This is a genomic window from Rathayibacter sp. AY1D9, assembly GCF_002932395.1.
Taxonomy (GTDB): Bacteria; Actinomycetota; Actinomycetes; order Actinomycetales; family Microbacteriaceae; genus Rathayibacter.
In genome coordinates, this window is sequence record NZ_PSVQ01000026.1 from 1 (window position 1) to 50,512 (window position 50,512).

The following is a 50,512-nucleotide window of genomic DNA, read 5'->3' on the forward strand; positions in this document are numbered from 1 at the left end:
GCCCGACGCCGCCGATCCCCTCACCGGCGAGGACCCGGTCCGCGGGGGAGGAGCCGGTCGTCGGCTGCGCGGGCTCGACGGGGCCTGCGGAGGAGGGGCTCGAGGAGCGGCGGTCGGAGGCGCCGGATCCCGCACCGGGAGCGGAGGGGTCCGCAGTCGCCGCCGCATCCTCCGCGGGCGAGGCGGCGGTCGGCGTCGACACCGCTTCCGGGGCGGTCATCGCCTCGGGCGCGAGTGCGGCGGAGGCGAACACCACGGAGAGCACGAGGGTCGTCGTCGGGACGAACGCGGCGAGAGCGCGGGTGGTGCGGGTCACGGACGGTCCAGTTCTGCGGGCTTTGCGATGCGCCCGCCTGTGATTACTACCAGGAGCGTGAAGAGCTCTGCACCCCCGCTTCCGGGTGGAGTGCCGCGGAGCGCGCCAGCGGGCTCGGCCATGCTCGTGCGCCCACCTCCTCGACGAGGCGGCGCTGAGCCGGATCGATCAGGCGACCGATCTCCTTCTCGGGGAGCGCCTGCGGGGGAGCGGCCGTTCCTTCTCGCCCGCGGAGATCGACGTGACGGCGCTCCCGCCCAGGCCCGGCACGTCCTTCGGCATCTGGTGCCCTGAGCCGCGCACATCGAGCCCGCACTCGCCCTGCGCGTCGGATGATGCGCCGCACACGCAGAGGAGGGAGCGCCCGCGGGCACCTCCTCCTCCGTCACGGCCGGTCGACCGGCCGCCGTGCGCTCAGCAGACGCGGGCCGGGTAGGCCACCGTCTGCGCGAGGGTCTCGGAGCCCGCCGTGGCGGTCACCGTCACCTGGCTGCCCGGCATGCTCGCCAGGCGGGTGGTGAACGCGGCCGATCCGCTCGCACCCGCGGCCACCGCGGTGACCGTCTTCGAGCCGTAGGCCGAGGCCATCGCGACGTCGATCGGAGCGGTGCCGCCGTTCTTGGCGAGGACCGTCAGCACCGCCTTCCCGGCGACGCAGCGCGACGTCACGGTCGCCGGCACCGTCAGCGCCGGGGCGGCCGCCTCGGGGACGACGATCTCGCCGATCTTGAGGAACGAGCCCGGCGTGGAGAAGGTCAGCTTCAGGCCGGTGGCCGAGACCGCCGCGAACGGGATCGTGGTCAGCGTGCCGTTCGCCGCCGGAGCGACGTTCTGCGCGGTGGTCGGCTTCCAGGTGCCGTCCTCGGCGCGGTAGGCCACGCTCACCGACGCCAGGGTGCCCTCGGTGTTGGTGAAGGTGAGCCCGGCGACGCGGTGCGCCTCGGTGTTCGTCAGCGTGAACTCGGCGCTGCCGGCGAAGGTGCCGTCGGTCCAGGTCGACCAGGGGGTGCTCACGTTGCCGTCGCAGGCGTTCTTCGCGGGGAGGGTCGCGTACTTCGTCTGGCTGAACGACGCCGAGACTGCGGCCCCGGGAACGCGGCAGACGTTCGTCGGCGGCGCGGTGCCCCAGATCTGCACCTCCGAGACCGACTGCCACGTGTTCGCCGCGCTGGTGAGGTGCAGGCGGAGGCCCGTGGTGTCGGGCAGGGAGGACAGGTCGAGGATCGCCGTCGGGGCGGATCCGGTCGCGGCCTGGCTGAGGGTGGTGGCGACGGAGGAAGTCGTCCATGCGCCGTTCACCTGGTACTCGACCTCGATCCGCGAGGGCCAGGTGGCGGTCGCACCGTCCTTGTAGGTGCTGACCGTCACCGAGTCGAGGTTCTGCGCCGCGCCCCAGGAGAAGGAGAGGCGGCTGTCGCGCGGGTAGCCGGCCGAGGACCAGTCGTCCCAGCCCTTGCCCTTGACGTCGCCGTCGATGAGCTTGCCGGCGAGGTCCGTGCGGCTCGAGACCGCGACCGAGGCTCCGGGAGCGAGGTTCGCGATGCCCGGCTCCGCCACCTCGATCGTGCGGGTGAAGCGGCGGCCGGAGGCGAATCCGGCGTCGGCGGCGAGCGTGCCCGTCACCTGCACCGTGCCGAGCTCGGCGGGGCCGGGGGCCGCCCAGGTCACGGCGACGTCGCGGGTCGAGCCGTTGCTCGCGACCGAGACCGTCGAGGGGAGCGCGGCGGCGATGTCGGCGCCGCGGCGGACCTGCTTCGGCAGACGGGCGTCCACGACCGACCAGACGCCCTCGCCGACCCCCTTGTCGTCCCAGTAGGAGAGGTTCCAGCCGGATCCCCAGCGCGCCGGGTCCTCCTGAGCCGGATTCCGCATCTCGAGGCGGCCGTTCTCACCGACCGTCATCGGGAGCCAGACGTAGGTCGAGTCCGACTTGCCCTCGTTCCAGCGGTCGCCCATGTAGACGTACTTCCCGGGAGCGAGGGTGAGGACGTTCGTCGACTGCGAGCCGAAGGTGGTCTTGCGGGAGTCGCCGATCGAGAGCAGGCCGTCGCCGCCCTCCGGGATCGCGTTGTAGGCGACGTTCTCGTCGGCGTCGCCCTTCTCGACTCCGCGGGTCCACGCGCCGAGGATCGAGTCGGCGGTGTAGTAGGTCTGCGGGTTCGGCGCCCAGCCGGTCGCTCCGGAGGCGATCGTGTAGTACTTGCCGCCGTTGGCGAAGATCGCGGGCGCCTCGAGGTGTCCGCATTCCTTGACGATCTGGAAGTCGGTGCCGCGCACCGGTGCTCCGGCCGCACCGTCGGCGAAGACGTAGGGGTACGTCCCGTCGGCCGAGTACTGGTTCGCGTCGAGGGTGTCGGTCGTGGTGGTCCGCTCGACGTTGGTGTAGTCGGCGTCCAGCTTCGCCACGTAGAGCGAGTAGTTCTCCTCGGAGGAGTAGGAGATGTACGCGGTGCCGTCCTCATCCTGGAAGACGGTCATGTCCCGTGCCTGCCCGGGCACGGCGGAGGTGGTGCAGGCCTTGTAGTCCGTGCGGTTGTAGAGGCGGTAGACGCCCTGGAGCGTGAAGGGCCCGGTCGGGCTGTCCGAGACGGCGACTCCCGCCATCGAGCGCGCGTAGGTGCTGCCGCCCGGCGTGGTCCGGCCGTCGGAGTGCCACCACATGACCCACTTGCCGGTCTTCTCGTTGAAGAGGACCTTGGGGCGCTCGAAGATGGCGGTGTTCGGCGAGGCCTGCGTCGTGTCGAGGTGGTAGTCGAGCTCCGCGATGCGGTCGGCGCGAGGGGCTCCGGAGTCGTCGACGGTGTCGTAGAGCGCGTCGAAGTAGGGGGCCTCGAGGTCGGCCGGAGCCGAGACGCTGCGCAGCGCGGTGCCCTTGTTCTCCCAGTTGTGGCCGTCGGTGGAGCGGTAGACCGCGACTCCGGGGCTGTTCCAGTAGCCCTTCGTGCGGTCCTCGCCGTACCAGTACTGGACCTGCTGACCGCCCTCCTCGACGGTGACGATCTGGCCGCCGTGCGCCTGGATGTGGCGGCCGTCGGTGTCGTACCAGTAGGGCTGGAAGTAGCCGGCCGCGGTGCTGCCCGGGTCCTGGACCGCCGGGTGGTCGGTGTAGGTCACGGGCGTCGAGGTGCGCGGCACTCCGTCGTCGGGATCCGTGGCCACGGCGGCCGAGGCCGACTGCGCTCCTGTCCCCAGGAGTGCTGCGACGAGCAGCGCGGCCACCGCCGCGGCGGCCGTTCGTGGTCGAGACGTCATGCTGTGCTCCTTTGCACCGGGGACTTCGCGCATGTTCACGCAAACATCAGGCTTCCACGAGGCTCTGATGACGTCAACATCCAGGTCGATCCGATCGCCGGATCCCGACGGCTGCGCGGGCCCGGTCCTCGCTGCTCGACCTTCCGGCGCGAACGCTCCGCCCGGTTGGAGGGCGCGCTCCGCGAACCGTCGATCATCCGATGCCGCCCGAACCGCGACCGCCCCCGGGCCGGAGGGCTCGAGGGCGATCGGACGTGCGGTGCGGCCTAGCCGCCGACCGCCTGGCGAGCGCTGTCGAGCCCGCTCGAGAAGGCGTCGGCGGAGGAGGCGTTGCCCGACTCCAGCTCGACCAGCGCCCCCGAGAGAGCGGCGCCGATCGCTCCGGTGTCGGGGCCGTTCACGAACGAGGGGAAGTCCTCGACCGAGCTCGCGATCACCTCGCCGATCCTCGAGTCGCCGAAGAACGGATCGGTGTAGGCGCGGACGCTGTCGCTCTGCAGGGCGGCGGTGGCGGCGGGGAACGTGCCGGAGGTGGCGAAGTGGTCCTCCTGGCCCTCCGCCGACATCATCGTCTGGATGTACTGCCACGCGGCCTGCGGGTGCTCGGCCCGCGCCGGGATGGCGATGACGCTGCCTCCCCAGTTGCCGCCGACTCCGGGGACCGAGGTGACGCGCCGGTTCCCCGCGGTGTCGGGGGCGTCGGTCTTGATGCCCTGGAGGATCCAGGACGGAGCGACGGTCACGGCGAACGAGCCGTTCGCCCGGCCGGGCGCCCAGCCGGAGGAGAAGGCGGCGATGCCGGCGCTGATCCCCGCGTCGTGGGCCTTCACGGCGATGTCGAAGGCGTGCTCCACCTGCAGGTTCGTGTCGTAGACGAGCTCGCCGTCGGGGGAGTAGTACTTCTCGGTGACCTGGTTGATCGTCGAGTAGAAGACGCTGGTCTCCACGTTGTCGACGAAGGGCTGACCGGTCGCGGCCGTGTACTTCTCGCCGGTCGCGAGGAAGCCGTCCCAGTCGCTCCAGAGCGCGGCGACCTCGTCCGGATCGGTGGGGAGGCCTGCCTGCTCGAACAGGTCCGCACGGTAGGCGAAGCTGAGGCCGCCCACGTCGGTCGGCACGCCCACGACGGAGCCGTCCGCCGCGGTCGCCGCGTCCGCCGCCCAGGGCAGGTAGTCCGCTCCGACGTCGTCGCCGCCCAGCGTGCGCAGGTCGAGGAAGTTGGCGCTGTTCTGGACGAAGCGCGGGAGGTCTCAGGGCTGCGAGGATCTCGCGCGCTCGAGGATGGCGGCGATCACGGCGGACTTCGCCTCGGCGTAGTCGTTCCCGTCCTCCCAGCGCCGGAGGAGGAGAGACGCCTTCGTGCTGCGGTAGAGCTCGCGGTCGGCCGGGTCGGTGCGCAGCCGGTCGCGCAGGAGGAGGTACGCGTCGATCGCGGGATGACCCTCCTCGTAGATGTGGACGTGGGCGTCCCGTCCGGGCGTGCGGACGAGCCGGTGCCCGGGCTCCCGGGTGCGCAGGACGTAGCCGGCCGCGAGCAGCGGCGCGACGTGGTCCTCCTCCGCCGTGACGTCGGGCACGACGACGAGCACGTCGACGATCGGCTTCGCGGGCAGGCCCGGGACGGAGGTCGAGCCGATGTGCTCGACACGCACGCCCGGGACGGCCCCGAGGATGCGCTGCCGGTGCTCCTCGAACAGGGCGGACCACTCGGGGTCGTGCTGGTGCAGGGCGAGCTCGAGCGGCTCCGGTCCGCCGACGAGCTCGACGGAGACGACGTCGGGGCGGCTGGGGGAGCGGTGCGGAGTCACCGGGTCATCCTGCCAGGGGTGCCGCAGGGCGGGTGCGGTTCACTGGAGCGGTGAGCACCCTCCTCGTCACCGCGCACCCCGACCGCGACTCCCTCACCGCCGCCCTCGCCCGGCGGCTGCGGGAGGAGCTCGGCCCCGACGGAGTGGAGACGGCCGACCTCGACGCCGAGGGCTTCGACCCGCGGTTCGGCGCGGCCGACCGGGACCGCTACCGCGGTGTCGGCCCGGTTCCCGACGACGTCCTCCGCGAGCAGCGCCGGCTCGACGGCGTGGACCACCTCGTGCTCGTCTTCCCCGTCTACTGGTGGTCGATGCCCGCGCTGCTGAAGGGCTGGATCGACCGCGTCTTCCTCGCCGGGTGGGCCTTCGACATCGACCCCGTCCACGGCACGCAGCGCAGGCTCGGCGCTCTGACCGTCCACCTCGTCCTCGTCGCGGGGGACTCCGCCGGGACCTACGAGCGGCACGGCTACAAGCAGGCGCTGCTGACGCAGATCCAGCACGGGATCATCGACTACTGCGGAGCCCGGCGCGGCGGGGCCGTCTTCGTCCACGAGTCCGAGCGCGAGGACGACGCGAGCCGCAGGGCGGCGGTCGAGGACGCGGTCGAGCGGACCGTGGAGGCGATCAGGGCTGATCCGCCTGCAGCGCTCCGGTGACGAGGGCCTGCACGAGGGTGTCGGCGTCGTAGTCCGGATCGTGGGCGTCGCCGATGCAGAGGTTGCCGATGCCCTTGAGGAGCATGTAGCCGCTGAGGCTCGACGCCGGGATCCGGGCGGGTCGTGCCGCCTCGAGCAGGTCGCCGCAGACGGGGACGAGCCGCTCCACGAAGTAGGCGTGCAGCGCGTCGGATCCGGCGCTGTCGCCCTGGAGCGCACCGCCGAGGCCGTGCTTGGTCACCAGGAGGTCGACGAAGTGGGCGACCCAGGCCCGGAGGGCTGCCTCCGGGGTCGCGCTGTCGGCGAGCAGCCGTGGGCCCGCCTCCGCGCAGGCCTCGACCTGGTGGCGGTAGACGGCGACCACGAGCTCCGAGCGGGTCGGGAAGTGACGGTAGATCGTCCCCATGCCGACGCCGGCCTCCGCCGCGATCTCGCGGACCGGCGCGTCCACGCCGGAGGCCACGAACACCGTCGCCGCGGCGGCGAGCAGTGCGTCGCGACTCGTCCGCGGTCGGCCGGGCGTGCGGGGCACACGGTCGCTCATCTGTTCTCCTTGCTTTTCGGAGCGGCGCTCCGTAATGTCTCCGAGCGCAGCTCCACCACGTTCCGGAGCAGCGCTCCGCAATGTTCCGGAGCAGCGCTCCGACGATTGTGCCAGAGCGCCGCCACCCAGGAAGGACCCTCGTGCCCACTCCGCTCCTCGACTCGTCGACCCCCGGTGAGCACCGCCCGATGCGCGCGGTCCGCACGGCCGAGCGCGACCCCTCTCGATCCGTCGCGAACGGCCCGTCGCCGAGGGGCGGACGGGCCGCTCGCGACGGATGAGCGGAGCGGGCCCTGCCGTCAGCGCGGGGCGCGCAGCCCGGCGAGCGGGCCGTCGTGCAGCGGCTCCGTCTCCCAGCGGACGCGGGCGGTGCGGTCGGGACCGAGCTCGACGTGCAGGCGGTGCGGGGTCTCGAGGAACACGACGTCGACCAGGACGCCGTCGCCCGAGGGTCCGGCGCTCGCCGCGAACGGCCCGTCGACGGTCCAGGCTCCCGCGCCGGGCGTCACGGCGAAGCGCTCGTCGCCCTCGATCAGCGCGAGCGTCCAGCCGCCCTCGTCGGCCGTCACCTCGACGGCGTCGGGCCACGATCCGACCGGCGTGTAGCTCCCGGTCGCGGGGGAGGCGCCCTCGAGCGGGGGCAGGGCGAGCTCCGACAGCCGGTCGGCCAGCCGGGCGTCGGCCTCCGCCGTGGACCCGCGGCCGACGGCGGGGAGCAGGTGCTCCCAGGCGAGCGCGAGCAGCGTCTGCGTGTCCGAGGTCTGGCCGGTCAGCGCGATCACGAGCTCGTGCTCGGGCACGATCAGGCTGAACTGCCCGTACGCGCCGTCCGCGCGGTAGCCGTGCAGCGACCGCCAGAACTGGAAGCCGTAGCCCTGCTGCCAGTCCGGTCCGCCGTCCTCGTGGGTCGGGACGTGCGCGCTGGACGCCTCGGCGACCCACTCCGGCGAGAGGATCCGCCGGTCGCCCCAGCGCCCCTCCTGCAGGTACAGCAGTCCGAGCGCAGCGGCCGCCTCGGTGGTGGCGTGCAGCCCGCTGTAGCCGAGCTCGCGCCCCGAGTCGTCGCGATGCCAGGCGACCTCGCCGATGCCGAGCGGATCGAGCAGGCGCGGGCGCAGGTAGTCGGTCAGCGACTGCCCGCTCACGCGCTGCACGATCGCGGCGGCGGCGAAGGTGCAGGGCTGGTTGTAGGCGAAGACGCTGCCCGGCTCCTGCTCCGGCGGGAGGAGGAGGAAGCCGCGCACCAGGTCGGCCGGGTCCGTCTTCTCGGCACGGTCGATCGTCTCGGCGGAGTGGCCGCTCGCCATCGCGAGGACGTGGCGGACGCGGATCGCACGCGAGCGCGGGTCGGTGATCTCGTCGTCGAGCTCGGGGAAGTACGAGAGGACGGTGGCGTCCAGGTCGACCAGGCCCTCGGCGACCGCGAGGCCGACGGCGGTCGCGGTGAAGCTCTTGCTCAGCGAGTAGAAGAGGTGCAGCCGCTCGGCCGAGTACGGCGCCCACCAGCCCTCGGCGACCACGTCGCCGCCCTGCACCACCATCAGCCCGTGCAGCTCGACGCCGGGAGCGGCCTCGACCCCTTCGACGAAGGCCAGCACTCCCTCGGCGTCGACGGAGCGGGCGGACGGGGTGCTTCTCGGCAGTGAGCGCGTCATCCTCCGATGCTACGACCGGGGCGGCGCCGCCTCCGCCCGGGGGCAGGAGGCGGCGCCGCCTAGGCGGTCGGCTCGGCGGGGAAGGGCCCGAGGCCGAGCAGGAAGCGGAGGATCGCGTCGGCCGGCACGCGCACGGCGGGGCCGGAGCCGAGCTCCCACTCCGCGTCGGTCGGAGCGAGGGTGCGACCGCGAACGGCGGCGCGGATCGCGAGCGGCGCGCGCTGCAGGCGGTCCAGGGCCACCCCGCCGGTGATGCGGGAGGAGAGGGCGAGCGGCTCGGGGGAGAGCGCGAGCTCGACGCGGACGACCTCGACCAGCTCGGCGACCGAGCGGGGACCCGCGCCCGCGCGGCGAGCGGAGGCGAGAGCGGCCAGGGCCGGGGCGATCTCGGCGGGAGGAGGAGGGGAGGAGGCCTCTCGGGCGCCCATCCGCGTCGCGAGGCGCTGGCCGGTGCTGCTCGAGAGCCGCACGACGAGCTCTCCGAGCAGGGCGTCCCGGGAGACGGCACTGGCCGCCTCGCCCTCCGTGGTGGAGGGGGAGGCGGCCAGGACGGCGAGGCGGTCGAGCCTCTCGGCGACGAGGGGGCGCCAGTCGTTGCTGACGCCCGTCTCGTCGACCGAGGGCCCGGTGCTCAGCGGCAGGAACCGCGACCAGTCGGGCACGACCGCAGGGCCTAGCGTCCGCCCGAGCGGCGCTTGTTGTAGACGTCGAAGGCGACCGCGAGCAGGAGCACGAGGCCCTTGACCGCCTGCTGCCACTCGATGCCGATGCCCATGATCGACATGCCGTTGTTCAGGACGCCGATGATGAGGCCACCGATGATCGCGCCGCCGATGGTGCCGACGCCGCCCTGGACCGCCGCGCCGCCGATGAAGGCGGCCGAGATGGCCTCGAGCTCGAAGCCGTCGCCCGCCTTCGGGCCGGCGAGGTTGAGTCGCGCGGTGAAGACGAGGCCGGCCAGCGCCGCGAGGACGCCCATGTTGACGAACAGCCAGAAGGTGACGTTGCGGGTCTTGATGCCGGACAGCTCCGCGGCGTGCAGGTTGCCGCCGATCGCGTAGACGTGACGGCCGAAGACGGAGCGGTTCATGACCACGCCGTAGATCAGGACGAGCACGGCGAGCACGATCAGGGTGACCGGGATGCCCTTGAAGGTGGCCAGCGCGAAGGAGAAGGCCGCGATCACGACGGAGACGAGGACGAGCTTGGTGACGAACCAGGCGCCCGGCTCGACGCTCTGCGCGTACTTCTGGCGGCCGCGGCGGGTGCGCACGGACTGCACGGCGAAGGCGACGATCGCGAGCGCGCCGATGACGAGCGACAGCGGGTCGAGGTCGGTCTCGCCGAACAGGTCGGTGAGGAAGCCGTTGCCCAGCGCGCGGTACTCGGTCGGGAAGGAGCCGATGTTCGCGTTGCCGAGGACGACGAGCGCCAGGCCGCGGAAGATCAGCATGCCCGCCAGGGTCACGATGAACGCCGGGATCCCGACGAAGGCGATCCAGAAGCCCTGCCACGCTCCGACCAGGGCGCCGATGAGGAGGGAGAGGATGATCGACAGCCACCACGGGAGACCCATGTTGACCGCGAAGACGCCGGAGATCGCTCCGACGAACGCCGCGACCGAGCCGACCGAGAGGTCGATGTGCCCGGCCACGATGACCATCACCATGCCGATGGCGAGGATCAGGATGTAGCCGTTCTGGACGATCAGGTTCGAGATGTTCTGGGGGCGGAGGAGGATTCCGCCGGTCATCACCTCGAACAGCAGCACCACCACGATGAGGGCGATGAAGATGCCGTTCTTGCCGAGGTCGCCCAGCACGTGGCTGAGGCGCTTCGTGAAGGCGTTCTCGGTGGGCTTCACCTGCGCACCGGCCGCGGTGGACGGTTCGTTCTGCAGATCGGTCATCGTTGCTTCTCCTGGGTCATGAGGGTGAGGACCGCCTCGGGCGTCGCCTCGGCGATGGGCAGCTCGCCCGTGATCCGGCCCTCCGACAGCGCGTAGACGCGATCGCAGATGCCGAGCAGCTCCGGCAGCTCGGAGGAGATGACGATGATCCCCTTACCCTGCGCCGCGAGCCGGTTGATGATGGTGTAGATCTCGTACTTCGCACCCACGTCGATGCCGCGGGTGGGCTCGTCGAGGATGAGGACGTCCGGGTCGGAGTAGATCCACTTCGACAGGACGACCTTCTGCTGGTTTCCGCCGGAGAGCTTCCCGGTCTTGGCGAGCACGGTCGGCGACTTGATGTTCATGCTGCCGCGGTACTCGTTGGCGACCTCGAACTCGCGGTTGTCGTCGACGAGTCCGCCGCGGGCGACCTTGTCGAGCGACGCGAGCGAGATGTTCCGCTTGATGTCGTCGATGAGGTTGAGGCCGTAGTGCTTGCGGTCCTCGGTCGCGTAGGCGAGCCCGTGGGCGATCGCCTCCGAGACGTTGCGGATCTTGATCTCCTTTCCGGCCTTGAAGACCTGGCCGGAGATTCGGCTGCCGTAGGAGCGGCCGAAGAGGCTCATCGCGAACTCGGTGCGCCCGGCGCCCATGAGTCCGGCGATGCCGACGATCTCGCCGCGGTGCACCGACAGGTTGACCTTGTCCACCATGACGCGGGTCGGGTCCTGGGGGTGGTGGGCCGTCCAGTCGACCACGCGCAGGATCTCCTCGCCGATGTGCGGCGTGTGGTCCGGGTAGCGGTGGTCGAGGTCGCGGCCGACCATGTCCTTGATGATGCGGTCCTCGGTGACGTCGTCGTGAGCGATCGTCTCGATGGTCTTGCCGTCGCGGATGACCGTGACGGTGTCCGCGATCTTCTTGATCTCGTTCAGCTTGTGGCTGATGATGATCGACGTGATGCCCTGCTCCTTGAGGTGCAGGATCAGGTCGAGCAGGTGGTCCGAGTCCTCGTCGTTCAGGGCCGCGGTGGGCTCGTCGAGGATGAGCAGCTTGACCCGCTTGGAGAGCGCCTTCGCGATCTCGACGAGCTGCTGCTTGCCGACTCCGATCTCCATGATCTTGGTGGTCGGGTTCTCGCGCAGACCCACGCGGGCCAGCAGCGCCGCGGCCTCCTGGTTGGTCTTGTTCCAGTCGATCAGGCCGCCGAAGCCGCGCACCTCGTTGCCGAGGAAGATGTTCTCCGCGATGGAGAGGTAGGGGCTGAGGGCCAGCTCCTGGTGGATGATGACGATGCCCTTCGCCTCCGAGTCGCGGATGCTGGAGAACTGCATCACCTCGTCCTCGAAGACGATGTCGCCCTCGTAGGTGCCGTGCGGGTAGACGCCCGACAGGACCTTCATCAGCGTCGACTTGCCGGCGCCGTTCTCCCCGCAGATCGCGTGGACTTCGCCGCGCTGTGCGTTGAGCGTGACGTCCTGGAGCGCCTTCACGCCCGGGAACGTCTTGGTGATGCCGCGCATCTCGAGGATGTTCGAGGTCACGCCGCCTCCCTTCCTTCGTAGTGGGGGAGGGCGCCCAGTGGGCGCCCTCCCGGGGTGTTCCTTCTCGGGTGAGGAGAGAGGACTAGCCGTTCACTTCCGCGTCGGTGTAGTAGCCGCCGTCGACGAGGACGGACTGGATCTGGTCCTTGGTGACGATGACCGGCTCGAGCAGGAAGGACGGGACGACCTTCTTGCCGTTGTCGTAGGTGTCGGTGTCGTTGACCTCGGGCTCGGTGCCCTCGAGCACGGCCTGGGCCATCTTCACGGCCTCCTTGGCGAGCTCGCGGGTGTCCTTGTAGATGGTCGCGTACTGCTCGCCGGCGATGATCGCCTTGACGGAGTCGAGCTCGGCGTCCTGACCGGTGATGATCGGGAAGTCGGAGCCGACGGTGTAGCCGGCGTCGGTCAGAGCCGAGATGATGCCGCGGCTGAGGCCGTCGTAGGGCGAGAGGACGCCCTGGACCTTGGAGCCGTCGGAGTACGTCTTGGTGAGGATGTCCTCCATGCGGCTCTGGGCGACCTCGCCGTCCCAGCGGAGCGTGGCGACGGTGTTGAAGTCGGTCTCGCCGGACTTCACGACGAGCGTCTTGTCGTCGATGTACGGCTGGAGGGTGTCCATCGCGCCGTTGAAGAAGAACGTGGCGTTGTTGTCGTCGGGGCTGCCGGCGAACAGCTCGACGTTGAAGGGGCCGGCGGGGGCGTCGGCGGCCTTCGCGCCGGTGAGGTCGGTGAGACCGAGGCCCGCGAGCAGCGAGGTGGCCTGCTGGACGCCCACCTTGTAGTTGTCGAACGTGGCGTAGTAGTCCACGTTCTCGGAGTCGCGGATGAGGCGGTCGTAGGCGATGACGGGGATGTCGTTGGCCTTGGCCTCCTCGAGCACGCTCGTGAGGGTGGTGCCGTCGATCGAGGCGACGATCAGGGCCTTGGCGCCCTTGGTGATCATGTTCTCGAGCTGCGAGACCTGGGTGGGGATGTCGTCCTCGGCGTACTGCAGGTCGACCTGGTAGCCGGCCTCCTCGAGCTGCGACTTGACGTTGTTGCCGTCAGCGATCCAGCGCTCGGACGACTTGGTCGGCATCGCGACGCCGACGAGGCCGCCGTCGCCGGATCCCGAGCCCGAGCCGCCACCGGTTCCGGAGGAGCAGGCGGCGAGGGAGAGGATCATCGCTCCGCCGGCGATGCCGGCGATGAGAGCGCGCTTCATTGTGGTCACTGTGATTCCTTCGTCATTGAATGCAGTGGATGCAGGGCCGCCCTCGGGATCGGGGCGGAGATGTGATGCCATGTGAGCGATCACATTGCGTCATGCTAGACCCGACGGCGCCATTCGTGTCAACGCGTACGTCTCGACTCGGTAACGGGACACCGGCGGCGCGTCGTCCGCTCTCGGAGCGGTGCTGTCAAGGGTCCCCGGCCCCGGAAGGGAGCCGGAGCCGTCGGCGTTGCGTCCAGCACTGTCGAAAGGACGCACACCATGACGAAGACCTGGTTCATCACCGGCGCCTCGAAGGGCTTCGGCCGCGAGTGGGCCGAGGCGGCGCTCGAGCGCGGCGACTCGGTCGCCGGGACCGCCCGCCGGATCGAGACCCTCGACGCCCTCGTCGAGGAGTACCCGGACACGTTCCTCCCGCTGACCCTCGACGTGACCGACCGCGAGGCCGGCTTCGCCGCCGTGCAGGCCGCGGCCGACCGGTTCGGCCGACTGGACGTCGTGATCAACAACGCCGGCTACGGGCACTTCGGCATGATCGAGGAGCTCACCGAGGAGGAGGTCCGCGCGCAGCTCGAGACCAACGTCTTCGGCGCCCTCTGGGTCACCCAGGCCGCGCTGCCGATCCTCCGCGAGCAGGGCTCGGGACACATCGTCCAGGTGTCGAGCATCGGCGGCATCAGCGCGTTCCCCTCGATCGGCGCGTACCACGCGTCGAAGTGGGCGCTCGAGGGCTTCACCCAGTCGCTGGCCGCCGAGGTCGCCGGCTTCGGGATCCACGTGACCCTCGTCGAGCCCGGCGGGTACTCGACCGACTGGTCCGGTCCCTCCGCGTCGCGCAGCGAGCCGATCGACGCGTACGACGAGGTCCGGGAGGCAGCGAGCCGACGCCCCTCCGCCGCTCAGCAGGGCGACCCGCGGGCCTCGCGCCTCGGGATCCTCGCGGTCGTGGACGCGGACGAGCCGCCGCTGCGGATCTTCTTCGGGCGCGCGCCGCTGGGCATCGCGACGGCGGACTACGAGTCGCGCCTCGAGACCTGGAAGCGCTGGAACGACGTGTCGATCGCTGCTCACGGCGAGTGATCCCGGGCGGTCGCGGCGCGAGGGCGTCGCGGCCGCCGGTCAGCGCGAGGCGGTGACGCTCGCGCTCCGGGGGACGGCCGTGGATCCGCGGACGACCAGCTGCGGAGCGATCGGCGCCGCCTTCTCCGGCCGGTCGCCCTCGATCAGGCTGAGCAGCGCGGCCACGCACCGGCGTCCGAGCTCCACGAAGTCCTGGCGGACGCTGGTCAGCGGCGGCCAGTAGAACGCCGCCTCGGGGATGTCGTCGAAGCCGATGACGCTGACGTCCTCCGGCACGCGGACCCCGCGCTCGTGGAACGCGCTCATCAGTCCGAGTGCCATCTGGTCGTTCCCCGCGAACACCGCGGTGAAGTCGAGGAAGCGCGAGAGCTCGAGGCCCACGCGGTGGCCGCGCTCGGCGCTCCAGTCGCCGAGCAGCGGCGGGCGCAGCGGGATCGAGCGGTGGTCGAGCTCGGCGAGGTAGCCGCGCATCCGCGCCTCGGCCTCGATCCAGTCCTGCGGGCCGGCGAGGTGCACGATCTCGGTGTGCCCGAGGTCGATCAGGTGCCCGGTGGCGATGCGGGCGCCGGCCATCTGGTCGACGTAGAGCGCGTCGTCGCGGTCGTCCTCGCTCGTCTGCAGCGTCACGTGCGGGATGCGCAGCGCGACTCCGGAGAGGATGTCGAAGACGCGGATCTGCGGGGCGACGACAACGAGGCCCTCGACCGCCTGGTTGAGCAGATGCCGGATCCCGGCCTGGATCGACGCGCCGTCGGTGCCGTCGACGTTGGCCGTGACGACGAGGTAGCCCGCGTCGCGCGCCGCCACCTCGATGGCCTGGATGCTGGAGGCCGGACCGTACTGCAGGCTCTGCGAGGACAGCACGCCGACGGTGCGGGTGCGGCTGGTGACCAGTGCCCGCGCGGCGAGGTTGGGGCGGTAGTCGAGCTCGGCCATGACCTCGAGCACGCGCTTCTTCGTCTCGGCGCGGAGGCTCGGGTGGTCGTTCAGGACCCGGGAGACGGTCTGGTGCGAGACGCCGGCCGCGCGGGCGACGTCGTAGATGCTCGGCGCCCGCGACGCGGGCTTGTCTTCCGGCATCGGGCACCGCGGCTCTCTGTGATCGGCGCCTCCGACGCAGGACCGGGGCACGCTCACGGGCGGCTCGCCCGTCCGCGGGCGCGTGTGAGCACACTTTACGTCCCTCGGCGCGGGGGCCTGCACACCGACGGAACCTCGACGGCTCGGACGGGGTGCCGCTCCCGGATCGGCCGGACGTTCCGACGCCGCTGGTGCGGGCGCGCCGGAACGACGCGATCCGCGCCTCCGCCCCGCGTCGTCGCAGCGGGTGGTCGCCGCGGTCGGGTCAGCCGTCGAAGACCTCGGCCGAGGCGAGGGCCGCATCGGAGCGGAGCACGGCGACGAGGTCCGCGGGACAGTCCTCGAAGGCCGTCCTCTCCGGACCGGGAGGCGTGTGCGCTCGGAAGTCGACGACGGATCCCTGGGGCGCGACGGCGTCGGGCGATCACAGGCGCCACCCTGCGGTCCGGGGTACTTTCCCGCGTGTGAACGACAGCGACGAGAAGTCCGGGAGAGGCTGGCGCATCGATCTCGGCGAGCCGCCGGAGAGCGTGTCCGGCGATGTCGTCGACGCTCTCGATAAGGTGTCCGCGGAATTCGCGGCATTCCGGAGCGGGACTTCCGGCGAGGGCGGAGAAAGGGCCGCGGCCCTCCGCGGAGCCGCCCGACTCGGGGCCGGAGAGCACCGGCTCGCCGTCGCCTCGGGGCTGACGCGGGAAGGCGTCCGCGCCTTTCTCGCGGGGGGATGACAAGCCGTCGGAGAGGCGGTTCCCCCGTGCCTCGACAAGCCGGCGCCGAAAAAAGAGAAAGGCCTCGAGAAGGCGCGGCATCCGGAGAGATCGGAGACGACGAATGGACGACGAGGAGTGGGCTCGGTACCTTCTCGCGATGAAGCGCCGAGCACCGACGGATCAGGACGGCGCGACCGCGGAACGGCGTGACGCGATGGTGGCGGCCGTCCTGCGGGAGCTCGACGGGGTCGATCCGTACGGACTCGAGCCGGGTCGCGAGGACGGCGCTCCCCGCGACGAGTACGCGTCTGAGGCGGCCCCGATCGCGAGCATCCTCCTGCGCCGAGGACGGATCACCGGCGAGGAGCTCGACGCCGTCTGGCGGTTCTGGTTCGGCGAGCCGCTGAGCGCCCTGCTCGGCGACGGCTTCGCCCCGCTCCTGGCGCGGCTCGACCGGCTCGCTCCTCCCTCGGCGGAGGACTGACGGGCGTCGGGTTCCGGCGGCGGACCGGCCGCGATCCCGGCGTCCCGTATCGCTCCGCCCAGCTCCGCCTGGCTCCGCCTAGCTCCGCCTAGCTCCGCTCGCGGAAGAAGCGGATGAGCTCGCGCAGGGCCGGGAGCGTCGCGCTCTCGGCCTCGGCGTCGTCGAGGTCGTCGAAGGAGGTGCGGAGCCCGGCGGCGTCGGCGTCGGCGGCGGACTCGAACGCCATCGACCACTCCGGGAACAGCCGCTCCCGGATCGGCTCCTCGAGGAGGGTGCGCAGCTGCGCGTGGCGCTCGTCGGCGGCGATGACGGCCATCCGCTCGCGCAGGACCGCGTCCGGCCCCTCGAGCACCTGGAGGAATCGGCCGTCGCGGTGCAGGAGCATGCCGGTCAGGCCGAGGCGCTCGTTGTTCGCGCGGCACTGGGCGAGCAGCGCGGGGAGGTCGGCGTCCGTGAAGCCGGCGGAGGTGCGGCTGGAGTAGACGAGGGAGAGCATGGCGTCCGTTCCGGGTGGGGGAGGCGGGCGCCTCCGCTCCCAGTGGACCACCGACAGCGCCTCCCGCACGGCCACTTCCGCCGGCGGCGGCAGGCTGCTAGAGCTAGCCGACCGTGATCGGAGCGGCGGACGGACGGGTGCCCTGCCGCATCCAGACGAAGAAGCCGACCAGGGTGAACGCGCCGTAGAAGACGTACATCAGCCCCGACGCGTAGTAGCCGGCCGAGAACAGCAGCGGCACGCCGACCAGGTCGACGGCCACCCAGATGAGCCAGAACTCGGTCCAGCCCTTCGCCATGCCGTAGGTGGCGAGGACGGAGCCGACGAAGATCCACGCGTCGCTCCAGACCGGCTCGTAGGAGCCGAGCGCGCGGAACACCGGGGTCAGCACCGCGGTGCCGCCGACCATCCCGAGCACCAGCAGGCCGCGGGTGCGCCACGACGCCCAGCGCGGCTCGATCAAGGTGGTCGAGTCGTCGGGGCGGTGGGTCCACCGGTACCAGCCGTAGACGCTGACCAGGATGAACATCACCTGCCGCCCGGCCTGGCCGAGCAGGTTGACGGGGTTGGGAGTGCCGAACAGGGCGCCCATGAAGACCGTGAACAGCAGCACGTTGCCGATGAGGCCGACGGGCCAGGCCCAGACCTTCCGCCGCATCCCGCCGAGGGCGCTGAGGAGCCCGAAGACGTTGCCGATGACCTCCCGCCAGAGGACGGTCTGCTCGCCGATGACGATCTGCGCGTCGAACAGCCAGTGCACGAGGTCCACGAGGCCTTCTTCCTGAGTCGGGATGCCGGGTGGTGCAACCCTGCCCCATCCCGGGCCATTCCCGTCGCGGGCTGATGAGGGCGCCGCGCTCGAACCACGCTGGATCCCGCTCCGGGGCGGGGAGCGCGACCGGCGCCCCGCTGTGCCGCCGCGACCGTAGGCTGGCGGGATGACGTCCCGGGTGCGACTCCTGCTGGCCTCGTCGCACCCCGGGCCGACCGTGACGGTCACCGTGCTGGCGACCGTGATCGCGGCGGCGTCCGGGCATCCGCTCGGGCAGGTCGTGCTGGTGGCGCTCGCCGTGCTGCTCGGGCAGCTCTCGATCGGGCTCGCGAACGACTGGATCGACGCCGATCGCGACCGCGCGGTGGGGCGCACCGACAAGCCGGTCGCGCAGGGGCTGATCGGCGTGGGCGCCGTCCGCGCCGCCGCACTGGGGACGGCGGCGGCCGCCGTGGTGCTCTCGCTGCTGCTCGGACCGGTCGCCGCGGTCGCGCACCTGGTGCTGGTCGCCGCGGGCTGGGCCTACGACGCGGGGCTCAAGCGCACGGTCTGGTCGGTCGCTCCCTTCGTGGTCGCCTTCGGGCTGCTGCCGGTGGTGGCGGTCGCGGCGGGCGACGGCCGGCTCCCCGCCTGGTGGGCGATCGCGACCGGCGCCGTGTTCGGCATCGCGATCCACTGCACGAACGTGCTCCCCGACCTGGTCGACGACGAGGCCACCGGGGTCCGCGGCTTCCCCCACCGCCTCGGCCTGCGGCTCTCCGGAGTCGTCGCCTTCGGGTCGCTGGTGGTCGCCGCGCTGCTCGTGCTCGTCGGACAGCTCGTCGGCGACCAGCCGGTGCGCGGGACGGGCGTGGTGCTCGCGGTGATCGGGACCCTCGCGGTGGTCGTGCTCGCCGCGGCGGGCATCCGCCTGGTGCTGACCGGCCCGCCCACGCGCACCCTGTTCCGGCTGGTGATCGCGGCCTCGCTCGTGCTGGTGGTCGAGCTCGGGCTGGCGGGCGCGCGGCTGGTCGGCTGACCGGCCGCCCGCGACCTCAGGACCAGCGCATCGCGTAGACGCGGGCGAGCAGGTCCGAGGCCGGCAGGGCGAGGGCGGTGCGGAGGAACGCCTCGCGGCCGCGGTGCGCGAGCGTGCCGAGCGGGCGTCCGAGCGCCATGTTCGCCTCCGCCTGCCGCGCCGCGCGCCGGGCCGCGGTGGTGCGCCGCCGGGCGAAGCCGGGCCAGGGGCCGGCCTCGCCGCGGCGCACGGCACCGGCCAGGAGCGGGGCGAGTTCGGCGGCGTCGAGCCAGCCGAGGTTCATGCCCTGCCCGCCGATCGGACTGATCTCGTGCGCGGCGTCGCCGATGAGTACGACGCGGCCGACGCCCATCCGCTCGGCCTCGCGGCGCCGCACCTGGAATCCGCTGAGCATCGTGCAGGTGTCCGGGTCGGCGTCGGCGCCCGTCCGGTCGCGGACAGCGGCGGCCAGGGCGCGCGCGGCCTCCTGGTCGGGGGCCTCCTCGGGCCGCCAGGCGGGGGCGCCGAGGGAGCGGTCGGGGCCGCTCAGGGCGACGTACCGGCGCCGGCCGCCCGGCAGCGGGAAGGACTCCACCACTCCGGCCGGGCCGACGTCGACCAGCGCGGTGCCGGTGAGACCGCCGGGCTCGGGGTCGGCGAAGTCGCCCATCACGTAGCGGTCCGGGTAGTCGCGGCCGGTGGTGCGGATCCCGAGCAGGTCGCGGACGGTGCTGCGGGCGCCGTCGGCTCCCACGACGAAGGCGGTGCGGACGGATACCGGCTCGCCGCCCGGTCCGGTGCCGGTCGCCTCGACGGTGGAGCCGCGACGGAGCAGGCCGGTCAGCGCGACCCCGGGGCGCAGCGCGTCCGGGGACGCCGCCTCCAGGCGCTCGCGGAGGATCGCCTCGGTGCGGTGCTGGTCGAGGGTGACGACGTAGGGGTGCGTCGCGGAGGCGCGTGCGAACGAGAGCGTGCCGAGGGTGCGGCCTCGGCTGCGCGCGACGCCCTCGCGGACCCGGGTGGCCTCGGCCAGCACGGGAGCATCGGCGCCGACCGCCGCGAACGCGTCGAGCGACGGCGGATGGATGCCGATCGCCCGCGAGCCGCGCGGCACCGAGGAGCGCCGCTCCCACACCTGCACGTCCACTCCGGCCCGCGCCAGGAGCGCGCCGAGCAGGAGTCCGACCGGACCGCCGCCGACCACGAGCACGTCCGTCTCCGCTGTCACGGGTCGAGCCTAGGGAGCGGCGGCGCGGCGGGCGAGGGGGTGCGCTCGACCGCCGCGCGTGCTCAGGGTGCGAGCGGAGGCGTCAGAGCGCGTCGACAGCGGCGAGGATCTCTTCGGTCTCCGTGCGCGTCGTGTAGTCGACGTGCACGTCCGCCGTGCGGACGATCCGGTCGGCGTCGACGACCAGGACGGTCGGGTACGGGACGGCCGGGGTGTCGTCGGCGTTGCTGTCCTTCACGGCGAAGCCGAGCGCGGTGTGCGCCTCCTGCGCGTCGCCGCTGGGGGCGGTGACGATGCCGAGAGCGCTCGCGAGCGTGTTGCCGGGGTCGGAGACGACGGTGAAGCCCAGGTCGCCGTTCGCGACCGCCGCGCGCGACCCGTCGGGGGTCTGCGGGCTGATCGCGACGAGGGCGACTCCGCGCGACGCGAGCTCGGGGGCGAGGGTCTCGTTGTAGTGCTTGAGCGTGATGTTGCAGTACGGGCACCAGGCTCCGCGGTAGAAGACGAGGACGGCCGGGCCCGCGCCGAGGACGTCCGCGAGGGCGACGGTGTCGCCGTCGACGGTCACGACGGAGGCGGCGGGGAGCGCGTCGCCGGCGGTGACGGCTCCGCTCGGGGCGCCGGCGGCGACGAGGTCGTCGCGCTCGCCGGAGAAGACGGCGGCGAGCTCGGGGCCGACCGTCTCGTCGAAGCCGACGGTGAACTCGTCGAGCTGGGTGCGGACGGAGGTGCTGGTCATCGGAAGTCCTTCGGTCGTGACGGTCGTGGTCCCCCGTCCGGGAGCCTAGGCATGCGGGGGACCGGGCGCCGGGCGCCCGTCACGCGGCGTCACACGACGGCCGACGCGTGTCGGCCGGCGTGCGTGGGGCCCGGCCCCGTCGCTCCGTCATTCCGGGGCGACGACCAGCTCGCCGCCGGCGGAGCGCGAGACGCACGGCATGATCCAGCGGTCCTGCTCCTCGGGGGTCAGCACCAGGTCGCGGTGCTCCGCCGTCCCGCCGACGAGGCGCAGGCGGCAGGTGCCGCAGGTGCCCGACTCGCAGGAGGAGTCGACGTCGATCCCGGAGGAGCGGAGCGCGGTGAGGAGCGAGCGGTCGGCCGGGACCTCCACGACGGCTCCGGTCGGCTCCCAGACGGCGGCGAAGGGGACGGCCCGGTCGCCGACGGCGTCGACGCCCGCGAAGTCCTCGACGTGGATCCGGCTCGGGCGCCAGTGCATCGTGAGGGCGAGGACCTCGTCGATCAGCGCGGACGGACCGCAGCAGTAGATCCGGGCGTCGTCGTCGGGCTCGGCGACGAGCGGCCAGAGGTCGAGCCGGCCGTGGATCGCACTGTGGTGCACGAGGGAGCCGTCGGCGGAGAACTCGTCGAGCCACGCGGTGTCCTCGGGGGTGCGGCTGAGGTAGACGACCTGCACGGCCGAGCCCTGCGCCCGGAGCTCGGCGGCCATCGCGCGGATCGGGGTGACCCCGATCCCGCCGGCGATCAGGAGGTAGCGGGCGGCGGGCCGGAGGGCGAAGGTGTTCGCGGGCGGCGCGGAGGAGAGGACGTCGCCGACGCGGACGTCGTCGTGGAGGCTCCGCGATCCGCCCCGACCCCCGGGCTCGCGGCGCACCGCGATCGCGTAGTGCGACGGCTCCGAGGATCCGGGCTCGACGAGGCTGTAGCTGCGGCGCTCGCCGGAGGGGGTCGTGAGCGTGAGGTGCGCGCCGGCCGAGTAGCCGGGCAGCGGGGCGCCGTCCTCGCTCCGCAGCACGAAGCGGGTGACGGCCGGGGTGAGCGCCTCGCGCTCGGCCACCACGAGCCGCAGCTCAGCCACGGAGCACCAGCTCGTCGCCCACGCCGAGCGTGCCGCCGTCGAGGACCTCCGCGTAGACGCCGAGGAGCTCGTGGCCGTAGGTCTCGTGCAGCAGCCGGGGGACCGGCAGGTCGCGCCGACCGGTGCCCAGCTCGACCTCGGTCGCGGCGCACCGCTCGGTGGCCTTCGTGATCCGCAGCCGCAGCCCGCCCGCGGTCAGCTCGCGCCCGAGCAGCTCGAGCTCGCTCCACGCCGGCAGCCCCTCGAGATGGATGTTCCCGCGGAACCGCAGCGGGTCGACGCTCCGGCCGGTGCGCTCGGCGAGGTCGCGGACGCTCGCCAGGTTGATCAGCGAGACGTACTCCATCTCGACATCGGAGTTGTGGGCCGTGTCGGTGTAGCGGCGCCCCGCGTCCTGGGCGATCACGGGCTCGACGCCGGGCGGCAGGTCGAGCACGCGGGCGGCGAAGGAGCGCAGTGCGGCCCGTCCGTCCTCCGCGCCCAGGTCGGCGGAGAGGACCCGGTGGCCGCGGACGTCGACGGTGAGCACTCCGCTGTCGGGGTCGAGGTGCGTGGTCAGGCCGGCGAGGCGGGCCTCGGCGACGAGGACGAAGAACTCGCGCTTGGATATGCCGTGCCGCATGCCGGGCCGGTAGGCGCCGCCGGGGCGGGCGAGGGCGATCGTGCGGTCGAAGGGGACGCCGCGGCCTGTGGTGAGCTCGACGCAGGGGAGCGGCTGCGGGGTCAAGCCCTTCACCGGGTAGACGAAGAGGCCGTCCACGCGTGTCGTCATGCCCCCCATCCTGGCGCATCGCCGGGGAGCCGGCAGGGCCGTCGCGGCGCAGCGGAGCGCGAGGAACGGACGCGGCGCCGTGCGGATCCTGCGAGGGCGGGCGGAGGGATCCCCTCCGGCGGGCCTCGTCAGTACTGGAGGGAGAGGCCGACCAGGGGCGGGACGACGAGCGCGCCCAGCTCGACGATCGCGACGCTCGCGCCGACGCCGAGCGTGACGGCCGAGAGCAGCCGGGCGCGGTCCTTCCGCGCGACGCCGATGACGCCGACGATCGCGGTCGCCGTCGCGAGCACGAGCATCGTGACCCCGAGGGCGGCGAAGAGCGCCCCGATCTGCGTGGTGTCGAAGCCGCCCTGGAACGCGAGGACCGGGATGGCCGTGGTGAGCGCGGTCCGCAGCACCCGGTCGGCCGACGTCCGGGCGGACGGGTCGTGTGCTGGGACCCGCGCGGACCTCCGCGGTCGGCGGGACGTCATGTCCTGTTCGCCTGCCGCCCCTTGCCCGCGCGCCGCTCCGAGCGCACGCTGGAGCCATGACCGCCTGGAGCCCTCTCGAGACCGTCGGCGCCGTGGTGCTCGCCCTCGCGCTGATCGGGCTCGCCGTCGCGGCCGTGGCGGTCGGAGCAGGCGACGAGATCGCGTTCATCGGCGTGCTGGTCGCCTTCGCGGTCGCGGTCACCGGGCTCGGCCTCCACATCGCCGGCCGCGAGGCGCGGTACCGCCGCGACAACCGGTGACTCCGTCGCGCTACCGCCGCGACGACGGCTGAGGAGGCGCGCTCCCGCCGCGACGGCCGCTGAGTGGAGAGACTCCCGCCGCGACGACACTCGGCCGGTCAGTGCCCGAGCTCCACCAGCAGCACGCCGGCGATGATCAGGCCGATCCCGCCGAGCATCGTCCAGGTCAGCGGATCCTGGAACAGCCAACGGCCGAGCACTGCCGTCAGCGCGACTCCGACCGCCGCCCAGATCCCGTAGGCCACCCCGATCGGCATGCCCTGCGCGAGCGCTCCGGCCAGCAGCGTGAACGCGACGACGTAGCCGACTCCGACCACGACGTACCAGCGCTTCCGGCCGTCCGTCGCGGGCTTGAGGCTCATCGTCGCGGCGACCTCGGTGAGGATCGCGCCCGAGAGCAGCAGCCAGGCCATCAGCGCACCGCCCGGCGCGCGGCCTGCGCTCGCTGCGAGCCGATCTCGACCAGCAGCACGCCCGCGATGATCAGCACCAGCCCGATCGTCATCACGCCCGTCAGCGGCTGCCCGAAGAGCACGGCCGCGAGGACCGCCGTCAGCGCGACTCCGCACGCGCCCCACACGCCGTACGCGACTCCGATCGGCATGCCCGCCTTGAGCACCCGGCTGAGGAGGACGAACGCCGCCAGGTAGCCCGCCACGACGAGCGCGTACCAGCCCGGCGACTCGATCGCGGCCTGGAGGGCGAGCGACGCCGTCACCTCGGTGAGGATCGCGCCGGTGAGGAGCACCCAGCTCATCGCGTGCCGTCGGATCGGGTCATCCGGCCAGCGTAGGGCGGGCGCGGAGGCAGGGGCCGCGGAACGAGGGCTCAGCGCGCGGGGAGGGGTGGGAACGATCGTTCTCCGGGCAGTGACGCGCTCACCGCGCGAAGTGCTCGCGCACCTCCGCCTGCCAGCGCTCGCGGTCCTCCTCCGTGATGAACGCCGCGTCGAAGGAGTTGAGCGCCAGCTGCTCGAGCTGCGCGTCGTCCATCCGCAGCTCCTCGACCAGGGCGCGGTAGTTCTCATCCACGTAGCCGCCGAAGTAGGGCGGGTCGTCGCTCGAGACCGTCACGACGAGTCCCTCGCGGAGCATCGCGGGCAGCGGGTGGTCGGCCATCGTGTCCACAGCGCGCAGGGCCACGTTCGACAGCGGGCACACCGTCACCGGGATGCGGCGCTCGCGGAGCATCGCGACGACCTCCGGGTCCTCCATCGCGCGGATCCCGTGGTCGATCCGCTCGACCTTCAGCAGCTCGACGGTGGCCGCGACCGTCTCGGGCCCGCCCTCCTCGCCGGCGTGCGCGACCAGGCGCAGTCCCTCCGCCGCGGCGCGCGCGTAGACGTCGACGAACAGCTCCGGGCCGAAGCCCACCTCGTTCGAGTCGAGCCCGACGCCGATGATGTGCTCGCGCCAGGGGAGGATCGCCGTCAGCATCTCGTCGGCCGCGTCGGCGCCCAGGTCGCGGAGGAAGCACATGATCAGGTCCGTCGAGATCCCGTGGGTCTCCTCGCTCCGGCCGAGCGCACGGGTGATCCCGCTCATCACGGTGTCGAGCGCGACGCCGTTGCCGAGGTGCGTCTGCGGGTCGAAGAAGATCTCGGCGCGGCGGACGTTCGCCTTCTGCGCCCGGACGAGGTAGCCGGTCGCGAGCTCGAAGAAGTCCCGCTCCGTCTTCAGCACGGTGAGGTTCGAGTAGTGCAGCTCCAGGAACGACGCGAGGTCGGTGAAGGAGTACCGCGCGCGGAGGGCGTCGAGATCCTCGGTGGGCAGGGCGACCCCGTTGCGGCGCGCCATCTCGACGATGTGCTCGGGCTCGATCGTGCCCTCGAGGTGGATGTGCAGCTCGGCGCTGGGCGGGGCGGGGAAGGCGGGGCGGGGCATGCGGATCCTCCAGGGAGCGGCCGGGGCGGCGGGGTCGCTCCCGACCGTAGGCCTCCGCTGTTTCGCGCGCGTTTCCGGCGGGAGGCGCGCGATCCGGATCCGGAGCGGCCCCGCCCCCGGGTGCTAGAGCTCGCCCTGCTGCGAGGTGCCGACCGGGATCGGGACGAGCCGCGTCACGACGGGAGGATGGGCGACGAGTCCGCGGATCGCCGCGTTGAGGCGGACGACCGGCTCGCCGGCGCCGTGCGCGTCGAGCAGGTCGCCGCTCGTCCACTTCTCCAGCATGACGATGGTGCCGTCGGGCGAGTCGTGGATCGCGTAGAGCTCGCAGCCCTCCTCCTCGTGCACCTCCGCGATGGCGGTGGAGAGGGCGGCGACGAGCGCGTCGCGCTGCCCCTCGGCGGGAGTGAAGATCGCGGTGACGACGACGGGATCGGACATGGCGTGCCTTTCGGAGGGGGAGAGGATCAGCGCCGCGGGGGTGCGGCGCAGCTGGAGCGGATGACGAGGTCGGCCTGCACCTCGATGTGCTGCGGGGCCTCGGGGAGGCGGCCCTGCATGCGGGCGAGGACGAGCTCGACGCTGTGACGGGCGAGCATGTCGATCGGCTGGCGGACGACGCTGAGCGGCGGGGTGACCAGCTCGCTCCACGGGTTGTCGTCGAACACGACGACCGAGAGGGCCTCCGGGATCCGGATCCCGAGCTGGAAGAGCCGGTGCACGGCGCTGCGCACCTGCGCGCCGCTGCCCGCGGTCTGAGGAGGCCGCGGCTGCCGCGGCACCTCCGGCCGTCGGAGCAGCCGCAGGCCGGTCGCGAGCTGCCAGGCCGTGACGGCGTAGACGGAGGCGCGCTCCCAGACGCCGTCGGGCAGCAGGTCGACGCCGGGCACGCGGGTGTCGACCTGCAGCATCAGCAGCGCGAGCAGGCCGGCCGCACCGAGCACGATCCCGACCGTCTCGAGCGCCCACGGGGCGCGGCCGCGCCGGGCCGCGGCACCGGCGACGATCGAGGCCGCGTTGCCGCCGACGATCGCCATCGCGGCGCCGACCACGTGCAGGCCGCCGATCCCGTTCTGCGCACTGGCGCTGCTCCCGTGCACGAGGCCCACCACGGCGATGCCCACGGCGTAGACCACGGCGAGGGAGAGGAACAGCCCCCGCGATCCGCCCCGCGCCGCCCGCACGGTCGTGACGGCGGCGGCGAGGTAGAGCGCCCCCTGCAGGAGGAATCCGGCGTTCATCACCGCGTGCAGCGGCGAGTCGATCGCGCGCCCCTGGAACACGCCCACCTCGGGCACGCCGAGATCGCTGATGTAGTTCCGTGCGTAGCTGTAGCCCGGGAACGCGGACGCGGTGACCGCCTCCGCTCCCACGTAGGCGAGCGCGCTCACCACCCACAGCACTCCGGCCCCACGAGTTCCCATGCGCCCATCATCCCCGGGCCCGGCCCCGCCGGTCGTCGTCGCGGACGGCTCCCCGGCTAGGCTCGCCGGATGCTGCAGGTGCGGGGTGAGTCCGGGCAGGCCGTGCTCCTCCTGCCGGGCGGGGGCGAGGCCGTCGACGGTTTCTTCCCCGGGCTGGTCGAGGGCCTGATCGTCGATCCGGGCTGCCGGGTGGTCCTCTACGACAGGCCGGGCACAGCGGGGTCGGAGGTCGCCGGCGGACTGACCGACGCCGCCGACGCCGTCCACGCCGTGCTGGCCGGCCTCGGGACAGGTCCGGTCGTCGTGATCGGCCAGAGTCTCGGCGGTGCCGTCGCGATGCTGCTCGCTCGCGATCATCCCGAGGACGTCGCGGGACTGGTGCTCCTCGACCCGACGCCCGTCAACGACACGGCACTGGCGCGTCAGGTGGAGCGGACGGCCCGGGCGACGGCGACGCTCTCGAGGCTGCCGGGGCTCGGCCGAGCGCTGTCCGCGCTGCTGCGCACGAGCGCCGCCCGGTCGGCGAGGCGCTACGCGATGAGCCCGGACGCGCGCGCGGCCGCTCTCGCGATGGCGGACGTCGACCTGCCGGGGCTCGCCGCCGCCGCCGCCGGTCTGGAGCAGGTGGCGCGGGGCTTCGACGAGTCTCAGCTGCCCGCGGTCCCCGCGGCCGTGGTGACCGCGGACCGCAGGCCCGGGTCCTCCCTGCATCGCGTGCATCGGCGCGTCGCCGCCGCCCTGGACGCGCCGCTGCTGTCCTGGCCCGGAGCGGTGCACGAGGTGCACCTGAGCCACGAGCGCGAGGTGCTCGAGGTCGCCCGCACCATCGTGCGGGCCGTCGCCTCCGACTAGGTCCGGAGCCGCTGCGCCGCCGCTCCGGTCACAGGCTGAACCCGCCGTCGGTCGTGAGCACCTGACCGACGACCCAGCTGCCCGCCGACGTGGCCAGCCATGCGATCAGCTCCGCGGGCAGGCGCGGGGCCACCCGGTACGAGGACGCCGCTCCGGCTCCGCTGCGCGAGGGAGGCCGACCTGGACTACTCCTCGTCCGCCCGGTAGACCTTCCGGAACGCGTCCTTGCGGGCGATCCTCCCGCCGCGGAACTCGTAGATGTCGCAGCCCCGCGTGACCTGGGGTCGGCCGTCGGGGCCGGTCCCGGTGAAGGACCAGGTGGCCGCGCCGCGCGTCCCGGCGATGAGGGGAGCCCCCTCCTCGTGCCGCTCCTGTCCGGTGTCGAAGGCGAGCATGAGCGCGAATCCCTCGCGGACCTGCTCCTTGCCCGTCCAGGTGCGGCCGGGCTCGGGGCCGACCGACGCGCCGTACACGCAGTCGTCGGTCATGTGACTCATCAGCGCTTCGAGGTCGTGGCGGGTCCAGGCGTCGCTGAACGCGGCCAGCACCTCGGGCGTCATCTCGCTCGTGCTGGTCTCGGTCGAAGAGGAGTCGTCCATGTGCGGGCCTCGGTCCTTCTGATCGGTGGACCGTCGTCGGTCGCTCTGCGACCGTGGCAGGTGAGCGGCCGCAGTGGCAACGCCCTCTAGCGGTCATGTCCGGAAGCGGACGGCCGGCGGATCAGCGGTCCGTCGACCCGCCGACCAGCGGGTGAGCGCGACGGCGGGGGGCGGTGCACTGCGGGCGGCGGGAGCGGCCGCCGAGGCGACCCGCTCCACCGGGCACTGCCGCGTCCCGATGCTGAGCCCCTTCGTGAAGGCCGTGCCGAAGTCGGACGCGGGCCGGTCCTCCTCCGCCTCCTCGGTCGCGGCCCCCGGGTCGCCCGCGGCGGCCGGATGCTAGGCGCTCGCCGCCTCGTCCGCCACCTCCTCCCCGCCGACCGGCGCCGACGCGCAGGATGAGGAGCACCGGTCGCGGCGGGCACCGACTCCGCACCCGACCGGCACCGAGACCGCCACGAGCCCGCGCCGGCGGGAGGACAGCGAGAGCACCATGGGATTCTGGGGACCGACCGACGAGACCCGCGGCACGCGCCCGGTCGACGAGCCGCTCGGCGAGCTGGAGCTCGTGCACGCCTTCACCAGCGGTCCGATGCCCACCGGCGTCAGCGTCTCGCACACCGGGCGGATCTTCGTGAACTTCCCGAAGTGGGGCGACGAGGTCCCGGCCACGGTCGTGGAGCTGGTCGACGGAGCGGCGGTGCCCTACCCGGACGAGGCCTGGAACACGCCGTCGAGAATCGACGACGCCGGCGCCCTCGTCTCGGTGCAGAGCATCGTCGTCGATCCGGCCGACCGGCTCTGGATCCTCGACACCGGCAGCCCGATGTTCGAGCCGACGAAGAAGGGCGGCCCCAAGCTCGTCCGCGTCGACCTGGCGACCGACACCGTCGAGCAGGTGATCCTCCTCGAGCCGGACGTCGCCCTGCCGACCACCTACCTCAACGACGTGCGCTTCGATCTGCGGCGCGGCATCGCCTACATCACCGACTCGGCCGACTCCGGCCCGAACGGGATCATCGTCGTCGACCTCGAGGCGGGGACCGCCTGGCGCCGCCTGCACGACCACCCGAGCACGAAGGCGCTCACTCCTCCGGAGCTCGTGCCGATGGCCGAGGGCCGCGTGCTGATGAAGCGCCCGGCCGACGGTGACCCGCAGCCGGTGACGATGGGCGCCGACGGCATCGCGATCTCGGCCGACGGCGAGCGCCTCTGGTACTGCCCGCTCGCCTCCCGCCGCTGGTTCAGCGTGGCGACGGCGGCACTGGTCGACCGGTCGGTGCCGGACGAGGACGTGGCGGCGACCGTCGTCGACGAGGGCGACAAGGGCGGGGGAGCGGACGGCCTCGAGACGGACGCGCTGGGCCGCTTCTACGCCACGAGCTACGAGAACAACGCGATCGTCCGCCGTCGCACTGACGGCACGATGGAGACGATCGTGCACGACGAGCGGCTGCTCTGGCCGGACACGATGTCGATCGCGACGGACGAGCACCTGTACGTCACCGCGAACCAGCTGCACCGCCAGGCCGACTACCAGGGCGGCACGGATCTGCGGACGTACCCGTACTCGCTGTTCCGGGTGCGGATCGGCGCGGGGCCGGTTCTCCTGCGCTGAAGGCCCCCGCCCGGTCTCCTGCGCCGAGATCCGCAGCGCGGATCAGCGCCAGTGGGCGAGCTCCGTGCGGAGGGTCCCGCGGGCGCGGGCGAGCAGTCCGCGGACGGTCGAGGTCGTGAGCCCCAGCTCGTGCGCGATCGCGTCGTAGCTGCACTGCTCCAGCTGGCGCAGCTCCCAGCAGCGGCGCTGAACCGGGGGCATCGCGGCGAGCACCCGGTTGGCGTCGGCGGCGAGCGATCCGCAGTGCGCGGCGTGCTCCGGGTCGTCGGCAGCGGAGGCGGGGAACTCGTCGTCCAGCTCGGCTCGCAGCCGCGAGACGCTGGAGCGGAGCCGGTCGACGCTGCGGCGGCGGGCGGTCGTGACGAGCCAGCCGGCGATGGTCTCGCCGTCGATCACGCTGTCCACGTGGGTCCACGCCGCGAGGAACGTCTCCTGCACCACGTCGTCGACGTCGGCGCTGCTGCGGAGGGTGCGGGCGGCCGTCGCGCGGAGCAGCCCGGTGTAGCGGCGGACGATGGTGGCGAACGCGCGGTCGTCGCCCTCCGCGGCGCGGATGACGAGCATCCGGTCCGAGTCGGGTTCGAGCAGTGCGAGCGGCGGCGCGGCGAGGGTCGAGGGGTGGGCCCTCGGGAGGCGTGCGGGGGTGGTGGCGGTGAGCATGCGGACTCCGGTCGACTTGATGTGCACGCATGATTCGGAGGCGCGCTCCCGCCCGGTTTCCCGGGGCGGGACCCCAGTGGGAGGGGCAGGTCTGTCCGGTTTCCGGGGACGTCAGCGCCGCCGCGACCACCAGCGGCGGGACCGCTCCGGCTCGGCGGCCGCCCGGGCCTCGGCCGCGGCGGCGCGATCGGCGCGCCGCTGCGACCAGGCGGCGACCTCCTCGTCGACGTCCCGGAGCCGGGTGACGACGGGCGGCCCGCCCAGCAGCTGGCGGCGCGCCTCGATCACCCGCGTGTTGAAGTCGGCGAGCTCGGCGCGCACCTCCTCCTCGCGGTGCAGGCGGTCGAGGCGCTCGTCGAGCGCGCGGTCCTCGGCGCGGAGGAGGAAGGCGGCCGGGCCGATCCCGGTGAGGTTCTCGCGCTCGATCTTGCGACGGATCCACCAGTCCGAGTCGTGGGCCGCGCCCAGGTCCGGGAGCGGCTTCCCCGATCCCGGCAGGTCGTCGAAGTCGCCGCGCCGGATCGCGAGCTGGATCGCCGTCTCGACGAACGCGGCCCGCTCGAGCGGATCCTCGGGCAGGGCGGGCTGCTCCGACTCCTCCTCGCCCGCGGCGCCGGCTCGGTACCGGGCGGCGCGCTCCCTCGCATCCGACATCCCTCCACGCTAGATCGGGCTCCTCGCCGCGGGCAACCACCCCTCCCGCCGTCTCCGTGGTCGGTGGGGCTCCGCGGGTCGACATCGGCGGACCGGCGTGCATAGTATCGATACTCGATAGCATCGATGATCGATAAGGAGCACGCCATGACGAGTGTCATCCCCAGCGGACCGGTCCGGGAGCGTCCGCGCGTGTTCCGGGTGGCGAGAGCGGTCCTGCTCATCGTCGCGGTCTTCTCCGTGCTCACCGCGCTCCTGCAGACTTGGACGGTCACCACCGGGCGCACCCTGCTGGTCTTCGGGGGAGCGGACGGCCGCCTCCCGCTCCGGAGCCTCCCGCAGCTGCTGCAGGCCCAGCCGCGCGAGGGCACCGCGCCCACGCTCGCCGACGCCGCCCTCTCCCTCCGCCTGCTCGGTGCGCTGCCGAGCCTCCTCCAGGCGGTCACGATCGTCCTCGCCACGGTCTTCCTCCTGCGGGTCCTCCGCGGCATCGCGGCCGGACGCCCGTTCGACCCCTTCGTCCTCGCGAACTGGCGCCGTCTGAGCCTCGCCCTGCTGATCGGAGGAGTGGCGCAGGGCCTCGCCGACACCGCGGCGGGCCTGTATCTCAGCTCCGGCATCGGCCTGCTCTTCGCCGCCGGCCGGGTGACCGACGAGCAGCGCGACGCCTTCCTCGGCGGCGACTACCAGGCCATCGGGACGAACCTGCCGCAGTGGCCCGTCCCCGTCCTGCTCGCCGGAGTGGTGGCCCTCGCCCTGACGGCGGCGTTCCGCGCCGGCGCGAAGCTCGAACGGGACGTCGACGGCGTTGTCTGAGCCCGCCGACGACGAGAGGCACCGGATCGACTGCCACCTCGGAGCAGTGCTGGCCGAGCGCGGCGTGACCCTCACCGCCCTCTCTGCCCGCACCGGCATCACGTTGGCGAACCTCTCCATCCTCAAGAACAACCGCGCCCGCGCGATCCGCTTCACGACGCTGACGCTCATCTGCGACGCACTCGACTGCACCCCGCAGGAGCTGTTCTCGATCCGGGCCGTCGACGAGCGGAGGTAGCGGCGGCGGATCGGCCAGGGGATCTCTGCGGGGCCGATGGAGTGGACGCCGTCCGATCGGATCGTCGATCGAGCAGGCCTCAGCCGCGCTCCACGTCCGCCCCTCCTGGGATCGGCCGGAGCTCCCCGGAGCTCGCTCTCGTCCCGACCCATGGATGAGCCTCACCAGCGCGGTCGGCGGCCTCGGCCATCGACCGTCCACAGGGGAGCGAGCTCGTCAGCGGGACCGTCGAATGCGCCTCCGGTGGATGCCGGCGGCTGCTCGCGGTCGTCCCTCCCGACGCGAATCACTCCCGAGCAGTTGTCGAGCGAGCTCGAAAGGACCCCGCAGACACGCATCGCGGGAACCCTCCGGGACCCTCGCTCCATCACGGTGACTGCCACCGTCGAAGGGCCCCTCCTGAAGATCCGGGCCGACTACTGGTCCCAGGAGTACATCCCCTGGGGACGTGTGCGAAGCGTCCTCGTGCGTGCTTCCGCGAACCGGTCCCGTCGCGCCGAGCGGCGGTCAGCGGTCGAGGACTCGACGAATGACGAAGGCGAACGCCGTCGTCCCCGAGCAGAGTGGGACCCTCGACTTCTCGGAGGTAGGAAATGCCCGAAACCCACTCCGTGCCATCGACCGCGAGCACGGTCCGCTCCGGTTACCTCGACCCGACCGCGCCGCCGGTCGCATCCATCGACTCCGGCGATCGGGTGTCGTTCCCCGCGACCTGGACGCACTGGGGCGACGAAGCAGTCTTCGGGATGACGTTCGCCGAACGGGAACCTCTTCGCCACAAGTACCCGCAGGGCCCGTATTCGATGCTCGGACCTGTCGAGGTCTCCGGTGCCGCCCCTGGCGATGTCATCGAGTGCACCATCGAGACGCTGCGCACACTCGACTGGGGGTGGAACAGCTTCCCGCTCGGAGTCGGCGCGCTGCCTCACGACTTCTCTGAGCCGTACCTGCACTACTTCCGATTCGATGACGACCGCCGGCGCGCGGAATTCGTCCCCGGTGTGGAGTTCGACCTCGATCCGTTCATCGGGGTCATCGGCACCGAGCCGGCGGGCGAGGAACCCACCAGCGCCATCCTCTCGGGCCCCTACGGCGGCAACCTCGTCGTCAACGCGCTGACAGCCGGCAGCTCGGTCTTCCTCCCGGTGTTCACTCCCGGTGGTCGGGTCTGGTTCGGCGACATCCACGCCGTTCAGGGCGACGGAGTCGTCGATCAGACAGCCATCGAGACGGCCGCCGAGGAACTCGTCATCCGCTACGACCTCCACAGGGCAGTGCCGCTGACCGGACCACTGGTCGAGACGGCGACGGAGTGGATCGGCTTCGGGTTCAGCGACAACCTCGACGACGCCCTGGTGGAATGCCTCCGCGGTCTCATCACCTGGCTGCATGCGGCGTCGGGCCTCAGCGAGAGCGAGGCCTACGCGCTGTGCAGCCTCGCCGTGAGCTTCCGGGTGGCGCAGTACGCCGACCAGACCGGTTCGGCCTACTCCTCCGTCCCCGCGAAGGCTGTCCAGGGCCGAGTTCCGAAGCGGGTCTTCTCGCCCGACAGAGTCGCGCAGATCAGCGGATGGCTGCGCCCCGGCGGGCCCTCAGCGTGACCGACCTCTCCGATGACGACCGGCGGCAGCTCGCTGCGGTCGTCCGCCGAGCCGATGAGCTCGCGACGGCTCGCGACGTCGACGGCTACCTGGCGCTGACCACCGAGGACATGGTCCTCGACGGAGCCCAGGGAGAGGCGTCCGGCCACGACGCGGTCCGGGCGGCCGTCACGAGGATCTGGGCGGCCGAACCGTCCGGGACTCTGCACCTGACCAGCGACATCACGGTGACGCCGGGCACCGTCGAGGGCGCGTCCGCGCACTCGACCCTCTCTCTCGCCCGCGGCACTCCGGCGCACCCGGAGGTGTGGGCGGTGGCCTCGATCACGCAGCTGCTGCGCCCCACCAGCCAGGGATGGCTGATCGCCCGGCGCACGGTCGGCGAGGGACCCGCCGGCGCTGGCCAGTAGGGTCAGCGCCTTCTCCTCCAGGACCCGTCGCGACCCGCCGTGTCACGGACCGCGACGGTCTGGTCGACGCCGCGTCGTCGGGCGGCCCTCGCATCACCGAGAAGAGGCTGCCGAAGGGATCCAGCGACCGGCAGAGCCGCTCCCCGAGGACGTCCTGTCTGCTGCGGGAGTGCCGACGGCTCGGTTGTCCGTCGACTCCCGCCCCACCGGGTCGAACCCGCTCCCCGTCATCACTGAGACCCTGCTCGAGCCGGTCGGGAGACCCGTGCGCGTCGTGCCTCCGCCGCTCCCCGCCGCTCAGTCCAGCGGGTAGCCCGGCAGCCCGTCGATGCTGACCGCGTTCCGCGTGGCGCGGTACTCGGCCATGCCGTCGGGGCCCTTCTTCTCGGCCTGGAGGAGGAGCAGGTCGCGCTCGCCGACCGGCTCCATCACCGGCACGCCCCAGCCGCACGCGTCGCTGATGCGGGTGAGCTCGACGGTGACGACCGCGCGGGTGCTCGGGTGCTCGGGGTGCTGCTCCGCGACCTCGGTGAATGCCTCCGAACCGGGCAGGTGCACGGAGCCGGTGCCGTGCAGGCGGACGATGCGCGGACGCGATCCGAACGACGCGAACATCAGGCACACGCGCCCGTTCTCGCGCAGGTGCGCGATCGTCTCGACTCCGCTGCCCGTGTAGTCGACCCAGCCGACTCGCCGCGGGCCCAGGATCGAGAACGAGTCGTGGCCGCGCGGCGACATGTTGACGTGCCCGTCCGCGGCGAGGGGCGCGGTGGCGACGAACCACATCGGCTGCTCGTGGATCCAGGAGGCGAGGCTCTCGTCGATCTCGTCGTAGACGTGCGCCACAGGGTCAGGCCCCGGCCGCGCGGCGGACCAGCTCGGTGACGGCGGCGCGCGTCTCGGCGTCGGCGGAGACGAGCGCGTAGGCGGTCGGCCAGATCGTGCCGTCGTCGAGCTGCGCGCCGTCCTGGAAGCCGAGGGTCGAGTAGCGCGTGCCGAACTTCGCGCCGGGCTGGAAGAAGACGATCGCCTTGCCGTCGGAGCGCGCGTAGGCGGGGAAGCCGTACCAGGTCTTCGGGAGGAGGTCGGGAGCGGTCTCGCCGACGACGTCGTGCAGCATCTGGGCGATCGGCCGCTCCTCGTCGGTCATCGCGGCGATCGCGGCCTCCGCGTCCCTGCGGTCGGCGTCGGCCTTGTCGGCGCTCTTCTGCCGCTTCGCCTCCGCCCGCAGCTCGGCCGCGCGCTGCTTCATCGCCGCGCGCTCGTCCTTCGAGAAACCGTCTTCGGAAGCCATGTCCGCCCGTCCCGTCCGTCTGCGGCTCCCGGTCCGGGAGCGTCCCCGCACATCGTGACAGCGCCGCACTCGCCGCACAACGGCGGGAGCGAGCGCGACCGCGCGCCCCGGAAGCCCAGCCTCCGCGGTTAGCGTGGGCGGATGCGCCTCCTCCTGATCCGCCACGGCCAGACCCCCTCCAACGTCGCCGGGCTCCTCGACACCCGCATCCCCGGACCCGGGCTCACCGACCTCGGCCGCACCCAGGCCGCGGCACTGCCCGGTCGGCTCGCCGGCGAGGGGATCGGCGCGCTGCTCGTCTCGACGATGGTCCGCACCCACGAGACGGCCGCCCCTCTCGCCGCGGCCCTCGGGCTCGAGCCGATCGAGCGCGACGGCATCCGCGAGGTCGCTGCCGCGGGGCTCGAGATGCGCGGCGACGGGGCGGCGGTCGAGGAGTACATGGGCACGGTCTTCCGCTGGGCCGGCGGCGAGACGTCGATCCGGCTCGCGGGCGGCGAGACGGGCGACGAGTTCGCGGCGCGCTACGACGCGGTGGTGGCGGAGGCGGAGGCGCTCGGGCACGAGGTCGTCGCGCTGATCAGCCACGGCGCGGCCATCCGCTGCTGGGCGGGTCTGCGCTCCCTCGACCTCGATGCGCGCTTCATCGCCGACCACCTGCTCGACAACACCGGCGTCGTCGTCCTCGAGGGCTCGGGCGACGCGTGGACGCTCGTGTCCTGGCAGGGCGAGCCCGTCAGTGGAGTCGGCGCGGCGGCCCCCTCGGGCCCGGCGGGCGAGACCACCGTCTGAGCTGCGGGGCCTCCTCGCCGGTCGAGCAGCGGCGGATGGAGACCGGCCGGAACGAGCGCCGCCGGCCGCGCCATCACGGTAACGATCGCGCAACACTCCGGAAACCAGCTCCGACCAGCACATTCGCTCGCGCCGATCGGTTCATCACCACCCCTGGACCCGCCCCCGCAATTGTCCGACGTTTGCCCCTCGGCGGCTCCGCGGCTACCGTGGTCGGCGGTCCTCACGGGCCCCGATGAACCGGTCCGCGCTCGCACGGCGTCCCCCCAGGACGCGCCGCGATCGTACGGTCAACGGGAGTGGAGGCGGCCCCGAGGCCGCCTCGGACGCTCTCGCCTCCACCCCCTGCCGCGCTGAGCGGCGGGACGCACGCGGAGGCTCGACGCACGGCTGTCCCACGCTCCCGACCCGGCACCACGAGATGAGCGCAGGGCGTCGTCCCTGCGCGCCGACGGAGTGTACGTGCACCAGAACCAGCAGATCATCAGCGAGCCCCGGAGCGAGGCGGGCGCCGATCCCGCGACCCCCGCTCTCGAGGCCCGCCACCTCTTCAAGGTGTTCGGCCGGAAGCCCGACGAGGTCGTCCGCCGACTGGGCGAGGGCGCCGACCGCGGCGAGCTCGCCGGACTCGGCACGGCCGCGGTGATCGACGCGTCCTTCACCGTGCGCCGCGGCGAGATCTTCGTCGTGATGGGCCTCTCCGGCTCCGGGAAGTCCACCCTGATCCGCATGCTGAACGGGCTCCAGGAGCCCTCCGCGGGCGAGGTCCTGATCGAGGGCTCCACCATCACCGGCGTCTCCGAGGCGGAGCTGCGCCGCGTGCGCCGCTCGTCGGTGTCGATGGTGTTCCAGCACTTCGCGCTCCTCCCGCACCGCACCGTGCTCGACAACGTCGCGTACCCGCTCGAGATCCGGGGCGTCCCCGCGGCCGAGCGCCGCGAGCGGGCCCTGCTCGCGGTCGAGCGCGCCGGTCTCGCCGGCTGGCACGAGAAGATGCCCGACGAGCTCTCCGGCGGCATGCGCCAGCGCGTCGGCCTCGCCCGGGCGCTCGCCGCCGACACCGACATCGTGCTGATGGACGAGGCGTTCTCGGCACTCGACCCGCTGATCCGCCGCGAGATGCAGGAGCAGCTGATCGAGCTGCAGCACGAGCTCGGCAAGACCATCGTCTTCATCACGCACGACCTCAACGAGGCCATGTTCCTCGGCGACCGCATCGCGGTGATGCGCGACGGCCGCATCGTCCAGATCGGCACCCCGGAGGAGATCCTCACCGACCCGGCGAACGACTACGTCGCCCAGTTCGTGCAGGACGTCGACCGCGCCCGTGTGCTCACCGCCTCCGCCGTGATGGAGCCCGCCCGCTCCGTGGTCACCCTGGCGGCCGGTCCCCGCGCCGCGCTGCGGAGCATGCGCGACCTGCAGACCTCGGCCGCGTTCGTGGTCGGCGGCGGACGCCGCCTGCTGGGCACGGTCCGCGACCGCGACGTGATCGAGCAGGTGCGCCGGAGCACCGGCGACCTCTCGGCGGTCCTCACCTCCGACGTCGTCACCGTCGGTCCGGACACCGCCCTCAGCGAGGTCATCGAGCCCGCCGTCGAGTCGGCGCTGCCGGTCGCCGTGGTCGACGCCGACGGCCGTCTGCTCGGAGCGATCCCGCGGGTGACCCTGCTCGCGGCGCTCGGCAACGTGCCCGCCCGCACCGGCGAGCACCCGGTGATCGAGCCGCCCGCCACCGTCTCGACCGAGGTCGTCACCGCGACCCTGCACGCGACCGGAGGCCCCGTCGACGATGCCGTCCTCGCGGCGGACGGAGGTGCACGATGACCGATCTCGGATTCCGCCTCCCGCTCGGCGCCCTCGCCGAGGGTGCCGTCGATGTCCTCACGCAGACCTTCCAGCCGGTCTTCGACCTGTTGCGCACCGTCTTCGGCGCCCTCTACTCCGGCGTCGACCTCGTCCTCGCCACGCCGCCCTTCTGGGTGATCGTCGCCTTCCTCGCCGTACTGGCCTACGCCGTCCGCGGCTGGGTCTTCGCGGCCGGCACCGCCGTGGGGCTCCTGCTGATCGTGGGGGTCGACCAGTGGGAGAACGCGATGGACTCCCTCGCGCTGGTGCTCGTCGCCTCCGTGATCGCCATCGCGCTGAGCGTGCCGCTGGGCGTGCTCGCCGCGCGCAACCGCACGGCCTCCGCGGTCATCCGGCCCGTGCTCGACCTGATGCAGACGATGCCGGCCTTCGTCTACCTGATCCCCGCGCTGGTCCTGTTCCGGGTCGGAGTGGTGCCCGGCATCGTCGCGACCATCGTGTTCGCGATGGCGCCGGGCGTCCGGCTCACCGAGCTGGGCATCCGCGGCGTCGACCCGGAGCTCGTCGAGGCGGGGGAGTCGTTCGGCTCCTCGAAGTGGCGGATCCTCCGGCAGATCCAGCTGCCGCTGGCGCTGCCCTCGATCCTGGCGGGCCTCAACCAGGTCATCATGCTCTCGCTCTCGATGGTCGTCATCGCGGGCATGGTCGGCGCCGGAGGGCTGGGCGGCGACGTCGTCGCGAGCCTCAACCGGATCGACGTCGCGCTCGGCTTCGAGGCGGGCATCTCCGTCGTGATCCTCGCGGTCGTCCTCGACCGGATGACCGGCGCGCTGGGCTCGCCCTCGCCGGCGAGGGTCGCCCGGGCGAAGAACCGCCGCGCCGTCGTGGCGACTCGTTCGGCCGTCGGCGTCGTCTCGATCGGCCTGGTCGCGTCCCTCGGGGCCGCGACCCTCGCCGCTCCCGCCACCGCCGCCTCCGTCGACAACGGCGACCGCACCGACGTGACCGTCGCCGTGTTCCAGGGCTGGGACGAGGGGATCGCCGTCTCCGCTCTGTGGGAGGCGGTGCTCGAGGAGCAGGGCTACGACGTGACCCTGCAGAACGCCGACGTCGCCCCCGGCTTCCAGGGCCTCTCGACCGGCGACTACGACCTCGCCCTCGACACCTGGCTGCCGCTCACCCACGCCCGGTACGTCGAGCAGTACGGCGACTCGATCGTCGACCTGGGCGCGTGGAACGACGAGGCGAAGCTGACCATCGCGGTCAACGAGGACGCCCCGATCGACTCCCTCGAGGAGCTCGCCGCCGACCCGGGCGTCGTCGGGAACCGCCTGATCGGCATCGAGCCCGGCTCCGGTCTCAACAAGACGACGACCGAGGACGTCATCCCCGGCTACGGCCTGGAGGGGATGGACTACCTCACCTCGTCGACGCCGGCCATGCTCCAGGAGCTCTCGAGCGCGACCGCCGCGGGCGAGAACATCGCCGTCACGCTCTGGCGCCCGCACTGGGCCTACGACGCCTTCCCGGTCAAGGACCTCGAGGACCCGAAGGGCCTGCTCGGGCAGGCGGAGGGGATCCACTCCTTCGGCTCGGCCGCGTTCGACGCGGACTACCCGACGATGAGCCGCTGGATCCGCGACTTCCGGATGGACTCGAAGACGCTCTACTCGCTCGAGAACGCGCTGTTCAACGACGGGGCCGACGACCGCTCCGCCGCCCTCGCCGCGTGGATGGACGAGAACCGGGAGTACGTCGACACGCTGATCACCTGATCCGCCACCACGACGGAGGCCGAGAGGCCGGGCGGCCCCGGACCAGGGCTGTCCCGGCCTCTCGGCCTTCGTCGCGCAGGGGTCAGGCGGCGCTGACCCGGCGTCCCGCGGTGGCGCGGACGAGGAGGGTGACCACCAGCACCACGGCGGCGGCGACCAGCGCGGCGATCCCGGCGGGGACCGAGACGAGCTCGCCGGCGAAGCGGCCGACGGCGACCCAGGAGAGTCCCCAGACGAGCGAGAGCATCGGGGCGATGCGGCCGCGGCCGGTGACCGCGATCAGGAGTCCGACGAGCGCGGCGACGGCGAGGACGACGACCGCCCAGACCGCGGCGCCCGGACCGTCCGCGCTGCCGACTCCCGCGCCGACGAGCCCGGCGGTGACGTTCGCGGCCGTGGCCACGCACACCCAGCCGAGGTAGAGCCCGAAGGTGCCGTCCGTCACGATCGCGTCGACCACTCCGGCCGACCGGGTGGTCCGCAGGATCACGAAGATGCGCGCGAGCACGGCGAGCAGCAGGGCGATCACGACGACGCTGAGCGTCAGGAAGCCGGCCTGGACGACCAGGATCCACGCGGCGTTCAGGAGGAGGCTCGCGGCGGCCCAGTAGCCCAGCCGGCGGTGGCGGGTGCGGGCGGTCTGCGAGGGCAGGAACTGCCAGATCGCGTAGGCGATGAGGCCGGTGTAGATGACGCTCCAGATCGCGAAGGCGGGGCCGTCGGGAGCGATGGGGGTCGAGGACGCGGTCAGGGCGCCGCCGGCCGCGTTCTGGATCTGGGTGCCGCCAGCGGCGCCCGAGCCGATGAACGAGCCGATGAGGGCGAGCACCGCGCTCACGGCGACGACGACCTGGCGGATCCGGTCGGCGCGGTCGGGGGTTCGTGTGGCGGTCATGTCGCTCCTCCATTAGTCAGCTGGCTGAGTAATGAGAGTAGCGCGATTCCGCTCCCCGTCCACTGGGGCTTGCGGAGCGGCCCCGGCCCGGGATGAGGGCCGGGGCCGGATTCTCAGGCGCGGGCGGCCGCGTACTGCTCGCGGATCACCGGGCGGTGGTCCGGCGCGGGCTCGGCCACCGAGGTGACGGTCCACGTCGGACGCGATCCTGTCAGCGCCCAGGCGGCCTGCACGGCGGCACCGTCGGCCACGTACTCGCCGGGCGTCGGCACCTGCACGGGCACGTCGAACACCTGCGATGCAGCGAGCTGCACGGCGCGGTTCTGCGCGGCTCCGCCGATGAGGAGGATGCGCCGCGCCTCCACTCCCTGGGTGCGAACGGCGTCGAGGCCGTCGGCCAGTCCGCAGAGCATGCCCTCGATCGCCGCGCGGGCGAGGTTCGGGCGCGTGGTCGAGGCGATGGTCATCCCGTGCAGGCTCGCGGTCGCGTCCGGCAGGTTCGGCGTGCGCTCGCCCTCGAAGTAGGGGACGAGCACGAGGCCGTCGGCACCCGGCTCCGCCTCGAGCGCCAGTGCGGCGAACTCGTCGAAGTCGCTGCCGAGCAGGGTCGCGGTCGAGGCCAGCACGCGCGCGGCGTTGAGCGTCGCGACCAGCGGCAGGAAGCGCCCGCTCGCGTCGGCGAAGCCGGCGACGGTCCCGGAGGCGTCGCGCACCGGGTCGTCCGTGACGGCGAAGACGGTGCCGCTCGTGCCGATGCTGACGACCACGTCGCCGGGGCCGGCGCCGAGGCCGAGCGCGGCGCCCGCGTTGTCGCCCGCGCCGGGGCCGACGACGAGTCCGCTCTCGGTGCGGCCCGCCTCCTCCGAGGGGCCGAGCACGCGGGGGAGCAGCGGGCGGTGGCCGAGGGCGCGCTCGAGCAGGTCGAGGTCGTAGCCGTCCGCTCCCCAGTACGAGGTGCCGGACGCGTCGGACCGGTCGGTCGTGAGCGCGTCGAGCTGCGGACCACGGGCGGAGTCGGGGCCGTAGCCGAGCAGGCGCCAGGTCAGCCAGTCGTGGGGGAGCGCGACGGCGGCGACACGGGCGGCGTTCTCGGGCTCGGCGTCGCGCAGCCAGCGGAGCTTGGTGGCGGTGAAGGAGGCGACCGGCACCGATCCGGTCCGCTCCGCCCAGGCCCCGGCTCCGAGCTCCTCGATGAGCGCGGCGGCGGCGGGCGCGCTGCGGGTGTCGTTCCAGAGCAGAGCGGGGCGGATGACGGCGCCGCTCTCGTCGAGGACGACCATGCCGTGCTGCTGGCCGCCGACCGAGATCGCGGCGACGTCGTCGAGCCCGCCGGCGTCGGCGAGGGCGAGCTGCAGCGCCTCCCACCACGCGGCCGGATCGACCTCGGTGCCGTCCGGATGGCTCGCCCGGCCGGTGCGCACCACGGCGCCGGTGTCGAGGTCGCGGACGACCACCTTGCAGCTCTGGGTCGACGAGTCGATCCCTGCGACGAGCGTCATCGCTGTCCTCTTTCGTTGGGGGATTCGGGTTCGGGCGTCCGGTGCGGAACCGGGCCGGATGCAGGAGAACGGACGAGATCCCGTGCCGGTGCAGGGGATCTCGTCCGTCTCAGGTCGTCCCGCGGCTGACCGCGGGCTCAGAGGGTGCGGGTCAGCCGCGGGCGCCGAGCAGGTGCTCGGTGGCCAGCTGCTGCAGGCGCACGAAGCCGAAGCCCTTGCCGCCGAGGTAGGCGTCGGCGTCGAACGACTCGTACGAGGCGGTGTCCGCGAGCAGGTCGTCGTACGACTCGCCCTCGTTCAGCGTCGGGGTGGAGAGCTCGGCGACCTTCGCGGCTGCCAGCGCCTCCTGCACCTCGGGGTCGGCGCGGAAGGCCGCGGCGCGCTCCTTGAGCAGCAGGTAGGTGCGCATGTTCGCGGCGGCCGAGTCCCAGACTCCGGTCTCGTCCTCGGTGCGCGAGGGCTTGTAGTCGAAGTGGCGCGGGCCGTCGTAGGCCGGGACGCCGCCGGGGCCGCCGTTCTCGAGGAGGTCGACGAGCGAGAACGCGTTGTGCAGGTCGCCGTGGCCGAAGACCAGGTCCTGGTCGTACTTGATGCCGCGCTGGCCGTTGAGGTCGATGTGGAAGAGCTTGCCGTGGTACAGCGCCTGGGCGATGCCGGCGGTGAAGTTCAGGCCCGCCATCTGCTCGTGGCCGACCTCGGGGTTCACGCCGACGAGCTCGGGGCGCTCGAGGGAGTCGATGAACGCGATCGCGTGGCCGAGCGTGGGCAGCAGGATGTCGCCGCGGGGCTCGTTCGGCTTGGGCTCGATGGCGAAGCGGATGTCGTAGCCCTTGTCGGTGACGTAGTCGCCGAGCAGGTTGACGGCCTCGCGGTAGCGCTCGAGCGCGGCGCGGATGTCCTTAGCGGAGTCGTACTCGGCGCCCTCGCGGCCGCCCCACATGACGAAGGTCTTCGCGCCCAGCTCGGCGGCGAGGTCGATGTTGCGGAGGACCTTGCGCAGCGCGAAGCGGCGGACGTCGCGGTCGTTCGAGGTGAAGCCGCCGTCCTTGAAGACCGGGGCGCTGAAGAGGTTGGTGGTGACCATCGGCACGACGAGGCCGGTGGACTCCAGCGCGCCCTTGAGGCGGTCGATCTGGGTCTGGCGCTCGGCGTCGGTGGAGCCGAAGGCGAACAGGTCGTCGTCGTGGAAGGTGAGGCCGTACGCGCCGAGCTCGTCGAGCTTCTCGACCGCGTGGACGACGTCGAGCGGCCCGCGGGTCGGGCCGCCGAACGGGTCCGTCCCGTTGTAGCCGATGGTCCAGAGGCCGAACGAGAACTTGTCGGCGCGGGTGGGGGTCAGGGACATGGGATCCGAATCCTTTCCGGCGACGTCGCCGAATTGTTGTTGAGCCCAACATATCCCCTGAGGGTCGGGAGGCGCAACGAGCGGAAGGCCCGGCGCGTCGCCCTCCGGCCGATCGTGGGTGCCGCCCGTTCGTGCCGCGGAACCGCTCGCGGAGCGGGCCGGCGCCCGGGGAGGTCGTCGCGAGGATCGCTTGCGCAAGCGCTTCGACTGTGCGTACAGTCGCTCCAGCACGACCGGTCGAAGCGCTTCGAAGCTCGACCGCGACCGACGACGACGTCCGGCAGGAGGAGCCATGGCGACCATCCACGACGTGGCCCGCGCTGCCGGGGTCTCGATCAGCACCGTCTCCTACGCCCTCTCCGGCAAGCGCTCGATCGCCGCCTCCACCCGGCAGCGCGTCGACGACGCGGTGCGCCAGCTCGGCTACCGGCCCCACGCGGGAGCCCGGATGCTCGCCGGGGCGCGGACCCACATCCTCGCGCTCTCCGCCCCGATGCGCGGCGAGCTGCACCTGCCGACCCACATGCGCTTCGTCACCGAGGTGCTCGAGCGCGCCCGGGAGTCGGACTACGACGTCCTGCTGCTCGTCACCGACGAGGCCTCCAGCGGCATCGGGCGCGTCTCCTCCTCCTCGCTCGTCGACGGCATCGTCCTGATGGGCGTCGACGACGACGACGACCGCGCCGAGCTGATCCGCGCGGCGGGGGTCCCCGCCACCTTCATCGGCGTGCCCGCCGACTCCCACGATCTCGCCTGCGTCGACCTCGACTTCGCCGAGGCCGCCCGCCAGAGCGTCCGCCGGCTCGCCGAGCTGGGCCACCGCTCGCTCGGCCTGCTCGAGCACCCGCAGTCCTACACCGACCGCAACGCCGGCTTCGTCCGCCGCTTCGACGAGGCGTTCCGCGCCGAGGCCGCAGCGCTCGGAGTCGAGATCGCGGTCGAGCGCCCGCACATCGGCCGCCCGAGCGCACAGGCCGCGATCGACGCGATCCTCGCCGCACCCGTCCCGCCCACCGCGCTCGTGCTGCACTGCAACGAGCCCGTGGCGGAGGCGGCGATCGAGCGCGTCCTCGAGCGCGGCCTCTCCGTCCCCGGCGACCTGTCGATCCTGGCGGCCTGCGCCAGCTACGACGGCGGCGCCCTCCCGGTCCCCACCAGCAGTCTTCCCCTCCCGTTCGACGCGATGTGCCGAGCGGCCGTCGCGCGGACCCTCCAGCAGATCGACTCCGGCCGCACCGTCGGCGTCGAGCTGCTCCCGCCCTCCTACGTCGACCGCGGATCCCTCGCGGTCGCTCCGACCGGCGCTCCGGTGCCGGCGGTCCCGTCCGGCACTCTCGCGCCGGCCTCCCTCTAGTCCTCCACCCTCTTCCCGCCCGCTCCGGCTCTGCGCACTGTCGAAACGCTTCGACACCACGCCCCCGCGAGAGAGCGCTCCCTGCACCACCTCCGCAGCACCACCGCACCGTTCGAAGGAGAACCACCGCAATGTCGCTCCGATCCCGCTCCGCCTTCCACCGCCCGACCGCCGGTCTCAGCCGGCGCAACCTCCTCGCCGGCGGAGTCGGCCTCAGCGCGATGTTCGCGCTGGCCGCCTGCTCCGGTGGCGGCTCCGACGCCGGCTCCGACGCGCTCTCGACCACAGTCGACGGCGCCGGCCGCACCCTCACGCTCTGGGACTTCGAGACGCCCGACAGCGACCGCGGCATCGCCTGGCTCGCCGCCCGCGACATCTTCACCCAGGAGACGGGGGCCGAGATCGCGTACGAGTTCAAGGCCTTCGAGCAGCTGCGCACCGGCGCCAGCCAGATCTTCAACTCCAACTCGGCGCCCGACGTCGTCGAGTACAACAAGGGCAACGCGACCAGCGGGCTCCTCTCGAGCCAGGGCCTGCTCACCAACCTCGACGAGGCGGTCGAGTTCTACGGCTGGGACTCGCTGATCCCCGGCGCGCTGCAGACCACCGCGAAGTACGACGAGAACGGGATCATGGGCTCCGGCTCCTGGTACGGCATCCCCAACTACGGCGAGTTCACCTTCGTCTACTACAACAAGGACGCCTTCGCCGCGAACGGCCTCGAGGTCCCCACCACCTACGAGGAGTTCACGGCCGTCCTCGACGCCTTCGTGGCCAAGGGGATCACCCCGCTGGCCGAGGCCGGCGCCGAGTACCCGCTGCAGCAGCTCTTCTACCAGCTCGCGCTGCTGAAGGCCGACCGCTCCTGGATCACCGACTACCAGACCTACACGGGCGAGGTCGACTTCGAGGACGCGGCCTGGAGCTACGCGGCCGACCAGCTGAAGACCTACGTCGACAAGGGCTACTTCTCGGCCGACGCCTCCGGGCTGAAGGCGGAGGACGCGGGCACGGCGTTCATCTCGGGCGAGTACCCGATCTTCTTCTCGGGCTCCTGGTGGTTCGGCCGCTTCAAGACCGAGATCACCGGATTCGAGTGGGACACGTTCCTCTTCCCGGGTGCCGAGTTCACGATGGGCTCCGCCGGCAACCACTGGGTGATCCCGGAGACGGCGAAGAACAAGGACCTCGCCTACAAGTGGATCGACATCACGATGCGACCCGAGATCCAGAACCTCATCGGCAACAACGGAGGCATCCCGCTGGTCGTCGACGAGAGCGCCATCACCGACGAGAAGAGCAAGGCGCTGCTCTCCCAGTGGAAGACGGTCGTCGACGGCGACCAGCTCTCCTTCTACCCCGACTGGCCCACCGCGACCTTCTACGACGACCTGGTCGCCGCCACGCAGGAGCTCATCAACGGCTCCTCCGACGAGTCCGCCATGCTCTCCGACCTCCAGGCCAAGTACGACGACGGAGTCGCCGACATCACGTGACGCGGAAGCGTCACGTGATGTCGGCCACGGCGGCCGGCCCCGCGCCTGCAGGCGCGGAACGGCAGCGGAAGACCCAGTGAGGTGACGGCGACTCCTCGACGGGGTCGCACGAGCACCGCCGAGCCTTCACCCCCCCCGCTGGATGCCGCTCCGGTACGCGACACGCCGTCGCCTCCGTACCGGAGCGGCATCCCGCGGCAGCACACCCACGACCCCGTCCGACCTAGGAGTACCCATGACGACGACAGCACCTCGTCGCGCGGAGAGCGCGCCGCCTCCCACGACGCCGCCCCGCGAGAAGCGCTCCGGCGGCTACTGGCTCTACCTGATCCCCGGGTTCGTGCTCTTCACGTTCATCGTGCTGATCCCGCTGATCTGGAACGTCTACATCAGCTTCACGTCCTGGCGCGGCATCAAGCCGCCGATCTTCATCGGCCTCGACAACTGGATCGAGCTGATGGGCGACGACCAGTTCTGGACCTCGTTCCTCAACTCGGTCTACATGATCATCGCGATGGTGATCGTCCCCACGATCCTCGGACTCCTGCTCGCGGCGATCCTCTTCGATCTCGTCGGCAAGAAGTTCGGCGGGCGCCTGGCGAGCTTCCTCCGCGCCACCTACTACCTGCCGCAGATCCTGCCGACCGTCATCGCCGCGATCGTCATCGGCTGGATCCTCCGCCCCGACAACGGCGCGCTGAACTCGATCCTCGAGGCCGTCGGGCTCGGCTCCCTCTCGCACGACTGGCTCGGCAAGCCGGACACCGCGATGCTCTCGATCATGGTCGTGATGATCTGGGTGCAGCTGGGCTACCCGGTCGTCATCTTCATGGCGGCGCTGCAGCGCGTGGACCCCGAGCTCTACGAGGCGGCGGAGCTCGACGGGGCGAACTGGTTCCAGCGCTTCCGCTGGATCACGGTCTCGATCATCCGGCCCGAGATCTTCGTGGTCACCCTCACCTGCACCATCGCCGCGCTGAAGGTCTTCGGCCCGATCTACGCCCTGACCCGCGGCGGCCCCGGCGACTCCACGATCGTCCCCTCCTACTACTCGTACACCGAGTTCTTCCAGAAGCAGCAGGTGGGCTACGGCGCCACCATCGCGACCGCGCTCACGATCGTCATCGTGATCCTCGCCGTGCTGTTCATCCGCGCCCAGGAGCGCGTCGAGCGCAGCGAGGGAGCCCGCTGATGTCGGCCATCGAGACCCTGCCCCTCACTCAGGCCGGCACGGAGGACGCGGACCTCTCGTCCTCCCGTCCCGCCAAGCCCGCGAAGGGCACGACGAAGCGCACCCTCGGCGACTGGGTGATCCTCGCCGTCGCCGTGGTGATCGGGCTCGTGATCATCAGCCCGGTGCTGCTGATCCTGCTCAACTCCTTCAAGACCCCCGCGGAGTACTCGGCGAACGGCCCGCTCGCCTTCCCGACCGGCCTCTCCTTCGACGGCCTCTCGACCTTCTGGAGCCGCGTCGACTTCCCCGAGAAGCTCGGCAACTCGATCCTCATCTCGGGGTCGGTCGCGATCCTCGCCGTCGCCCTCTCGGTGCTGAACGCCTACGCGATCGGTATCGGCCGGGTCCGAGGCCGGAGCTGGATCATCGTCCTGTTCCTGCTGGCGAACATGCTCCCGCAGGAGGCCCTGCTCTACCCGCTGTACTACATGTTCAAAGCGGTCGGGATCTACGACACCCAGCTGTCGGTCATCGTCATCTTCACCGTCATCCAGTCGGCGTTCGGCACCTATCTGCTCTCGAGCGTCTACGGCACCTTCCCGAAGGAGATCCTCGAGGCCGCGGCTCTCGACGGCGCCTCGAAGTGGCAGGTCCTCACCCGGGTGATCGTCCCGATCTCGCGGCCCACCCTCTCGGTGCTGATGATCTTCTTCTTCATCTGGACCTGGAACGAGTTCCTCATCCCGCTGGTCTTCCTGGTGAGCGACGCGACGCAGACCGTCCCGATCGCGATCTCGAGCCTCCAGGGCGACAAGATCATGGACGTCACCACGACCAGCGCGAGCGCTCTCCTGGGCCTTCTCCCGACGCTGATCTTCTTCCTGATCTTCCAGCGCACCCTCACCCGCGGCATCACCGCCGGCGCGGTCAAGTAGCCCTCTCTCCCTCCGTCGGCGCCTCCCTCGCGGGATCCGCCGGCGCGCCATCGAAAGGCACCCCCATGAAGTTCACCGACGGGTTCTGGCAGACGCGGGCCGGATTCACGCCCCTGTTCGCGCAGGAGGCGTACGACCTCCGCACCGACGGCACCTCGCTCGAGGTGATCGCCCCGACCCGGGTCATCCAGGGCCGCGGCGACGTCCTCAACCGGCCGGCGCTCACGGTCACGGTGTCCTCGCCGGCCGAGGGGGTCGCGCGGGTGCGGATCGAGCACTGGCGCGGGACGGCGGTGCGCCCGGGCTTCGAGCTGGCCGGGGGCGACGTCGGAGCGGCGGAGGTGACGGAGTACGGCGGCGTGCTGCGCACCGGCGACCTCGAGGTCCGGATCAGGCAGGGCGCTCCCTGGTCGCTGGAGTTCTGGGACACCTCGACCGGCACGCGCCTCACCGGGTCCGGGCACAAGGCGCAGGGCTACCTGACCGGACCGGACGGAGCCGCCTACCTGCACGAGCAGCTCGACCTCGGCGTCGGCGAGCTGGTCTACGGGCTCGGCGAGCGCTTCGGCCCCTTCGTGAAGAACGGCCAGACGGTGGACGTGTGGAACGCCGACGGCGGCACCTCCTCCGAGCAGGCCTACAAGAACGTCCCGTTCTACCTCGCCAGCCGCGGCTACGGCGTGCTCGTGAACGATCCCGGCCTCGTCTCGTTCGAGATCGGCTCCGAGGCGGTCGAGCGCGTGCAGTTCTCGGTCGGCGGCGAGGCGCTGGAGTACCTGGTGATCCAGGGCCCGACGAAGAAGGACGTGCTGCGGCGCTACACCGGTCTCGCTGGCCGCCCCTCCGTCGTCCCCGCCTGGAGCTACGGGCTCTGGCTGACGACCAGCTTCACCACGAGCTACGACGAGGGGACGGTGAACTCCTTCATCGACGGCTTCGCGGAGCGGGAGCTGCCGCTGTCGGCGTTCCACTTCGACTGCTTCTGGATGCGCGAGTTCCAGTGGACCGACCTCGAGTGGGACCCGCGCACCTTCCCGGACCCCGAGGGGATCCTCGCCCGCCTGCACGAGCGCGGGCTGCACACCTGCGTCTGGATCAATCCGTACATCGCGCAGGCCTCGCCGCTGTTCGCCGAGGGGCGCGAGAAGGGGTACCTGCTCAGAACGGCCTCCGGCGACGTCTGGCAGTGGGACATGTGGGTCGCCGGCATGGCGCTGATCGACTTCACGAATCCGGAGGCGACCTCCTGGTTCCAGGAGAAGCTCCGCGTCCTCGTGCGCCAGGGCGTCGACTCCTTCAAGACCGACTTCGGCGAGCGGATCCCGTCGGAGGGCGTCGTCTGGGCCGACGGGACCGACCCCGAGGCCATGCACAACTGGTACACCCAGCTCTACAACCGCGCGGTGCACGAGGTGCTCGAGCAGGAGCTCGGCGAGGGCCGCGCGGTCCTCTTCGCCCGCAGCGCCACGGTCGGCGGGCAGTCGCTGCCGGTGCACTGGGGCGGGGACAACACCTCCTCCTACGTGTCGATGGCCGAGACCCTGCGCGGAGGCCTCTCGCTCGCCCTGGGCGGGTTCGGCTTCTGGGCGCACGACATCGGCGGGTTCGAGGGCACGCCCGATCCCGGAGTGTTCAAGCGCTGGCTCGCGTTCGGCCTGCTCTCCTCGCATTCTCGGCTGCACGGATCCTCCTCGGTGCGCGTGCCGTGGGCGTTCGACGAGGAGGCCGTGGAGGTCACCCGGCTCTTCACCCGGCTGAAGCTCTCGCTGATGCCCTACCTCTTCGCGGCGGGGGCGGAGGCGGCGAGCACCGGCGTCCCGATCATGCGGCCGATGGCGCTCGAGTTCGAGGACGACCGCAGCGCCGCCCACCTCGACACGCAGTACCTGCTCGGGCACGACCTGCTCGTCGCTCCGGTGTTCACCGAGGACGGCACGGTCGAGTTCTACCTCCCGCGCGGGACGTGGACGAGCTGGTGGACGGGCGAGCGGACCGTCTCGACGGGGGAGTGGCGTCGTGAGGTCCACGGCTTCGACTCGCTGCCGCTGTACGTGCGCGAGGGTGCGGTGATCCCGGTGGGGGCCCGCCAGGACTCGGCCGAGTACGACTACCTCGACGGGCTCGAGCTGAGGGTGTTCCCGGGGCCGGACGGAGCGACGCCGGTCCGGGTCGTCGCGCACGACACGGGGGAGGAGACGGTCTTCACCGTGACGCGCACCGGCGGCGAGGTCTCGGTCGACGGCCCGGCCGGCACCTGGACCTGGGTCGAGGCCTGAGCGGCGCCCTCCTGCTGATCGAGCAGCGGGCGCAGCCCGCCCCTCGAGACCCCGGCC

50 protein-coding genes and 1 pseudogene are annotated in these 50,512 nt (G+C 72.3%); 20 read left to right on the forward strand and 31 right to left on the reverse strand.

Translation table 11 applies throughout. From position 1 onward, the window contains the following. The 4 genes and pseudogenes from C5C50_RS11375 to C5C50_RS11390 form a co-directional block, all read right to left on the reverse strand. Positions 1 to 316 (reverse strand): annotated as a pseudogene (locus C5C50_RS11375) (hypothetical protein); the annotation flags it as partial. A 414-nt stretch (positions 317 to 730) separates the two neighbouring features. Next, positions 731 to 3,568 carry a discoidin domain-containing protein gene (locus tag C5C50_RS11380; protein ID WP_104273478.1) on the reverse strand — a complete coding sequence of 946 codons (2,838 nt, stop codon included), beginning with the start codon at positions 3,566 to 3,568 and terminating at the stop codon, positions 731 to 733. 266 nt (positions 3,569 to 3,834) lie between these two features. Then, a complete protein-coding gene (locus C5C50_RS11385; protein WP_104273479.1) occupies positions 3,835 to 4,776 on the reverse strand; it encodes an ABC transporter substrate-binding protein in 942 nt (313 codons plus the stop codon). Between the two features lie 42 nt (positions 4,777 to 4,818). Continuing rightward, complete coding sequence (locus tag C5C50_RS11390; protein ID WP_104273480.1) at positions 4,819 to 5,376, reverse strand: GrpB family protein; 558 nt, start codon at positions 5,374 to 5,376, stop codon at positions 4,819 to 4,821. A 50-nt stretch (positions 5,377 to 5,426) separates the two neighbouring features. On the opposite strand from C5C50_RS11390, the gene C5C50_RS11395 reads away from it, so the two are divergent. Then, positions 5,427 to 6,035: an NAD(P)H-dependent oxidoreductase gene (locus C5C50_RS11395; RefSeq protein WP_104247722.1), complete on the forward strand. Its 609-nt coding sequence runs from the start codon at positions 5,427 to 5,429 to the stop codon at positions 6,033 to 6,035. Here C5C50_RS11395 and C5C50_RS11400 read toward each other — a convergent pair. The 6 genes from C5C50_RS11400 to chvE form a co-directional block, all read right to left on the reverse strand. After that, positions 6,004 to 6,579 carry a TetR/AcrR family transcriptional regulator gene (locus tag C5C50_RS11400; protein ID WP_104273481.1) on the reverse strand — a complete coding sequence of 192 codons (576 nt, stop codon included), beginning with the start codon at positions 6,577 to 6,579 and terminating at the stop codon, positions 6,004 to 6,006. The genes C5C50_RS11395 and C5C50_RS11400 overlap by 32 nt on opposite strands. Positions 6,580 to 6,878: 299 nt before the next feature. Further along, the gene (locus C5C50_RS11405) at positions 6,879 to 8,234 is read right to left on the reverse strand and encodes a serine hydrolase (RefSeq protein ID WP_104273482.1); all 1,356 of its coding nucleotides are present in this window, start codon (positions 8,232 to 8,234) and stop codon (positions 6,879 to 6,881) included. 59 nt (positions 8,235 to 8,293) lie between these two features. Further along, entirely contained in the window at positions 8,294 to 8,896 is a 603-nt protein-coding gene (locus C5C50_RS11410; protein ID WP_104273483.1) for a hypothetical protein, read from the reverse strand. Between the two features lie 11 nt (positions 8,897 to 8,907). Continuing rightward, entirely contained in the window at positions 8,908 to 10,143 is a 1,236-nt protein-coding gene (gene mmsB / locus C5C50_RS11415) for a multiple monosaccharide ABC transporter permease (RefSeq protein ID WP_104273484.1), read from the reverse strand. Continuing rightward, the gene (gene mmsA, locus C5C50_RS11420) at positions 10,140 to 11,669 is read right to left on the reverse strand and encodes a multiple monosaccharide ABC transporter ATP-binding protein (RefSeq protein ID WP_104256398.1); all 1,530 of its coding nucleotides are present in this window, start codon (positions 11,667 to 11,669) and stop codon (positions 10,140 to 10,142) included. The genes mmsB and mmsA overlap by 4 nt, the downstream gene beginning before the upstream one ends. Before the next feature lie 82 nt (positions 11,670 to 11,751). Then, on the reverse strand, positions 11,752 to 12,873 hold the full coding sequence (gene chvE, locus C5C50_RS11425) for a multiple monosaccharide ABC transporter substrate-binding protein (protein ID WP_104224984.1): 1,122 nt from the start codon (positions 12,871 to 12,873) through the stop codon (positions 11,752 to 11,754). Positions 12,874 to 13,143: 270 nt separating this feature from the next. Between chvE and C5C50_RS11430 the strand changes: the two genes are divergently transcribed. Continuing rightward, positions 13,144 to 13,962, forward strand: a complete 819-nt coding sequence (locus tag C5C50_RS11430) for an SDR family oxidoreductase (protein WP_104273485.1) — start codon at positions 13,144 to 13,146, stop codon at positions 13,960 to 13,962. Between the two features lie 39 nt (positions 13,963 to 14,001). Here C5C50_RS11430 and C5C50_RS11435 read toward each other — a convergent pair whose 3' ends face one another. Next, positions 14,002 to 15,042 carry a LacI family DNA-binding transcriptional regulator gene (locus tag C5C50_RS11435; RefSeq protein WP_104234510.1) on the reverse strand — a complete coding sequence of 347 codons (1,041 nt, stop codon included), beginning with the start codon at positions 15,040 to 15,042 and terminating at the stop codon, positions 14,002 to 14,004. A gap of 464 nt (positions 15,043 to 15,506) precedes the next feature. Between C5C50_RS11435 and C5C50_RS11440 the strand changes: the two genes are divergently transcribed. Next, positions 15,507 to 15,770: a hypothetical protein gene (locus tag C5C50_RS11440; protein WP_104227400.1), complete on the forward strand. Its 264-nt coding sequence runs from the start codon at positions 15,507 to 15,509 to the stop codon at positions 15,768 to 15,770. A 139-nt stretch (positions 15,771 to 15,909) separates the two neighbouring features. Further along, on the forward strand, positions 15,910 to 16,236 hold the full coding sequence (locus C5C50_RS11445; RefSeq protein ID WP_146081558.1) for a hypothetical protein: 327 nt from the start codon (positions 15,910 to 15,912) through the stop codon (positions 16,234 to 16,236). Between the two features lie 88 nt (positions 16,237 to 16,324). On the opposite strand, the gene C5C50_RS11450 is transcribed toward C5C50_RS11445, so the two are convergent. Together C5C50_RS11450 and pnuC are read right to left on the reverse strand one after the other, a co-directional pair. Further along, positions 16,325 to 16,732 (reverse strand): BLUF domain-containing protein, encoded by a 408-nt coding sequence (locus tag C5C50_RS11450; protein ID WP_104227402.1) that lies wholly within the window; start codon positions 16,730 to 16,732, stop codon positions 16,325 to 16,327. A gap of 103 nt (positions 16,733 to 16,835) precedes the next feature. Next, positions 16,836 to 17,501 (reverse strand): nicotinamide riboside transporter PnuC, encoded by a 666-nt coding sequence (gene pnuC, locus C5C50_RS11455; protein WP_104227403.1) that lies wholly within the window; start codon positions 17,499 to 17,501, stop codon positions 16,836 to 16,838. Positions 17,502 to 17,670: 169 nt separating this feature from the next. Here pnuC and C5C50_RS11460 point away from each other — a divergent pair, with 169 nt between their 5' ends. Further along, the gene (locus C5C50_RS11460; RefSeq protein WP_104227404.1) at positions 17,671 to 18,522 is read left to right on the forward strand and encodes a UbiA family prenyltransferase; all 852 of its coding nucleotides are present in this window, start codon (positions 17,671 to 17,673) and stop codon (positions 18,520 to 18,522) included. A gap of 16 nt (positions 18,523 to 18,538) precedes the next feature. Here the strand turns inward: C5C50_RS11460 and C5C50_RS11465 are convergent, their stop codons facing one another. The 5 genes from C5C50_RS11465 to C5C50_RS17015 form a co-directional block, all read right to left on the reverse strand. Then, positions 18,539 to 19,729, reverse strand: coding sequence for an NAD(P)/FAD-dependent oxidoreductase (locus C5C50_RS11465; protein WP_104273486.1), 1,191 nt, complete (start codon positions 19,727 to 19,729; stop codon positions 18,539 to 18,541). Between the two features lie 82 nt (positions 19,730 to 19,811). Then, positions 19,812 to 20,468 (reverse strand): peroxiredoxin-like family protein, encoded by a 657-nt coding sequence (locus tag C5C50_RS11470; RefSeq protein WP_104247729.1) that lies wholly within the window; start codon positions 20,466 to 20,468, stop codon positions 19,812 to 19,814. 147 nt (positions 20,469 to 20,615) lie between these two features. Further along, complete coding sequence (locus tag C5C50_RS11475; protein ID WP_104273487.1) at positions 20,616 to 21,548, reverse strand: PDR/VanB family oxidoreductase; 933 nt, start codon at positions 21,546 to 21,548, stop codon at positions 20,616 to 20,618. Then, positions 21,541 to 22,320 carry an MOSC domain-containing protein gene (locus C5C50_RS17010; protein ID WP_181027207.1) on the reverse strand — a complete coding sequence of 260 codons (780 nt, stop codon included), beginning with the start codon at positions 22,318 to 22,320 and terminating at the stop codon, positions 21,541 to 21,543. Before C5C50_RS17010 ends, C5C50_RS11475 begins: the two co-directional genes overlap by 8 nt. 128 nt (positions 22,321 to 22,448) lie before the next feature. Further along, complete coding sequence (locus tag C5C50_RS17015) at positions 22,449 to 22,721, reverse strand: hypothetical protein (protein ID WP_181133926.1); 273 nt, start codon at positions 22,719 to 22,721, stop codon at positions 22,449 to 22,451. A gap of 131 nt (positions 22,722 to 22,852) precedes the next feature. On the opposite strand from C5C50_RS17015, the gene C5C50_RS11485 reads away from it, so the two are divergent. Next, the gene (locus C5C50_RS11485) at positions 22,853 to 23,056 is read left to right on the forward strand and encodes a hypothetical protein (RefSeq protein WP_104227488.1); all 204 of its coding nucleotides are present in this window, start codon (positions 22,853 to 22,855) and stop codon (positions 23,054 to 23,056) included. Positions 23,057 to 23,154: 98 nt separating this feature from the next. Here the strand turns inward: C5C50_RS11485 and C5C50_RS11490 are convergent, their stop codons facing one another. The 5 genes from C5C50_RS11490 to C5C50_RS11510 all read right to left on the reverse strand — a co-directional run bounded on the left by C5C50_RS11490 (position 23,155) and on the right by C5C50_RS11510 (position 26,363). Further along, positions 23,155 to 23,469, reverse strand: coding sequence for a multidrug efflux SMR transporter (locus tag C5C50_RS11490; RefSeq protein ID WP_104224891.1), 315 nt, complete (start codon positions 23,467 to 23,469; stop codon positions 23,155 to 23,157). Then, the gene (locus tag C5C50_RS11495) at positions 23,469 to 23,813 is read right to left on the reverse strand and encodes a multidrug efflux SMR transporter (protein ID WP_104273489.1); all 345 of its coding nucleotides are present in this window, start codon (positions 23,811 to 23,813) and stop codon (positions 23,469 to 23,471) included. Before C5C50_RS11495 ends, C5C50_RS11490 begins: the two co-directional genes overlap by 1 nt. A 121-nt stretch (positions 23,814 to 23,934) precedes the next feature. Continuing rightward, positions 23,935 to 24,939 carry an adenosine deaminase gene (locus tag C5C50_RS11500; RefSeq protein WP_104273490.1) on the reverse strand — a complete coding sequence of 335 codons (1,005 nt, stop codon included), beginning with the start codon at positions 24,937 to 24,939 and terminating at the stop codon, positions 23,935 to 23,937. 123 nt (positions 24,940 to 25,062) lie between these two features. Then, on the reverse strand, positions 25,063 to 25,380 hold the full coding sequence (locus C5C50_RS11505) for a putative quinol monooxygenase (protein WP_104273491.1): 318 nt from the start codon (positions 25,378 to 25,380) through the stop codon (positions 25,063 to 25,065). Positions 25,381 to 25,406: 26 nt separating this feature from the next. Continuing rightward, positions 25,407 to 26,363: a DUF998 domain-containing protein gene (locus C5C50_RS11510; protein ID WP_258067742.1), complete on the reverse strand. Its 957-nt coding sequence runs from the start codon at positions 26,361 to 26,363 to the stop codon at positions 25,407 to 25,409. Between the two features lie 69 nt (positions 26,364 to 26,432). Between C5C50_RS11510 and C5C50_RS11515 the strand changes: the two genes are divergently transcribed. Next, a complete protein-coding gene (locus tag C5C50_RS11515; protein WP_104273492.1) occupies positions 26,433 to 27,215 on the forward strand; it encodes an alpha/beta fold hydrolase in 783 nt (260 codons plus the stop codon). A gap of 185 nt (positions 27,216 to 27,400) precedes the next feature. On the opposite strand, the gene C5C50_RS11525 is transcribed toward C5C50_RS11515, so the two are convergent. Then, positions 27,401 to 27,814, reverse strand: coding sequence for a nuclear transport factor 2 family protein (locus C5C50_RS11525; protein WP_208543359.1), 414 nt, complete (start codon positions 27,812 to 27,814; stop codon positions 27,401 to 27,403). Positions 27,815 to 28,307: 493 nt separating this feature from the next. Here C5C50_RS11525 and C5C50_RS11535 point away from each other — a divergent pair, with 493 nt between their 5' ends. After that, entirely contained in the window at positions 28,308 to 29,432 is a 1,125-nt protein-coding gene (locus C5C50_RS11535; RefSeq protein WP_104273493.1) for an L-dopachrome tautomerase-related protein, read from the forward strand. Between the two features lie 42 nt (positions 29,433 to 29,474). Here the strand turns inward: C5C50_RS11535 and C5C50_RS11540 are convergent, their stop codons facing one another. Further along, positions 29,475 to 30,119, reverse strand: a complete 645-nt coding sequence (locus C5C50_RS11540) for an RNA polymerase sigma factor (RefSeq protein WP_104273494.1) — start codon at positions 30,117 to 30,119, stop codon at positions 29,475 to 29,477. Between the two features lie 84 nt (positions 30,120 to 30,203). Next, positions 30,204 to 30,746, reverse strand: coding sequence for a DUF1992 domain-containing protein (locus C5C50_RS11545; RefSeq protein ID WP_104273495.1), 543 nt, complete (start codon positions 30,744 to 30,746; stop codon positions 30,204 to 30,206). Positions 30,747 to 30,893: 147 nt separating this feature from the next. Between C5C50_RS11545 and C5C50_RS11550 the strand changes: the two genes are divergently transcribed. The 4 genes from C5C50_RS11550 (at position 30,894) to C5C50_RS11565 (ending at position 33,811) form a co-directional block, all read left to right on the forward strand. Next, complete coding sequence (locus C5C50_RS11550) at positions 30,894 to 31,562, forward strand: hypothetical protein (protein WP_104273496.1); 669 nt, start codon at positions 30,894 to 30,896, stop codon at positions 31,560 to 31,562. Next, positions 31,555 to 31,800: a helix-turn-helix transcriptional regulator gene (locus C5C50_RS11555; RefSeq protein ID WP_104273497.1), complete on the forward strand. Its 246-nt coding sequence runs from the start codon at positions 31,555 to 31,557 to the stop codon at positions 31,798 to 31,800. Before C5C50_RS11550 ends, C5C50_RS11555 begins: the two co-directional genes overlap by 8 nt. A gap of 593 nt (positions 31,801 to 32,393) precedes the next feature. Continuing rightward, a complete protein-coding gene (locus C5C50_RS11560) occupies positions 32,394 to 33,401 on the forward strand; it encodes an acetamidase/formamidase family protein (protein WP_104273498.1) in 1,008 nt (335 codons plus the stop codon). After that, positions 33,398 to 33,811, forward strand: a complete 414-nt coding sequence (locus C5C50_RS11565; protein ID WP_181127440.1) for a nuclear transport factor 2 family protein — start codon at positions 33,398 to 33,400, stop codon at positions 33,809 to 33,811. Before C5C50_RS11560 ends, C5C50_RS11565 begins: the two co-directional genes overlap by 4 nt. Positions 33,812 to 34,108: 297 nt before the next feature. On the opposite strand, the gene C5C50_RS11570 is transcribed toward C5C50_RS11565, so the two are convergent. Together C5C50_RS11570 and C5C50_RS11575 are read right to left on the reverse strand one after the other, a co-directional pair. Further along, positions 34,109 to 34,657: a pyridoxamine 5'-phosphate oxidase family protein gene (locus tag C5C50_RS11570; protein WP_104273499.1), complete on the reverse strand. Its 549-nt coding sequence runs from the start codon at positions 34,655 to 34,657 to the stop codon at positions 34,109 to 34,111. Positions 34,658 to 34,661: 4 nt separating this feature from the next. Then, entirely contained in the window at positions 34,662 to 35,105 is a 444-nt protein-coding gene (locus tag C5C50_RS11575) for a hypothetical protein (protein WP_104227361.1), read from the reverse strand. A gap of 141 nt (positions 35,106 to 35,246) precedes the next feature. Here C5C50_RS11575 and C5C50_RS11580 point away from each other — a divergent pair, with 141 nt between their 5' ends. From C5C50_RS11580 to C5C50_RS17440, 3 genes are all read left to right on the forward strand, one after another. After that, positions 35,247 to 35,897 carry a histidine phosphatase family protein gene (locus C5C50_RS11580; RefSeq protein WP_104269668.1) on the forward strand — a complete coding sequence of 217 codons (651 nt, stop codon included), beginning with the start codon at positions 35,247 to 35,249 and terminating at the stop codon, positions 35,895 to 35,897. 462 nt (positions 35,898 to 36,359) lie between these two features. Beyond that, positions 36,360 to 37,724 carry a glycine betaine/L-proline ABC transporter ATP-binding protein gene (locus tag C5C50_RS11585; RefSeq protein ID WP_374954504.1) on the forward strand — a complete coding sequence of 455 codons (1,365 nt, stop codon included), beginning with the start codon at positions 36,360 to 36,362 and terminating at the stop codon, positions 37,722 to 37,724. Beyond that, positions 37,721 to 39,481, forward strand: a complete 1,761-nt coding sequence (locus tag C5C50_RS17440) for an ABC transporter permease/substrate binding protein (protein WP_104273500.1) — start codon at positions 37,721 to 37,723, stop codon at positions 39,479 to 39,481. The genes C5C50_RS11585 and C5C50_RS17440 overlap by 4 nt, the downstream gene beginning before the upstream one ends. 82 nt (positions 39,482 to 39,563) lie before the next feature. Here C5C50_RS17440 and C5C50_RS11595 read toward each other — a convergent pair whose 3' ends face one another. From C5C50_RS11595 to xylA, 3 genes are all read right to left on the reverse strand, one after another. After that, complete coding sequence (locus C5C50_RS11595) at positions 39,564 to 40,376, reverse strand: tryptophan-rich sensory protein (RefSeq protein WP_104224878.1); 813 nt, start codon at positions 40,374 to 40,376, stop codon at positions 39,564 to 39,566. A gap of 113 nt (positions 40,377 to 40,489) precedes the next feature. Then, positions 40,490 to 41,875 carry a xylulokinase gene (gene xylB / locus C5C50_RS11600; protein ID WP_104273501.1) on the reverse strand — a complete coding sequence of 462 codons (1,386 nt, stop codon included), beginning with the start codon at positions 41,873 to 41,875 and terminating at the stop codon, positions 40,490 to 40,492. Positions 41,876 to 42,026: 151 nt separating this feature from the next. Continuing rightward, entirely contained in the window at positions 42,027 to 43,220 is a 1,194-nt protein-coding gene (xylA, locus tag C5C50_RS11605; protein ID WP_104273502.1) for a xylose isomerase, read from the reverse strand. Positions 43,221 to 43,512: 292 nt separating this feature from the next. On the opposite strand from xylA, the gene C5C50_RS11610 reads away from it, so the two are divergent. The 5 genes from C5C50_RS11610 to yicI all read left to right on the forward strand — a co-directional run bounded on the left by C5C50_RS11610 (position 43,513) and on the right by yicI (position 50,455). Beyond that, the gene (locus tag C5C50_RS11610) at positions 43,513 to 44,574 is read left to right on the forward strand and encodes a LacI family DNA-binding transcriptional regulator (RefSeq protein WP_104261477.1); all 1,062 of its coding nucleotides are present in this window, start codon (positions 43,513 to 43,515) and stop codon (positions 44,572 to 44,574) included. A 131-nt stretch (positions 44,575 to 44,705) separates the two neighbouring features. Further along, on the forward strand, positions 44,706 to 46,070 hold the full coding sequence (locus tag C5C50_RS11615; RefSeq protein WP_258063530.1) for an ABC transporter substrate-binding protein: 1,365 nt from the start codon (positions 44,706 to 44,708) through the stop codon (positions 46,068 to 46,070). A 235-nt stretch (positions 46,071 to 46,305) separates the two neighbouring features. Further along, positions 46,306 to 47,262 carry a carbohydrate ABC transporter permease gene (locus C5C50_RS11620; protein ID WP_104224874.1) on the forward strand — a complete coding sequence of 319 codons (957 nt, stop codon included), beginning with the start codon at positions 46,306 to 46,308 and terminating at the stop codon, positions 47,260 to 47,262. Next, positions 47,262 to 48,179 carry a carbohydrate ABC transporter permease gene (locus C5C50_RS11625; RefSeq protein ID WP_104227354.1) on the forward strand — a complete coding sequence of 306 codons (918 nt, stop codon included), beginning with the start codon at positions 47,262 to 47,264 and terminating at the stop codon, positions 48,177 to 48,179. Before C5C50_RS11620 ends, C5C50_RS11625 begins: the two co-directional genes overlap by 1 nt. Positions 48,180 to 48,244: 65 nt before the next feature. Beyond that, a complete protein-coding gene (gene yicI / locus C5C50_RS11630) occupies positions 48,245 to 50,455 on the forward strand; it encodes an alpha-xylosidase (protein WP_104273503.1) in 2,211 nt (736 codons plus the stop codon). Positions 50,456 to 50,512 lie beyond the last annotated feature (57 nt).

Coding starts and splice junctions, on each gene's coding strand:
- C5C50_RS11575 (WP_104227361.1), bottom strand. CDS start 35,105: ATGGCTTCCGAAGACGGTTTCTCGAAGGACGAGCGCGCGGCGATGAAG.
- C5C50_RS11400 (WP_104273481.1), bottom strand. CDS start 6,579: ATGAGCGACCGTGTGCCCCGCACGCCCGGCCGACCGCGGACGAGTCGC.
- C5C50_RS11545 (WP_104273495.1), bottom strand. CDS start 30,746: ATGTCGGATGCGAGGGAGCGCGCCGCCCGGTACCGAGCCGGCGCCGCG.
- C5C50_RS11405 (WP_104273482.1), bottom strand. CDS start 8,234: ATGACGCGCTCACTGCCGAGAAGCACCCCGTCCGCCCGCTCCGTCGAC.
- xylA (WP_104273502.1), bottom strand. CDS start 43,220: ATGTCCCTGACCCCCACCCGCGCCGACAAGTTCTCGTTCGGCCTCTGG.
- C5C50_RS11430 (WP_104273485.1), top strand. CDS start 13,144: ATGACGAAGACCTGGTTCATCACCGGCGCCTCGAAGGGCTTCGGCCGC.
- C5C50_RS11620 (WP_104224874.1), top strand. CDS start 46,306: ATGACGACGACAGCACCTCGTCGCGCGGAGAGCGCGCCGCCTCCCACG.
- C5C50_RS11510 (WP_258067742.1), bottom strand. CDS start 26,363: ATGGGAACTCGTGGGGCCGGAGTGCTGTGGGTGGTGAGCGCGCTCGCC.
- C5C50_RS17010 (WP_181027207.1), bottom strand. CDS start 22,320: ATGACGACACGCGTGGACGGCCTCTTCGTCTACCCGGTGAAGGGCTTG.
- C5C50_RS11595 (WP_104224878.1), bottom strand. CDS start 40,376: ATGACCGCCACACGAACCCCCGACCGCGCCGACCGGATCCGCCAGGTC.
- C5C50_RS11550 (WP_104273496.1), top strand. CDS start 30,894: ATGACGAGTGTCATCCCCAGCGGACCGGTCCGGGAGCGTCCGCGCGTG.
- mmsB (WP_104273484.1), bottom strand. CDS start 10,143: ATGACCGATCTGCAGAACGAACCGTCCACCGCGGCCGGTGCGCAGGTG.
- C5C50_RS11625 (WP_104227354.1), top strand. CDS start 47,262: ATGTCGGCCATCGAGACCCTGCCCCTCACTCAGGCCGGCACGGAGGAC.
- C5C50_RS11560 (WP_104273498.1), top strand. CDS start 32,394: ATGCCCGAAACCCACTCCGTGCCATCGACCGCGAGCACGGTCCGCTCC.
- C5C50_RS11460 (WP_104227404.1), top strand. CDS start 17,671: ATGACGTCCCGGGTGCGACTCCTGCTGGCCTCGTCGCACCCCGGGCCG.
- C5C50_RS11490 (WP_104224891.1), bottom strand. CDS start 23,469: ATGGCCTGGCTGCTGCTCTCGGGCGCGATCCTCACCGAGGTCGCCGCG.
- C5C50_RS11495 (WP_104273489.1), bottom strand. CDS start 23,813: ATGAGCTGGGTGCTCCTCACCGGCGCGATCCTCACCGAGGTGACGGCG.
- C5C50_RS11535 (WP_104273493.1), top strand. CDS start 28,308: ATGGGATTCTGGGGACCGACCGACGAGACCCGCGGCACGCGCCCGGTC.
- C5C50_RS11500 (WP_104273490.1), bottom strand. CDS start 24,939: ATGCCCCGCCCCGCCTTCCCCGCCCCGCCCAGCGCCGAGCTGCACATC.
- C5C50_RS11380 (WP_104273478.1), bottom strand. CDS start 3,568: ATGACGTCTCGACCACGAACGGCCGCCGCGGCGGTGGCCGCGCTGCTC.
- chvE (WP_104224984.1), bottom strand. CDS start 12,873: ATGAAGCGCGCTCTCATCGCCGGCATCGCCGGCGGAGCGATGATCCTC.
- xylB (WP_104273501.1), bottom strand. CDS start 41,875: ATGACGCTCGTCGCAGGGATCGACTCGTCGACCCAGAGCTGCAAGGTG.
- C5C50_RS11470 (WP_104247729.1), bottom strand. CDS start 20,468: ATGACCAGCACCTCCGTCCGCACCCAGCTCGACGAGTTCACCGTCGGC.
- C5C50_RS11435 (WP_104234510.1), bottom strand. CDS start 15,042: ATGCCGGAAGACAAGCCCGCGTCGCGGGCGCCGAGCATCTACGACGTC.
- C5C50_RS11485 (WP_104227488.1), top strand. CDS start 22,853: ATGACCGCCTGGAGCCCTCTCGAGACCGTCGGCGCCGTGGTGCTCGCC.
- C5C50_RS11610 (WP_104261477.1), top strand. CDS start 43,513: ATGGCGACCATCCACGACGTGGCCCGCGCTGCCGGGGTCTCGATCAGC.
- C5C50_RS11445 (WP_146081558.1), top strand. CDS start 15,910: ATGAAGCGCCGAGCACCGACGGATCAGGACGGCGCGACCGCGGAACGG.
- C5C50_RS11450 (WP_104227402.1), bottom strand. CDS start 16,732: ATGCTCTCCCTCGTCTACTCCAGCCGCACCTCCGCCGGCTTCACGGAC.
- C5C50_RS11515 (WP_104273492.1), top strand. CDS start 26,433: ATGCTGCAGGTGCGGGGTGAGTCCGGGCAGGCCGTGCTCCTCCTGCCG.
- C5C50_RS11580 (WP_104269668.1), top strand. CDS start 35,247: ATGCGCCTCCTCCTGATCCGCCACGGCCAGACCCCCTCCAACGTCGCC.
- C5C50_RS11615 (WP_258063530.1), top strand. CDS start 44,706: ATGTCGCTCCGATCCCGCTCCGCCTTCCACCGCCCGACCGCCGGTCTC.
- yicI (WP_104273503.1), top strand. CDS start 48,245: ATGAAGTTCACCGACGGGTTCTGGCAGACGCGGGCCGGATTCACGCCC.
- C5C50_RS11525 (WP_208543359.1), bottom strand. CDS start 27,814: ATGGACGACTCCTCTTCGACCGAGACCAGCACGAGCGAGATGACGCCC.
- C5C50_RS17440 (WP_104273500.1), top strand. CDS start 37,721: ATGACCGATCTCGGATTCCGCCTCCCGCTCGGCGCCCTCGCCGAGGGT.
- C5C50_RS11505 (WP_104273491.1), bottom strand. CDS start 25,380: ATGTCCGATCCCGTCGTCGTCACCGCGATCTTCACTCCCGCCGAGGGG.